The organism is Streptomyces sp. NPDC059718 (assembly GCF_042733315.1).
Lineage (GTDB): Bacteria > Actinomycetota > Actinomycetes > Streptomycetales > Streptomycetaceae > Actinacidiphila.
The window spans coordinates 23,544-78,460 of the sequence record NZ_JBHWGA010000015.1 but is presented as its reverse complement, the minus strand read 5'-3'; the positions used below and the strand labels follow the sequence as shown (position 1 = coordinate 78,460).

Annotated in this window: 51 protein-coding genes, 1 tRNA gene and 1 pseudogene; 30 read left to right on the top strand and 23 right to left on the bottom strand. The window is 73.8% G+C overall.

The features are described 5' to 3' along the window. Positions 1-374: 374 nt before the first annotated feature. Positions 375-974, bottom strand: coding sequence for a hypothetical protein (locus ACFV3E_RS18785; protein ID WP_500535621.1), 600 nt, complete (start codon positions 972-974; stop codon positions 375-377). A gap of 286 nt (positions 975-1,260) precedes the next feature. Here ACFV3E_RS18785 and ACFV3E_RS18780 point away from each other — a divergent pair, with 286 nt between their 5' ends. Then, on the top strand, positions 1,261-3,912 hold the full coding sequence (locus ACFV3E_RS18780; protein ID WP_500535693.1) for a penicillin acylase family protein: 2,652 nt from the start codon (positions 1,261-1,263) through the stop codon (positions 3,910-3,912). 44 nt (positions 3,913-3,956) lie between these two features. On the opposite strand, the gene ACFV3E_RS18775 is transcribed toward ACFV3E_RS18780, so the two are convergent. Beyond that, positions 3,957-5,261 (bottom strand): lipase family protein, encoded by a 1,305-nt coding sequence (locus ACFV3E_RS18775; RefSeq protein WP_500535692.1) that lies wholly within the window; start codon positions 5,259-5,261, stop codon positions 3,957-3,959. A gap of 181 nt (positions 5,262-5,442) precedes the next feature. Here ACFV3E_RS18775 and ACFV3E_RS18770 point away from each other — a divergent pair, with 181 nt between their 5' ends. From ACFV3E_RS18770 to ACFV3E_RS18755, 4 genes are read left to right on the top strand one after another with little or no spacing between them, the layout of a single operon-like run. Further along, complete coding sequence (locus tag ACFV3E_RS18770; protein WP_500535620.1) at positions 5,443-6,210, top strand: SDR family oxidoreductase; 768 nt, start codon at positions 5,443-5,445, stop codon at positions 6,208-6,210. Continuing rightward, the gene (locus tag ACFV3E_RS18765) at positions 6,207-7,862 is read left to right on the top strand and encodes a long-chain-fatty-acid--CoA ligase (protein ID WP_500535619.1); all 1,656 of its coding nucleotides are present in this window, start codon (positions 6,207-6,209) and stop codon (positions 7,860-7,862) included. The genes ACFV3E_RS18770 and ACFV3E_RS18765 overlap by 4 nt, the downstream gene beginning before the upstream one ends. 56 nt (positions 7,863-7,918) lie before the next feature. Next, on the top strand, positions 7,919-8,527 hold the full coding sequence (locus ACFV3E_RS18760; protein WP_499511005.1) for a TetR/AcrR family transcriptional regulator: 609 nt from the start codon (positions 7,919-7,921) through the stop codon (positions 8,525-8,527). Between the two features lie 21 nt (positions 8,528-8,548). Beyond that, positions 8,549-9,535, top strand: coding sequence for an NADPH:quinone oxidoreductase family protein (locus ACFV3E_RS18755; protein WP_500535618.1), 987 nt, complete (start codon positions 8,549-8,551; stop codon positions 9,533-9,535). 597 nt (positions 9,536-10,132) lie between these two features. On the opposite strand, the gene ACFV3E_RS18750 is transcribed toward ACFV3E_RS18755, so the two are convergent. Beyond that, positions 10,133-11,356: an acyl-CoA dehydrogenase family protein gene (locus tag ACFV3E_RS18750; RefSeq protein ID WP_500535617.1), complete on the bottom strand. Its 1,224-nt coding sequence runs from the start codon at positions 11,354-11,356 to the stop codon at positions 10,133-10,135. Between the two features lie 3 nt (positions 11,357-11,359). Continuing rightward, positions 11,360-12,385, bottom strand: a complete 1,026-nt coding sequence (locus tag ACFV3E_RS18745) for a phosphotransferase family protein (protein WP_500535616.1) — start codon at positions 12,383-12,385, stop codon at positions 11,360-11,362. A 129-nt stretch (positions 12,386-12,514) separates the two neighbouring features. On the opposite strand from ACFV3E_RS18745, the gene ACFV3E_RS18740 reads away from it, so the two are divergent. Beyond that, on the top strand, positions 12,515-13,423 hold the full coding sequence (locus ACFV3E_RS18740; RefSeq protein ID WP_500535615.1) for an ADP-ribosylglycohydrolase family protein: 909 nt from the start codon (positions 12,515-12,517) through the stop codon (positions 13,421-13,423). Positions 13,424-13,545: 122 nt separating this feature from the next. Further along, the gene (locus ACFV3E_RS18735) at positions 13,546-14,835 is read left to right on the top strand and encodes a glucarate dehydratase family protein (RefSeq protein ID WP_500535614.1); all 1,290 of its coding nucleotides are present in this window, start codon (positions 13,546-13,548) and stop codon (positions 14,833-14,835) included. 12 nt (positions 14,836-14,847) lie between these two features. Here the strand turns inward: ACFV3E_RS18735 and ACFV3E_RS18730 are convergent, their stop codons facing one another. The 3 genes from ACFV3E_RS18730 to ACFV3E_RS18720 all read right to left on the bottom strand — a co-directional run bounded on the left by ACFV3E_RS18730 (position 14,848) and on the right by ACFV3E_RS18720 (position 17,831). Further along, positions 14,848-15,768, bottom strand: coding sequence for an MBL fold metallo-hydrolase (locus ACFV3E_RS18730; protein WP_500535613.1), 921 nt, complete (start codon positions 15,766-15,768; stop codon positions 14,848-14,850). A 75-nt stretch (positions 15,769-15,843) separates the two neighbouring features. Beyond that, positions 15,844-17,247 carry a GntP family permease gene (locus ACFV3E_RS18725; RefSeq protein WP_500535612.1) on the bottom strand — a complete coding sequence of 468 codons (1,404 nt, stop codon included), beginning with the start codon at positions 17,245-17,247 and terminating at the stop codon, positions 15,844-15,846. A gap of 62 nt (positions 17,248-17,309) precedes the next feature. Next, positions 17,310-17,831, bottom strand: coding sequence for a gluconokinase (locus ACFV3E_RS18720; RefSeq protein ID WP_500535611.1), 522 nt, complete (start codon positions 17,829-17,831; stop codon positions 17,310-17,312). Positions 17,832-17,944: 113 nt separating this feature from the next. Here ACFV3E_RS18720 and ACFV3E_RS18715 point away from each other — a divergent pair, with 113 nt between their 5' ends. Continuing rightward, positions 17,945-18,652, top strand: a complete 708-nt coding sequence (locus tag ACFV3E_RS18715) for a FadR/GntR family transcriptional regulator (RefSeq protein WP_500535610.1) — start codon at positions 17,945-17,947, stop codon at positions 18,650-18,652. Between the two features lie 49 nt (positions 18,653-18,701). On the opposite strand, the gene ACFV3E_RS18710 is transcribed toward ACFV3E_RS18715, so the two are convergent. Continuing rightward, positions 18,702-19,238, bottom strand: a complete 537-nt coding sequence (locus tag ACFV3E_RS18710; protein ID WP_499510995.1) for a nucleoside/nucleotide kinase family protein — start codon at positions 19,236-19,238, stop codon at positions 18,702-18,704. Positions 19,239-19,391: 153 nt separating this feature from the next. Between ACFV3E_RS18710 and ACFV3E_RS18705 the strand changes: the two genes are divergently transcribed. Next, the gene (locus tag ACFV3E_RS18705) at positions 19,392-20,339 is read left to right on the top strand and encodes a hypothetical protein (RefSeq protein WP_500535609.1); all 948 of its coding nucleotides are present in this window, start codon (positions 19,392-19,394) and stop codon (positions 20,337-20,339) included. Between the two features lie 7 nt (positions 20,340-20,346). Here the strand turns inward: ACFV3E_RS18705 and ACFV3E_RS18700 are convergent, their stop codons facing one another. The 3 genes from ACFV3E_RS18700 to ACFV3E_RS18690 all read right to left on the bottom strand — a co-directional run bounded on the left by ACFV3E_RS18700 (position 20,347) and on the right by ACFV3E_RS18690 (position 21,642). After that, positions 20,347-20,805, bottom strand: coding sequence for a MarR family winged helix-turn-helix transcriptional regulator (locus ACFV3E_RS18700; RefSeq protein WP_500370390.1), 459 nt, complete (start codon positions 20,803-20,805; stop codon positions 20,347-20,349). Positions 20,806-20,902: 97 nt separating this feature from the next. Beyond that, complete coding sequence (locus tag ACFV3E_RS18695) at positions 20,903-21,238, bottom strand: DUF202 domain-containing protein (RefSeq protein ID WP_500535608.1); 336 nt, start codon at positions 21,236-21,238, stop codon at positions 20,903-20,905. Then, positions 21,238-21,642, bottom strand: a complete 405-nt coding sequence (locus ACFV3E_RS18690; RefSeq protein ID WP_500370392.1) for a YidH family protein — start codon at positions 21,640-21,642, stop codon at positions 21,238-21,240. The genes ACFV3E_RS18695 and ACFV3E_RS18690 overlap by 1 nt, the downstream gene beginning before the upstream one ends. 99 nt (positions 21,643-21,741) lie before the next feature. On the opposite strand from ACFV3E_RS18690, the gene ACFV3E_RS18685 reads away from it, so the two are divergent. Together ACFV3E_RS18685 and ACFV3E_RS18680 are read left to right on the top strand one after the other, a co-directional pair. Further along, a complete protein-coding gene (locus ACFV3E_RS18685) occupies positions 21,742-22,317 on the top strand; it encodes a TetR/AcrR family transcriptional regulator (protein WP_500535607.1) in 576 nt (191 codons plus the stop codon). Positions 22,318-22,370: 53 nt separating this feature from the next. Next, positions 22,371-23,143 (top strand): annotated as a pseudogene (locus ACFV3E_RS18680) (DUF817 domain-containing protein); the annotation flags it as partial. Here ACFV3E_RS18680 and ACFV3E_RS18675 read toward each other — a convergent pair. Then, a complete protein-coding gene (locus tag ACFV3E_RS18675) occupies positions 23,094-23,630 on the bottom strand; it encodes an NUDIX hydrolase (RefSeq protein WP_500535606.1) in 537 nt (178 codons plus the stop codon). The pseudogene ACFV3E_RS18680 and the gene ACFV3E_RS18675 sit on opposite strands and share 50 nt — an antisense overlap. 126 nt (positions 23,631-23,756) lie before the next feature. On the opposite strand from ACFV3E_RS18675, the gene ACFV3E_RS18670 reads away from it, so the two are divergent. The 4 genes from ACFV3E_RS18670 to ACFV3E_RS18655 all read left to right on the top strand — a co-directional run bounded on the left by ACFV3E_RS18670 (position 23,757) and on the right by ACFV3E_RS18655 (position 29,507). Further along, positions 23,757-25,121, top strand: a complete 1,365-nt coding sequence (locus ACFV3E_RS18670; RefSeq protein ID WP_500535605.1) for a cytochrome P450 — start codon at positions 23,757-23,759, stop codon at positions 25,119-25,121. Between the two features lie 204 nt (positions 25,122-25,325). Continuing rightward, positions 25,326-26,687 carry an NAD(P)/FAD-dependent oxidoreductase gene (locus ACFV3E_RS18665; protein WP_500535604.1) on the top strand — a complete coding sequence of 454 codons (1,362 nt, stop codon included), beginning with the start codon at positions 25,326-25,328 and terminating at the stop codon, positions 26,685-26,687. 77 nt (positions 26,688-26,764) lie between these two features. Beyond that, positions 26,765-28,522 carry an acyclic terpene utilization AtuA family protein gene (locus tag ACFV3E_RS18660; protein WP_500535603.1) on the top strand — a complete coding sequence of 586 codons (1,758 nt, stop codon included), beginning with the start codon at positions 26,765-26,767 and terminating at the stop codon, positions 28,520-28,522. Positions 28,523-28,529: 7 nt separating this feature from the next. Then, complete coding sequence (locus ACFV3E_RS18655; protein ID WP_500535602.1) at positions 28,530-29,507, top strand: pirin family protein; 978 nt, start codon at positions 28,530-28,532, stop codon at positions 29,505-29,507. 108 nt (positions 29,508-29,615) lie between these two features. Here the strand turns inward: ACFV3E_RS18655 and ACFV3E_RS18650 are convergent, their stop codons facing one another. The 3 genes from ACFV3E_RS18650 to fahA all read right to left on the bottom strand — a co-directional run bounded on the left by ACFV3E_RS18650 (position 29,616) and on the right by fahA (position 33,896). Further along, positions 29,616-31,094, bottom strand: a complete 1,479-nt coding sequence (locus tag ACFV3E_RS18650; RefSeq protein ID WP_500535601.1) for a pyridoxal phosphate-dependent decarboxylase family protein — start codon at positions 31,092-31,094, stop codon at positions 29,616-29,618. Beyond that, positions 31,084-32,508 (bottom strand): MFS transporter, encoded by a 1,425-nt coding sequence (locus tag ACFV3E_RS18645; protein WP_500535600.1) that lies wholly within the window; start codon positions 32,506-32,508, stop codon positions 31,084-31,086. Before ACFV3E_RS18645 ends, ACFV3E_RS18650 begins: the two co-directional genes overlap by 11 nt. Before the next feature lie 128 nt (positions 32,509-32,636). Then, positions 32,637-33,896 (bottom strand): fumarylacetoacetase, encoded by a 1,260-nt coding sequence (gene fahA, locus ACFV3E_RS18640; RefSeq protein ID WP_500535599.1) that lies wholly within the window; start codon positions 33,894-33,896, stop codon positions 32,637-32,639. Positions 33,897-34,092: 196 nt separating this feature from the next. Here fahA and ACFV3E_RS18635 point away from each other — a divergent pair, with 196 nt between their 5' ends. After that, positions 34,093-35,418, top strand: coding sequence for a chloride channel protein (locus ACFV3E_RS18635; RefSeq protein WP_500535691.1), 1,326 nt, complete (start codon positions 34,093-34,095; stop codon positions 35,416-35,418). Between the two features lie 47 nt (positions 35,419-35,465). Here ACFV3E_RS18635 and ACFV3E_RS18630 read toward each other — a convergent pair whose 3' ends face one another. Further along, on the bottom strand, positions 35,466-36,872 hold the full coding sequence (locus ACFV3E_RS18630) for a DUF2252 domain-containing protein (protein WP_500535598.1): 1,407 nt from the start codon (positions 36,870-36,872) through the stop codon (positions 35,466-35,468). Positions 36,873-37,074: 202 nt separating this feature from the next. Between ACFV3E_RS18630 and ACFV3E_RS18625 the strand changes: the two genes are divergently transcribed. From ACFV3E_RS18625 to ACFV3E_RS18615, 3 genes are all read left to right on the top strand, one after another. Further along, on the top strand, positions 37,075-37,719 hold the full coding sequence (locus ACFV3E_RS18625; protein ID WP_500535597.1) for a GAP family protein: 645 nt from the start codon (positions 37,075-37,077) through the stop codon (positions 37,717-37,719). 61 nt (positions 37,720-37,780) lie between these two features. Then, positions 37,781-38,737: a DUF389 domain-containing protein gene (locus ACFV3E_RS18620; RefSeq protein ID WP_500535596.1), complete on the top strand. Its 957-nt coding sequence runs from the start codon at positions 37,781-37,783 to the stop codon at positions 38,735-38,737. A 56-nt stretch (positions 38,738-38,793) separates the two neighbouring features. Then, a complete protein-coding gene (locus ACFV3E_RS18615) occupies positions 38,794-39,237 on the top strand; it encodes a DUF6325 family protein (RefSeq protein WP_500535595.1) in 444 nt (147 codons plus the stop codon). A gap of 10 nt (positions 39,238-39,247) precedes the next feature. Here ACFV3E_RS18615 and ACFV3E_RS18610 read toward each other — a convergent pair whose 3' ends face one another. Next, positions 39,248-39,601: a hypothetical protein gene (locus tag ACFV3E_RS18610; RefSeq protein ID WP_500535594.1), complete on the bottom strand. Its 354-nt coding sequence runs from the start codon at positions 39,599-39,601 to the stop codon at positions 39,248-39,250. 196 nt (positions 39,602-39,797) lie between these two features. On the opposite strand from ACFV3E_RS18610, the gene ACFV3E_RS18605 reads away from it, so the two are divergent. Then, positions 39,798-40,109, top strand: a complete 312-nt coding sequence (locus ACFV3E_RS18605; RefSeq protein ID WP_500370406.1) for an SHOCT domain-containing protein — start codon at positions 39,798-39,800, stop codon at positions 40,107-40,109. 81 nt (positions 40,110-40,190) lie between these two features. Here the strand turns inward: ACFV3E_RS18605 and ACFV3E_RS18600 are convergent. Further along, a tRNA-Leu gene (locus ACFV3E_RS18600) sits at positions 40,191-40,278 on the bottom strand. A 173-nt stretch (positions 40,279-40,451) separates the two neighbouring features. On the opposite strand from ACFV3E_RS18600, the gene ACFV3E_RS18595 reads away from it, so the two are divergent. The 3 genes from ACFV3E_RS18595 to ACFV3E_RS18585 all read left to right on the top strand — a co-directional run bounded on the left by ACFV3E_RS18595 (position 40,452) and on the right by ACFV3E_RS18585 (position 43,251). After that, a complete protein-coding gene (locus ACFV3E_RS18595) occupies positions 40,452-41,780 on the top strand; it encodes a M20/M25/M40 family metallo-hydrolase (RefSeq protein ID WP_500535593.1) in 1,329 nt (442 codons plus the stop codon). A 142-nt stretch (positions 41,781-41,922) separates the two neighbouring features. Then, positions 41,923-42,156 carry a chaplin gene (locus tag ACFV3E_RS18590; protein WP_431963175.1) on the top strand — a complete coding sequence of 78 codons (234 nt, stop codon included), beginning with the start codon at positions 41,923-41,925 and terminating at the stop codon, positions 42,154-42,156. Positions 42,157-42,345: 189 nt separating this feature from the next. After that, entirely contained in the window at positions 42,346-43,251 is a 906-nt protein-coding gene (locus ACFV3E_RS18585) for a chaplin (protein ID WP_500535592.1), read from the top strand. A 69-nt stretch (positions 43,252-43,320) separates the two neighbouring features. Here the strand turns inward: ACFV3E_RS18585 and ACFV3E_RS18580 are convergent, their stop codons facing one another. Beyond that, positions 43,321-43,509, bottom strand: coding sequence for a DUF5703 family protein (locus ACFV3E_RS18580; RefSeq protein WP_319133625.1), 189 nt, complete (start codon positions 43,507-43,509; stop codon positions 43,321-43,323). 47 nt (positions 43,510-43,556) lie between these two features. Here ACFV3E_RS18580 and ACFV3E_RS18575 point away from each other — a divergent pair, with 47 nt between their 5' ends. Continuing rightward, positions 43,557-44,168 carry a hypothetical protein gene (locus ACFV3E_RS18575; RefSeq protein WP_499510973.1) on the top strand — a complete coding sequence of 204 codons (612 nt, stop codon included), beginning with the start codon at positions 43,557-43,559 and terminating at the stop codon, positions 44,166-44,168. Between the two features lie 60 nt (positions 44,169-44,228). On the opposite strand, the gene ACFV3E_RS18570 is transcribed toward ACFV3E_RS18575, so the two are convergent. Continuing rightward, positions 44,229-46,367 carry a helix-hairpin-helix domain-containing protein gene (locus tag ACFV3E_RS18570; protein ID WP_500535591.1) on the bottom strand — a complete coding sequence of 713 codons (2,139 nt, stop codon included), beginning with the start codon at positions 46,365-46,367 and terminating at the stop codon, positions 44,229-44,231. Beyond that, a complete protein-coding gene (locus ACFV3E_RS18565) occupies positions 46,291-47,271 on the bottom strand; it encodes an aldo/keto reductase (protein ID WP_500535590.1) in 981 nt (326 codons plus the stop codon). Before ACFV3E_RS18565 ends, ACFV3E_RS18570 begins: the two co-directional genes overlap by 77 nt. Before the next feature lie 126 nt (positions 47,272-47,397). Between ACFV3E_RS18565 and ACFV3E_RS18560 the strand changes: the two genes are divergently transcribed. Further along, entirely contained in the window at positions 47,398-48,450 is a 1,053-nt protein-coding gene (locus tag ACFV3E_RS18560) for an LLM class F420-dependent oxidoreductase (protein WP_500535589.1), read from the top strand. Between the two features lie 35 nt (positions 48,451-48,485). Here the strand turns inward: ACFV3E_RS18560 and ACFV3E_RS18555 are convergent, their stop codons facing one another. After that, complete coding sequence (locus tag ACFV3E_RS18555) at positions 48,486-49,091, bottom strand: hypothetical protein (protein ID WP_500535588.1); 606 nt, start codon at positions 49,089-49,091, stop codon at positions 48,486-48,488. 274 nt (positions 49,092-49,365) lie between these two features. On the opposite strand from ACFV3E_RS18555, the gene ACFV3E_RS18550 reads away from it, so the two are divergent. Continuing rightward, the gene (locus ACFV3E_RS18550; protein WP_500535690.1) at positions 49,366-50,154 is read left to right on the top strand and encodes a ferritin-like domain-containing protein; all 789 of its coding nucleotides are present in this window, start codon (positions 49,366-49,368) and stop codon (positions 50,152-50,154) included. A 61-nt stretch (positions 50,155-50,215) separates the two neighbouring features. On the opposite strand, the gene corA is transcribed toward ACFV3E_RS18550, so the two are convergent. Continuing rightward, positions 50,216-51,217 carry a magnesium/cobalt transporter CorA gene (gene corA, locus ACFV3E_RS18545; protein WP_500535587.1) on the bottom strand — a complete coding sequence of 334 codons (1,002 nt, stop codon included), beginning with the start codon at positions 51,215-51,217 and terminating at the stop codon, positions 50,216-50,218. A gap of 64 nt (positions 51,218-51,281) precedes the next feature. Between corA and ACFV3E_RS18540 the strand changes: the two genes are divergently transcribed. The 4 genes from ACFV3E_RS18540 to mshC all read left to right on the top strand — a co-directional run bounded on the left by ACFV3E_RS18540 (position 51,282) and on the right by mshC (position 54,730). Further along, positions 51,282-51,980 (top strand): histidine phosphatase family protein, encoded by a 699-nt coding sequence (locus tag ACFV3E_RS18540; protein WP_499510966.1) that lies wholly within the window; start codon positions 51,282-51,284, stop codon positions 51,978-51,980. Positions 51,981-52,038: 58 nt separating this feature from the next. Beyond that, entirely contained in the window at positions 52,039-52,635 is a 597-nt protein-coding gene (locus tag ACFV3E_RS18535; protein WP_500535586.1) for a DUF3090 domain-containing protein, read from the top strand. After that, complete coding sequence (locus tag ACFV3E_RS18530) at positions 52,593-53,429, top strand: SCO1664 family protein (RefSeq protein ID WP_500535585.1); 837 nt, start codon at positions 52,593-52,595, stop codon at positions 53,427-53,429. Before ACFV3E_RS18535 ends, ACFV3E_RS18530 begins: the two co-directional genes overlap by 43 nt. 71 nt (positions 53,430-53,500) lie before the next feature. After that, on the top strand, positions 53,501-54,730 hold the full coding sequence (mshC, locus tag ACFV3E_RS18525; RefSeq protein ID WP_500332090.1) for a cysteine--1-D-myo-inosityl 2-amino-2-deoxy-alpha-D-glucopyranoside ligase: 1,230 nt from the start codon (positions 53,501-53,503) through the stop codon (positions 54,728-54,730). Positions 54,731-54,917: the final 187 nt, after the last annotated feature.

Sequence of the window (54,917 nt, the reverse complement as noted above, 5' to 3'; positions counted from 1 at the left end):
GGGGCACTTGCGGCGACCCCGGACCGCTCTCCGACCCCGTCCGGCCGTCAGCCGCCTATACGACTGGAGGGGGTGTGGCGGGGTGCCCCCATGGGGGTCCCCCCGGCCGAAGGCTGGGGGAGACGAGCGGTGCGTGCGGTGCCGAATGATGTGGAGCAGCGCCGCGAGCGCCGAGGTGGGGGTCCCCCCGGCCGAAGGCTGGGGGCGTACCCCGGCGCGGCACCGACCCACAACGAACGCGCGAGGCGGTCACTGACCGCGCCGGGCAATCGGGCGGGCGGCGGGGGATGCCCGCCGCAGGCGCAAACAACCTGCGCACAACAACCGGGCCCAACAGAACGCACCCCGGGCCGCAACCGGGGCGCGCCGCAGGCTCACCCCGTGGGGGCGAGCGCACCGCGCGCCTCCGCGAGCGCGGCCTCGCAGAGGACCGGGACCGGGACCACGATCCCGCACCGCCCGCACACGGGCCCCGCCCCGGGGTAGTGGTTGAGCCCGCTCCGCCACCGCAGGTGCGACTCGCCGCAGACCGGGCACCCCGTACCGGGCCCCGCGTCGATCGCCGCGATGATGCGCCGCAGTACGTCGGCCAGCCGGTCGTCGGGGTGGACGCGGGGGTCCTCGCACCAGGCGACCCCGTTGCCGCCCCAGGTGCGCCGGTGCCAGTCGTCGAGCGCGCCGGGCTGCCGGATGCCGTAGAACTTCTCCTCCTTGCGGCGGGCCGCGAACTCCCCCTCGTAGGTGAGCCAGACCGCCCGCGCCTCCTCCAGTTCCGCGAGGGCCGTGACGAGCCGGACCGGGTCCGGCTCGCGGTCGTCGGGCGCGATCCCCGCACCGGCGCACAGGTGGTCCCAGGTCGCGCGGTGCCCGTACGGCGCGAAGCGCTCGAGGCACCTGCGCAGGTAGGTGCGGCGCTGGGTGGGGGAGCGCCGGGGATCGCGCACCTGTCTGGCGAGGCTCCGGAATCCGGCCATGGTGTGTGCCACCTCCGTCGTCGGTGTCGCATCGCTGTCGAATGGACGTAACGGACGGCGTTCCGGATCCATCCCCGCGGCGGCGAGTTCCAGCCGGGATGGCGTAGCTGAAACGTGACGCATGTTCACCTTACTGGGGGGTCATATTTCGAAGTAACCTGCGTCACACCGCGCTTCGTGAGGAGTGGTCATGCGAGCCAGATTTGGCAGGTTCAGGACAAAAATCAGAACGACCGCCGCGGCGGCGGTCCTCGCCCTGGGCGCGAGCCTCGTCGCGCCGCTGCCCATGGCGGCGCAGGCCGCCCCCGTCACCGACTACTGCCAGGGGCGGTGCTCGGACATCCTGCCGCCGGGTGAGAACGGCAACGCCACCCTCGCCCAGATCCTGCTCAACCAGATCTTCGGCACCCAGCCGGAGCACGCGGAGGACCAGCTCGGGCCGTACGCGAACCTGGCCGGCGGGTACCAGAACCTCACCGACGCCACGATCAACAACTTCTTCAACGACGCCTCCTTCGGTGTCCCGTCCGGGCAGGTCGCCTCGACGACCTCGCCCCGCAGCGACGTGACGATCACCCGGGACAAGAAAACCGGGGTGCCGCACATCTCCGGCACGACCCGGTACGGGACCGAGTTCGGGGCCGGGTACGCCGCGGCGCAGGACCGGCTCTGGCTGATGGACCTGTTCCGGCACGTGGGACGCGGCCAGTTGACCTCCTTCGCCGGCGGCGCCCCCGCGAACCAGGGGCTGGAGCAGGAGTTCTGGCGCGCCGCGCCGTACACCGAGGAGGACCTGCAGGCCCAGATCGACTGGATCGCCACGCAGAACGGGGAGCGCGGCCGGCAGGCGCTGGCCGACGTCAACGCCTACGTCGACGGGATCAACGCCTACATCGCGGCCTCCGACAGCGGCCGCTACTTCCCCGGTGAGTACGTGCTGACCGGCCACAAGGACGCCATCACCAACGCCGGCACCATCGAGCGGTTCAAGTCCACCGACCTGATCGCCCTGGCGTCCGTGATCGGCGCGCTGTTCGGCACCGGAGGCGGTGGCGAGGTGACCAACGCCCTGTCCCTGCTGGCCGCCCAGCAGAAGTACGGGGTCACCGAGGGCACCAGGGTCTGGGAGTCCTTCCGCGAGCGCAACGACCCCGAGGCGGCCCTGACCGTGCACGACGGCCGGAGCTTCCCGTACGCCGTCCGGCCGGAGGACCCGCAGGGGAGGGCGCTGCCCGACACCGGGAGCGTGACGGTGGAGCCGCTGGTCTACGACCGCACCGGCAGCGCGGGCACCGCGAAGGCGTCCGCGGCCTCGAAGAGCGCCACGACCACGGCCCTGTCCGCGAACACCCGGGGCATGTCCAACGCGCTGCTGGTCAGCGGCGCGCACACCGCCAGCGGTCACCCGATCGCCGTCTTCGGCCCGCAGACCGGCTACTTCGCGCCGCAGCTGCTGATGCTCCAGGAGATCCAGGGCCCCGGCATCAGCGCCCGCGGCGCCTCCTTCGCGGGGCTGAGCATGTACGTGGAGCTGGGCCGTGGCCAGGACTACGCGTGGAGCGCGACCACCTCGGCCCAGGACATCACCGACACCTACACGGTGGAGCTCTGCCAGGACGACGTCCACTACCTCTACCGCGGGACCTGCACGGCCATGGAGAAGCTGGAGCGCAGCAACTCCTGGAAGCCCACGACCGCCGACGGCACCGCGGCAGGTTCCTACCGGATGCAGATCTACCGCACCGAGTACGGCCCGGTGACGCACCGCGCCACGATCGGCGGCAAGAAGGTCGCCTACGTGTCGCTGCGCAGCTCCTACATGCACGAGGCCGACTCGGTCGTCGGCTTCCAGATGCTCAACGACCCGGCCGCCGTCACCGACGCGGCCTCCTTCCAGCAGGCCGTCCAGCACATCAACTACACCTTCAACTGGTTCTACGCCGACTCCCGGCAGGCGGCCTACTTCAACAGCGGTGCCAACCCGGTGCGGGCCGCGGACGTCGACCCGACCTTCCCGGTCCGGGCCGAGCCCGCCTACGAATGGCGCGGTTTCGACCCCGCCCACAACACCGCCGACTACACGCCCGCCTCGGAGCACCCGCAGTCCGTCGGCCAGGACTACTACGTGTCCTGGAACAACCGGCAGGCCAAGGACTACGACGCGGCCGGGTTCGGCAACGGCTCGGTGCACCGCGGCAACCTCCTGGACGACCGGGTGAAGAAACTGGTCGCAGCGGGCGGAGTCACCCGGGCCCAGCTGACCAGGGCGATGGCCGACGCGGCCCTGACCGACCTGCGCGGCGAGGACGTGCTGCCCGACCTGCTCAAGGTGCTGCGCAGCGGCACGGTCTCCGACCCCGCGGTGTCCGCGGCCGTCACCAAGCTCTCCGACTGGGTGGCCGCCGGCGCCAAGCGCCGGGAGACCTCGCCGGGTTCGCACGCCTACGCCAACGCCGACGCGGTGCGGATCATGGACGCGTGGTGGCCGCTGCTGGTCCAGGCCGAGTTCGAACCGGGCCTGGGCAGCGAGCTGTACGCGGCGCTGACCGCCAACCTCACCGTCGACGAGGCGCCCTCGGCCGGGCACGGCCCGACCGGGTCGCACGCCGGCAGCTCCTACCAGTACGGCTGGTGGTCCTATGTCGACAAGGACATACGGACGGTGCTCGGCGAACCCGTGCAGGGCGGCCTGGCGCGCACGTACTGCGGCGGCGGCGACCTCGCGGCCTGCCGGGACGTGCTGACCGGCACCCTCAAGCAGGCCGCCGCCAGGACCGCCGCCCAGGTGTACCCGGGTGACGAGAACTGCTCGGCCGGCGACCAGTGGTGCGCCGACACGGTCATCCACCGCACCCTCGGCGGCATCAAGCACGGCAAGATCAGCTGGCAGAACCGCCCGACCTACCAGCAGGTCGTGGAGTTCCCCGCCCACCGCTGACCCGTCGTGCACGGCCCGCGCGGGCCGGCGCCCGGCCCACGGCCTCAGGCCAGGAGCCGGCCCGCGCGCAACACGATCCGCGCCAGCTCGGGGTGGCAGATGTCGCTGTGCGCCCCTGAGGGCGGACCCCCCTGGCGCACCACGGCCGAGGCGTCCACGCTCACGCACCCGGCCCGGGGGAACGCCCCGCGCAGCGCCTCGGCCAGCGGCACGTCCATGGTGCCGTCGACCGCCTTGATGCCGTCGTGGCCCGTCGCGCCCCAGCGGTCGCCGAGGTCGGGCCCGAACCCCCGGTCGTCACCCGCCAGCCGGGAGGCGATCGGGTACATCGTGCCGAGCGCCGTGTCGTGCCGGGAGTAGCAGGACACCACCGGGCCCGACACCTTGAGCCGGGCGGTGCTTAACGCGCCGCCGTGCGCCCCGTCGTGGGGGAGCCGGGACGCGAACGCGTAGTGCGAGAAGGCGCCCTGGAGCAGGGTCACCGACTTCACGGCGCGCACCCCGTCGGGCAGTCCGCGCAGCGCGTAGGAGACCAGCCGGCCGCCGAAGCTGTGGCCGACCAGGTGGACGGAGAGCGAGGGGTGCGCCCGCGCGAGCCGGCCCAGGAGGGGGCCGAGTCCCCGCTCGCCCACCGTCCCGGCCCGCCGCTTCATCGCGTAGTACGTCGCCTGGCGCAGCATCTCCTTGGCGCCGTTCCACAGCCGCGTCCAGCCGCCGCCCGCCAGCGGCAGCCCGGTGCCGCCCTCCAGGGCCGCCGCGTACTCCTCGCAGGCGGCCACGGGGTCGCCGCACAGGACGGCCGGTTCGGCCCCCGGCGCCGCGTCGGAGGTGTCGTCCGCGCACAGCCCCGCCACGGCCTGCGGCGGCACCCCGGTCAGCCGCCGCACCAGGGCGGCGAACTCCGCGAACGGCTCCTCGCCGTCGGGGCGCTCCTCCAGCAGTTCGGCGATCCGGCGGATCTCGTCCTCGTGGCCGGGGAAGACCGCCACGAGCGCGTCACGGGTGGCCGCGTCGAGCGCCGGCTCGGGCCGCCGCGGCTCCGGGCCGGGCAGGAGGGCGTCGTAGTCGGGGATCGGCTCGTCGGAGAAGCGCATGGAGGGCCACAGCACGCCCACGTAGCCGACGGCCGTGCCGGGCCGGGCGCGGCCGGCGAGCAGTCCGGGGACGGGGGCGAGGAAACGGTCGTAGAGGCTGGTCGCGCCGGAGCGGTCGCTGTTCCAGCCGTGCGAGAAGACCAGGAGGTCGGTGACGCCCTTCGCGCCGACGCCCGCGGTGAGCCGGTCGCGCTGCGCCCGGTCGGGATCGCCGTCCGCGTCGAAGGTCATCTCCCAGTACGGCTCGACACTCATTTCCGGCATGACCGCCCCCCTGGCTCGCCCGGACCGATGCGGTCGCATCATCCCAATCCGGCGAGGATGCGGCCATACACCGCGCGGGGGGAATTCCGGCACCTGTGCGGCGCGCCCTTCCCAAGGTGTGACCGACCGCTTAGTATGCCGACCGGAGCCGTTCCGAGTCGAAGGAGACGCGATGGAAGCGCTGCGCGATGCCCGGGTGGTGGTCACCGGTGCCGGAGGCGGGATCGGGGCGGCGCTGGCCCGGAGATTCGCGGCGCAGGGCGCGCGCGTCGTCGTCAACGACCTGAACGAGGGCGCCGCCAAGACCGTCGCGGACGAGATCGGCGGCATCTGCGTCCCCGGCGACGCCTCGGCGGTCGTCGAGCCGGCCCGCGCGGCGCTCGGCGGCGGCATCGACGTGTTCTGCGCCAACGCCGGCATCGGCGCCATGGCCGGGGCCGAGGCCGACGACGCCGTCTGGGAACGGGTCTGGGACGTCAACGTCATGGCGCACGTGCGCGCCGCCCGCGCGCTGCTCCCGGAATGGCTGGAGCGCGGCGAGGGCCGCTTCATCGCCACCGTCTCCGCCGCCGGGCTGCTGACGATGGTCGGCGACGCCCCCTACTCGGTCACCAAGCACGGCGCCCTCGCCTTCGCCGAGTGGCTCGCCGTCACCTACCGCCACCGGGGCGTGCGCGTCCACGCCGTCTGCCCGCAGGGCGTGCGCACCGACATGCTGCGCGCGGCGGGGCACGCCGGCGACCTCGTGCTCGCCCCCACCGCCATCGAGCCGGAGGACGTCGCCGAGGCCGTGTTCCAGGGCATCGCCGACGAGCGCTTCCTGATCCTGCCGCACCCCGAGGCGGGCGCCTACTACACCGCCCGCGCCGGGGACACCGACCGCTGGATCGACGGCATGAACCGGATGCAGCGGAAGCTGGAGGAGGGGCGCGACGCGTGAGCCCGTACGACGGCAAGCCCTGGCTGCGGCACTTCGCCGAGGAACTGCACACCCTCCCCGACCCGCCGGTCACCCTGCTGCACGCGTTCCGCGAGGTCGTCGCCCGCGTCCCCGGCCGCACCGCGCTCGCGTACTTCGACGGCCGGCTGACCTACCGCGCGCTCGACGAGCTGTCCGACGGGCTCGCCCGCCACCTGGCCGCCCGCGGCTTCGCGCGCGGCGACCGGCTGGCGGTCGTCCTGCAGAACGTGCCGCAGTTCGCGGTCGCCCTGCTCGGCGCCTGGAAGGCCGGCGGTACGGTCGTGCCCGTCAACCCCATGTACAAGGAGCGCGAACTCGCCCACGTACTGGAGGACGCCGGGGTGACCGCCCTGGTCTGCTCCGACCGTGCCTGGGACACGCACATCCGCCGGACCGCGGCCGGTTCACCGGTGCGGATCCCGCTGACGACCAGTGAACTCGACCTGCAGACCCGGAACGACGCGCGCGTCCTGCCGGAGCGGCGCACACCGGCGGACGACGCGGAGGACCTGCTCGCCGCCGCCCACGCGGGCACCGCAGTCCCGGCGCTGCCCGACCCCGGCCTGACCGCCGGCGACATCGCGCTGATCAGCTACACCTCGGGCACCAGCGGCGTCCCCAAGGGCGCGATGAACACCCACGGCAACATCAGCTACAACGCCGACCGGCAGCGCGCGCACAGCGTCCTGCCCGACGGCGCCACGCTCTTCGCGCTCGCCCCGCTGTTCCACATCACCGGCATGGTCTGCCAGCTGGCCGCCGGCCTCGCCGCGGGCTCCACCGTGGCGCTGGCCCACCGCTTCGAGCCGGGCGTCGTCCTCGACGCGTTGCGCGAGCACCGTCCGGCGTACATGGTCGGCCCCTCCACCGCCTACATGGCGCTCATGGCCCGGCCCGACGCCACCGCCGAGGACTTCTCCTCCTTCCACCTGCTCTATTCCGGCGGTGCCCCTGTGCCGCCCGCGCTGGTCACCGCCTTCCGCGACCGCTTCGGCCACTACCTGCGCAACGGATACGGCCTCACCGAGTGCACCGCGCCCTGCGCCAGCGTCCCGGCCGGTCTGGAGGCCCCGGTCGACCCGGTCTCCGGGACGCTCTCGGTCGGCGTCCCCGGCCCCGGCACGCTGGTGCGCATCGTGGACGACAAGGGCGCCGACGTGCCCTTCGGCGAGCACGGCGAGATCGCCGTCCGCGGGCCCATGGTCGTGCCCGGCTACTGGAACCGGCCCGAGGCCTCGCGGGAGGCCCTGCCCGGCGGCGAGCTGCGCACCGGCGACATCGGCTTCATGGACGAGGAGGGCTGGCTCTACGTCGTCGACCGCAAGAAGGACATGATCAACGCGTCCGGCTTCAAGGTGTGGCCGCGCGAGGTCGAGGACGTCCTGTACACGCACCCCGCCGTGCGCGAGGCGGCCGTGGTCGGGGTCCCCGACGCCTACCGGGGCGAGTCGGTGAAGGCCTTCGTCAGCCTCCGGCCGGGGGCCGCGGCGGACCCGGCCGAGCTGATCGGGTACTGCAGGGAGCACCTCGCGGCGTACAAGTACCCCCGCGAGATCGAGGTCCTGCCCGAGCTGCCCAAGACGTCGAGCGGCAAGATCCTCCGCAGGGAGCTGCGCGCACGGCGGGATTGAGTCACATACCGGTCGGTATGCTGTCCGGGCGCACCGGTACGGAGAGAGGGCAGGCCATGGCACGGAGCACCACCCCACCCAAGGCGACCACGACCGCGGTCCCCCAGCGGCTGCTCGCCGAGGCCACCCGCCTCTTCGCCGAGCGCGGATACGACCGGACGTCGGTGCAGGAGATCGTCGAGGCGGCCGGCGTCACCAAGGGCGCGCTCTACCACTACTTCGGCAGCAAGGACGACCTCCTGCACGAGATCTACGGGCGCGTACTGCGGCTGCAGATGCAGCGCCTGGAGGCGATCGCCGGCAAGGAGACGGCGCCGGTGGCGGAACGCCTGGTCGAGGCCGCCGCCGACGTCGTCGTCACCAGCATCGGCAACCTCGACGACACCAAGATCTTCTTCCGGTCGATGCACCAGCTCAGCCCGGAGAAGCAGAAGGCGGTGCGGGCCGACCGTCGCCGCTACCACGAGAAGTTCCGCGCACTGGTCGAGGAGGGGCAGCGCGAGGGCGTGTTCCGGCAGGAGGTCCGGCCGGATCTCGTCGTCGACTTCTTCTTCGGCGCCGTGCACCACCTCGGCACCTGGTACCGGGAGGACGGGCCGCTCTCCGCCGACCAGGTCGCCGCCGACTTCGCAGACATGCTGCTGCACTCCGTGCGGCAGCCCTGAACCGAACCGGGAGCAGACCGCATGAAGGCATGGCGAGTGCACGAGAACGGGGAGCCGCGCGCGGCGATGCGCCTGGACGAGGTCCCCGACCCGCAGCCGGGCCCCGGTGAACTGCTCCTGAAGGTCCGCGCGGCCAACGTCAACTTCCCCGACGCGCTGCTCTGCCGCGGGCACTACCAGGTGCGACCGCCGCTGCCGTTCACCCCGGGTGTCGAGTTCTGCGGTGAGGTCGTCGCGGTCGGCCACGGGGTCACCGGGCATGTCGCGGGCGACCGGGTCATCGGCCCGGCGGCGCTGCCCGGCGGTGCCTTCGCCGAACTCGCCCTCGCCCCCGCCGCGAGCGTGCTGCCCGCGCCCCCCGCGCTGGACGACGCCGAGGCCGCCGCCCTCCACATCGGCTACCAGACCGGCTGGTTCGGGCTGCACCGGCGGGCGGGGCTCCGGGCCGGCGAGACCCTGCTCGTGCACGCCGCGGCGGGCGGTGTCGGCAGCGCCGCCGTCCAGCTCGGCAAGGCGGCGGGCGCCACGGTGATCGGCGTGGTCGGCGGGCCCGAGAAGGCCAAGGCCGCCCGCGAACTGGGCGCCGACGTCGTGGTGGACCGGACCAGCGAGGACTTCGTGGCCGTCGTCAAGGAGGCCACCGGCGGACGCGGCGCCGACGTCGTGTACGACCCGGTGGGCGGCGAGGCCTACACCCGGTCCACCAAGTGCATCGCCTTCGAGGGCCGCATCCTGGTCGTGGGCTTCACCAGCGGCACGATCCCCAGCCCCGGCCTGAACCACGCCCTGGTCAAGAACTACTCCATCGTCGGCCTGCACTGGGGCCTGTACAACACCCACGACCCCGCCGCCGTGCGCGGCTGCCACGAGGAGCTCACCCGTCTCGCCGCCGAGGGCGCGATCAAGCCCCTCGTCAGCGAGCGCGTCGCCCTGGAGGGCGCCGCCGACGCCGTCCAGCGGGTCGCCGACGGCACGACGACCGGCCGCGTGGTGGTCCTGCCCGGCTGATCGCGCACCGCGCGGAGCTGGAGCGCGCCGGGCAAGCCCCGGCCCGGATGGCCGCGGTGGAGGGCCGGCGACTCCACCGCGCTGCCACCGGCGTCCGGATCCGGGTCCGCAGGCCCCTCGCCCGCGGACCCGCCCCCGCGGACCCGCCCCCGCGGAGCGCCGTGGCCGGGTGCCGCCGCGGCAGCCGTGCTGCCGCTCGCCGAAGCGGTCACCGAGGGGCGCGCCCAGGGGTTCGGCACGCGACATCCCGTGCATACGGCCGATCCCGCTCTCCCCGTCATGCGTGCGGCGCCGGCGACTGGCGGGCCAGCCATCGGGAGCGGGTCCGCGCCTCCCCGGTCACACGACGCGCGTCGGCGCGTGGACGGACCGAGAGGGGGGATCAGCCCCGAGGGTGCGCCGCCCGCGCGCCGGGAGGCGGCCGCGACGCCGGTTGCGCGGAATCCGCACCGCGCGGGCAACCGATGCCGGGCACCGCGAAGGGACCACCTTGGCGACGCCCGCTGACCGGAGGCGCCCCGCCCGCGTACCGGCCGCGTACGGGGGCGGCTCCCCCGGGGGCAGGAGCCCGGGGGAGCCGCCGTCGTCCGTGCCGCGTCAGGCGTTCTCGGCGTACCGCCTCAGTTCACGGCGCGCCAGGGAGCGCTTGTGGACCTCGTCGGGGCCGTCGGCCAGCCGCAGGGTGCGGGCGGCCGCGTACAGCTCCGCCAGCGGGAAGTCCTGGCTGACGCCGCCCGCGCCGTGCAGCTGGATGGCGCGGTCGAGGATCAGCCCGACCTTCTGCGGGGTGGCGATCTTGATGGCCTGGATCTCGGTGTGGGCACCCCGGTTGCCGACGGTGTCCATCAGCCAGGCGGTCTTGAGCACCAGCAGCCGCAACTGCTCGATCTCCACCCGGGCCTCGGCGATCCACTCCTGGACGACCCCCTGCGCCGCCAGCGGCCTGCCGAAGGCGACACGCCCCGTGGCACGCCGGCACATCAGCTCCACCGCCCGCTCGGCCATGCCGATCAGCCGCATGCAGTGGTGGATGCGGCCCGGGCCCAGCCGCGCCTGGGCGATGGCGAAGCCGCCGCCCTCCTCGCCGATCAGGTTCTCCGCGGGGACGCGCACGTCGTGGAAGACGACCTCCGCGTGGCCGCCGTGGTCGCCGTCGTCGTAGCCGAACACCCGCATGCCGCGGCGCACTTCGAGGCCGGGGGTGTCGCGCGGCACCAGGACCATGCTCTGCTGGCGGTGCCGGTCCGCGGCCGGGTCGGTCTTGCCCATGACGATGAAGATCTGGCACCGCGGGTTCATCGCGCCGGAGATGTACCACTTGCGGCCGTTGATGACGTACTCGTCACCGACCCGCTCGATCCGCGTCTCGATGTTGGTCGCGTCGGAGGAGGCGACGCCGGGCTCGGTCATCGCGAAGGCCGAGCGGATCTCGCCCGCGAGCAGCGGCTCCAGCCAGGCCTTGCGCTGCTCCTCGCTGCCGAACTCGCTGAGCACCTCCATGTTGCCGGTGTCCGGCGCGGCGCAGTTGAGGGCCGGCGGGGCGAGGTGCGGGCTGCGGCCGGTGATCTCGGCCAGCGGCGCGTACTGGAGGTTGGTGAGGCCGGCGCCGCGCTCGCCGGGGAGGAAGAGGTTCCACAGCCCTCGCTCGCGCGCCGCGGCCTTCAGCTCCTCCACGACCGGCGGCGCCGACCACACGGCCTCGCCCTCGGCCTCCTCGCGCTGCCGGTGGAAGACCGGTTCCGCCGGGTACACGTGCTCGTCCATGAACGCGAGCAGCCGCTCGCGCAGTTCCCCGGTCCTGGCGTCGTACGCGAAATCCATGGCTCAGCCTTCCTGAAGCGTCCGCAGGCCGTTGTCGATGAAGGCCGGGACCAGGGCGCCGATCCGGTCGAAGCCGGCGCCGAGGGTCTGGCCGAGGGTGTAGCGGTAGTGGATGCCCTCGAGGATCACCGCGAGCTTGAAGTAGGCGAAGGCGGTGTACCAGGCGACCGAGGACACGTCCCGGCCGGAGCCGGCCGCGTAGCGCTCGACCAGCTCGGCGGGGGAGGGGTGGCCGGGCGCGCCCCCGGTGACGGAGACGGGGGTGCCCGGGGTGGGGCGCAGTTCGCTGTACATGAGCAGCAGCCCGAGGTCGGTGAGCGGGTCGCCGAGGGTGGACATCTCCCAGTCGAGGATGGCCCGGACGGTGTCGTCGGCGCCGATCAGGACGTTGTCGAGGCGGTAGTCGCCGTGCACGACCGCCGCCGGCGCGGAGGCGGGCAGGCGCGTGCCGAGCAGCGCCGCGAGTTCGTCGATGCCCGCCAGCTCGCGGCTGCGCGAGGCGTCGAGCTGCTTGCCCCAGCGGCGCAGCTGCCGCTCCAGGAAGCCCTCGGGCCTGCCGAAGTCGTCCAGTCCCACCGCGCGCGGCTCCACGGCGTGCAGCGCCACCAGGGTGTCCACCAGCCGCAGCACGATGTCCCGGGTGCGCTCCGGCCCGAGCGCCGCGAGTTGTCCCTCGGTGCGGTAGGGCGTGCCCTCGACGAAGTCCATGACGTAGAAGGGCGCGCCGATGACCTCGGGGTCCTCGCAGAGCAGCACCGCCCCCGGGACGGGGACGGGGGTGTCGTGCAGGGCACTGATGACCCGGTGCTCGCGGGTCATGTCGTGCGCCGTCGCCAGGACGTGGCCGAGCGGCGGGCGCCGGACGACCCAGCGGGAGACGCCGTCGGTCACCGCGTAGGTCAGGTTCGACCGGCCGCCCTCGATGAGCTCGCCGTCGAGCGCGCCCGCCACCAGCCCGGGCCGCTCGGCGTCGAGGTGCCGCCGCAGCCGCTCCAGGTCGAGTCCCGGTGGGTTCTCCGTCCCGCTCATCCTTGCTCCTCGCCACTGCCATAGCTGTCCCGGCTATCATGCCGACCAGTCGGTATGTCGTCCAGTCCGCCGCCCCGTCCGCCGCGAAAAGCAGGTGCCCACCGTTCCCGGCGCTGCGAGACTGACGCCATGATCCCGCCCGCCGCCCTCGACTCGCTGTACGGACTGGCCCATGGCGACGCCTTCGGCGACCGGTGGTTCTTCGTCTCCCGTGAGGAGCGGGAGGGCGGCATCGCGCACCGGATCACCCCCGAGGACGTTCCCTGGTACTGGACCGACGACACCGCCCAGGCCCTGGCGCTGTTCGGGCACCTCGCGGCGCACGGCGGAACCGTCGGGCAGGACGCCCTCGCGGCCGGTCTCGCCGGGGCCTACGCCGCCGACCCCTACCGCAAGTACGGCCCCTCCATGCACGACGTCCTGCGCCGCATCGGTGCCGGGGAGCCCTGGGCGGACGTCGTGGGCGGGCAGTTCGGCGGGCAGGGTTCGTACGGCAACGGAGCCGCGATGCGGGTCGCGCCGCTGGGCGCCTGGCTCGCCGCCGACCTGGAGGGTGCCGCAGGCGCCGCCGCCGCGCAGGCGGCCGTGTCCCACCACCACCCCGAGGCCGCCGCCGGAGCCGTCGCCGTCGCGCTCGCCGCCGCCCTCGCGGCCCGCAGCCGGGGCGGCCCGGCCCCGGAGGACCTGCTGGCGGCGGTGGCCGACCGGCTCCCCGACAGCGACGTGCGCTCCGGCCTGCGCATCGCGGGCCGCTTCCCCGAGGGCACCTCGGTGCGGCACGCGGCCGAGGTCCTGGGCTCCGGTTACGGGGTCTCGGCGCAGGACACCGTCCCCTTCGCGCTGTGGTGCGCCGCGCGGCACCTGGACGACCTGGAGGGCGGCCTGTGGCACACCGTCGCCGGGTTCGGGGACATGGACACCACCTGTGCCATCGCCGGCGGGGTCATCGCCGCCCGCACCGGTGTCGCCTCGCTGCCGCCCGCCTGGCGTGCGGCGTTGGAGCCGCTGCCGGACTGGGTCCCGGCGCCGTCCGGCTGATCGGCGTAGCGCCGCCGACCTGCGCGTTCTTGACGGGCATCCGGACGCCGCCTAGGGTCGCGTTCTGGTGGACGTATGGAATTCACATACGTGAACGTGATGAACGCGAGGGGCGGCGTGCAGTGACACAGCGCAGGGACCTGACGATCACCGGGGTACGTCTCACCCCCGTCCTCATCTCCGACCCGCCGCTGCTCAACACCCAAGGCGTGCACCAGGCCTACACCCCACGCCTGATCGTCGAGGTGACCACCGCGAGCGGCGTGAGCGGGGTCGGGGAGACCTACGGCGACACCCGCTACCTCGAACCCGCCCGGCAGCTGGCGGATGCCCTGCCGGGCTGCCGCGTCGACGACCTCAACAACCTGCCGTCGCTCGCGGCGCTGGTGTGCGCGCCCCCCGAGGGGACCTCCGACGCGGTGGACGCGGGCGGACTGCGCGGTGTCCAGACCGCCGACAAATTGCTGCTCTCGGTGGTCTCGGCCTTCGAGGTGGCCTGCCTGGACGCCCTCGGCAAGGTGCTCGGGCTGCCCGTGCACGCCCTGCTCGGCGGGAAGGTCCGCGACACCGTCGACTACAGCGCCTACCTCTTCTACCGCTGGGCAGAACACCCCGGCGGCCAGGGCGAGAAGGACGACTGGGACGCCGCGCTGGACCCGGCCGGAGTGGTGGCGCAGGCCCGCAGGCTGGTGCGCGAGCACGGCTTCACCTCGTTCAAGCTGAAGGGCGGGGTGTTCGCGCCGGAGGAGGAGATCGCCGCCGTACGGGCCCTGGCGCAGGCGTTCCCCGAGCAGCCGCTGCGGCTGGACCCCAACGGCGCCTGGTCGGTGGAGACCTCGCTGCACGTGGCGCGGGAGCTCGGCGACGTCCTGGAGTACCTGGAGGACCCGGCCGCGGGCACCGCACTGATGGCCGAGGTCTCCGCCGGCACCGACGTGCCGCTCGCCACCAACATGTGCGTGACGACCTTCCCCGAGATCGCCGAGGCCTTCGCCAAGGACGCGGTCCAGATCGTGCTCTCCGACCACCACTACTGGGGCGGGCTGCGCAACACCCGCGAACTGGCCGCGATCTGCCGCACCTTCGGGGTCGGCCTTTCGATGCACTCCAACACCCACCTGGGCATCAGCCTGGCCGCCATGACCCATGTCGCCGCCACCGTGCCCGGGCTGCACCACGCCTGCGACTCCCACTACCCCTGGCAGACCGAGGACGTCATCACCCGCCGCCACGAGTTCCGCGGCGGCCGGCTGAACGTTTCCGACGCCCCGGGCCTCGGGGTGGAAGTGGACCGTACGGCCCTGGCCGCCCTGCACCGGCGCTGGCTGGACGACGACGGCACCTTCCACGAGCGCGACGACGCCGCCGCCATGCGCAAGGCCGAGCCCGGCTGGGTCACCCGCCGCTGGTGACCCGGGCGGGCCTCAGGCCAGGCACTCCGGGATCCGGCCGCCGTTCAGCACGGCCATGTCGGTGATCACGGGCATCAGGTCCAGCGGGGAGCCGAGCGGCAGGCCGTCCAGCTCCGCGTACGCGCGGTGCAGGTTGGCGACCAGCCGCTCCGGCTCGCGCAGCGTCGCGAACTCGCCGAGGTCGGCCGCCCGCGCGACCTCCATCGGCGTCCGTCCCGCCTTGTGGCCCTCCGCCGCCAGCTCGGCCACGAAGCGCAGGTAGCCCTCGACGGTGGCGTAGACCGAGGGGTCGCAGATGCCGCCGTGCCCCGGCACGACGACCTCGGCGTCGAGGGAGCGCAGCACCTCCAGGGCACGCAGCGAGCCCTCCAGCGAGCCCATGGGGACGAACGGCGCGCCGCCGTTGAAGACCAGGTCGCCGGTGAAGACGACCTTGCGCCCCGGGAGCCAGACGATCGTGTCGCCGAGGGTGTGGGCCACCCCGGGGTGCAGGAGCTGGACCTCCTCCTCGCCGACGTGGAGGGTCAGCCGGTCCTCGTAGGTGACCGTCGCCGGAAGCACCGGCACCTCGCCGTACTCCACGTCCGGCCAGATCGCGTGCAGCTGGTGCCCGGCCGCGACCTGCTCGGTGACGCACGCGGAGTGCCCGACGATCCGGGCCGCCGCCGCGAAGACGGCGTTGCCGTAGGTGTGGTCACCGTGGTGGTGGGTGTTGACCACGTGCGCGGGCATCGGCGCGCCGGAGGCGACGAGGGCCTCGCGCAGCATCAGGGCCCGGCGCTCGGTGGCGGCCGTGTCGACCAGCAGCGTCGTGTGCCCGTCGGTCACCCAGCCCGCGTTGTTGAGGCACCAGCCCCCGTCCGGCTGGACGTAGGCGTGGACCCCGGGAGCGACCTCCACGGTGAACGGGTGCTCGGTGTGCAGCTGTGACATTTTGACGCCCTTCCCTGGTCAGACGCATGGAACGTACCAGGAAAGGGCGTCCGGACGGCGACGCGGGGGCGTCGCCTACAAGACGAGCGAGAGCAGCAGGACGAAGACGATGCCGACGACGGAGATCACGGTCTCCATGGCGGACCAGGACTTCAGGGTCTGCGGGACGTTCATCCCGAAGTACTCCTTCACCAGCCAGAAGCCCGCGTCGTTGACGTGCGAGAAGAACAGCGAGCCGGCGCCGACGGCGAGCACCAGCAGTGCGGCGTGCGTCGAGGTCATGCCCTCGGCCAGCGGCGCGACCAGACCCGCGGCGGAGATGGTGGCCACGGTGGCGGAGCCGGTGGCGACCCGGATCAGGACGGCGATCAGCCAGGCCAGCAGCAGCGGCGAGATGTTCCAGCCCTCCGACCAGTTCAGGATCATGTTGCCGATGCCGGCGTCGATGAGGGTCTGCTTGAAGCCGCCGCCCGCGCCGACGATCAGCAGGATGCCGGCGATCGGGCCGAGCGACTTCTCCACCGTCGTGGAGATCCGCTCCTTGGTGAAGCCGGCCGCCCGGCCCAGGGTGAACATGCCCAGGACCACGGCGGACAGCAGGGCGATCAGCGGCGAGCCGATGACGTCGAAGATCCGGAAGACCAGGCTGCCCTGGTCGTCGACGAGGACGTCCACCAGCGCCTTGCCGAGCATCAGCACCACCGGCAGCAGCATCGTGGCCACGGTGGCGGCGAAGCCCGGACGCTTCTCCAGGTCGTCCGAGGCCCGGGTGGGGGTGAGGTGCTCGGGCGGGGTGACCTTCACCCAGCGGTCGGCGAACCGCCCGAAGAGCGGGCCGGCTATCGCGACGGTGGGCAGCGCGACGAGCACGCCGAGCGCGAGGGTGGTGCCGAGGTCGGCGTGGATGGAGTCGATCGCGGCGAGCGGGCCGGGGTGCGGCGGCACCAGTCCGTGCATCACGGACAGACCCGCCAGTGCCGGGACGCCGATCCGGATCAGGGAGTGGTTGCCGCGCCGGGCCACCAGCAGCACGACCGGGATCAGCAGCACGATGCCGACCTCGAAGAAGAGCGGCAGCCCGATCAGGCCGGCGATCAGCGCCATCGCCCACGGCAGCCGTCGTTCGCCCGTCCTGGCGAGGATCGTGTCGACGATCTGGTCGGCGCCGCCGGAGTCGGCGAGCAGCTTGCCGAGGATCGCGCCGAGCGCGATGAGGACGCCCACGCCCGCGACGGTCGTGCCGAGGCCGGTGGTGAAGCTGGTGATGGTCTTGGCGAGGGGGGCGCCCGCGACGGCACCGAGGACACCGGTGCCGATGGTGAGGGCGAGGAAGGCGTGCATCTTCCAGCGGGTGATCAGCAGGACGATCACCGCGATGCCGGCGAGCGCGGCGAGGGCGAGCCGGGTGTCGCCCGCGCTGGTGATCGGCTCCGTCGCCGCCGGGGCCGCGGCCAGCAACTCGGCACTGAGTGCAGACACGTTCTACTCCGTGGGGGGAGAGGGGGTGGGGGGAAGGGGAGGACGGGTGGTCGGGAGGGGGTTCAGCGGGGGAGCGCGGCCAGGGCGCGCTCGGTGATCTGCCGGGGACCGCCGTCGACCGGGACGACGGCACCGGCCTCGTCGGGCTCCAGCGGTTCGAGCGTCGAGAACTGGGAGTGCAGCAGGCCCGCGGGCATGAAGTGCTGCATCCGCGCCGCCAGGCGCGCGGAGATCAGTTCCTCGGAACCGTCGAGGTGGAGGAAGAACAGCCCGGGGGCGTCCTTGCGCAGCCGGTCGCGGTAGCGGCGCCGCAGCGCCGAGCAGCTGACCACGCCGCCGCGGTCGCCGCGCTCGACGATCCACGCCGCGATGGCGTCCAGCCAGGGCGCCCGGTCCTCGTCGTCCAGCGGGTGCCCGGCCGACATCTTGGCGATGTTGGCGGGCGGGTGGAAGTCGTCCGCCTCGGCGTACGGGACGCCCAGCCGCTCGGCGAGCAGCCCCCCGACGGTGGACTTGCCCGAACCGGACACGCCCATCACCACCACCAGGGGGCGGTGCGGGCCTTCCGGGCCTGCCTCGGTCATCACAGGTACCTCCTCGTCCGCATGACCGCCCCAGGAAACGCCATAGGTACTACTTATTCAAGTGTCTGAGATGAAATCGTCATACGAAGGAATCCCCGCATAGGCTGTCGCCCATGGATCGGCAGGGAGAGCACGGCGGCCTGCACGCCCGTGTACTGGCGGAACTCGGCCCCGCCATCGCCTCGGGCGCGTACCCGCCCGGCACCGTGCTGCGCATCGACGAGCTGGAGCGGCAGTACGGCGTCTCCCGCACCGTCGTCCGCGAGGCCGTACGCGTCCTGGAGGCCATGCACCTCGTCGAGTCGCGGCGCCGGGTCGGCATCACGGTGCGCCGCACCGAGGAGTGGAACGTCTTCGACCCGGCCGTCATCCGCTGGCGCCTCGCCGGTGCGGACCGGACCCGGCAACTGCGCTCGCTCACCATGCTGCGCACCGCCGTGGAGCCCGTCGCCGCAGGGCTCGCGGCGGCCGCCGCGAGCCCTGAGCAGTGCCGCGAACTGACCGTCCTCGCCGCCGAGATGGCCGCGGCCGGACGGGCCGCCGACCTCGGCGAGTACCTGGTGCACGACGTGGCCTTCCACCGCGTGATGCTCACCGCGTCCGGCAACGAGATGTTCGCCCGCCTCGGCGACGTCGTCGCGGAGGTGCTCACCGGGCGCACCGAGCACCACGTCATGTTCAGCGCCCCCGACCCGGAGGCGGTCACCCTCCACGTCCGTGTGGCCGAGGCCGTCCGCGCCCGCGACGCGCGGTCCGCGGAGCGCCTGATGCGCGAGATCTGCGTCGGCGCGCTGCGCGAACTCGACGTCCTGGCCCCCTGACCGCGCCCTGCGGCGCGCCTGTGCGGTGCCGGGGGCGGGGGGCACGGGGTCAGCCGGTGGGGCCGGCGTGGCGGAGGATCGCGTCCACGGTCTCCTCCGGGGTCTGGCGGGAGGTGTCCAGCCAGAGGCCGATCCGCGGGGTGCCCGCGCGCAGGGCGCGGTCGAGGTCGGCGGGGGTCCATGCGCCGTAGGCCCGTTTGGCCCGGCCGGCCTCGCGGGCGGCGATCGCCTCCGGGGAGGGGACGAGGACCACGACGTGCAGCGGCCGGGTGCGCAACAGGGCTATCGTGCGCGGCAGTTCGTCGCCGAGGATGACGTCCTGCAGGACGGGGGTGAACCCGGACGCCGCGTACGCGTCCGCGCTCGCCGCCGCCAGGGAGTGCCGCAGCCGCAGTTGCCGCAGCGCCTCCTCGGTCAGGCCCGCGACGTCCCCCGAGCCGTCGCCGGGCAGTGCCTCGGCCCGCCCGCCGACGATCATCCGCCGGAACGCGTCGCCCCGGACGTGCGCCGAGCGGGGCAGCCGCTCGGCCAGTGCCTGCGCCACGGTCGACTTCCCCGCTGCGGGGATCCCGGTGATCAGGAACATCGCTCGCACCTCACCGCTCTGCTCTTTCCGTCACACCGCCGGGCGCCGCGCGGCGCCCAGGGCGACTCTATGTTCGAGACACGTCAAGCGGAACGTTTCGGCGGACCGAAAACCAGGTGACCGGCCAAGATGGCGGATGGTGCACTGGGGATCATGACCGCCACGCCGGCCGCCCCGCCGCCCCAGCCGTACCGCTGGGCGCTGACGCGCGCCCGCGGCGGTGCGCCGCCGGACCGGCTCGGCACCCTGACCGAGGGCGCCGCGCGCCCCCGCCTGTGGTACCTCCCCGAACTGGCCGCGTGCACGGGGAAGGTGCTCGCCCGCACGGGCGGCGCCGACCTGTGCTTCGTCGGCCGCTCCCTGGACAGCATGTACGACCTGCTGACCGGCGCCTTCGAAGGCTCGTCCGGGGAAGGGCGGTTGCTGCGCCTGCCACTGTCGTTGCGCCTGCGCCCGGTTCCGGCGCCCGCCCACACGGCCCGCCTGCGCGAGCACCTCGCCCGCGCCGGGCTCGCGCCCCACGCCCTGGCCCGCCGCACCCGCCCGGTGGCCCTGGTCGACCTGGTCTCCGAGGGCGGCACCTACGACACGCTGTTCGCCGCCCTCGCCGACTGGGTGCGCGAGAGCCGCGAGCCGTGGCCGGTGATCCGCCGCAAGCTGCGTTTCGTCGGGGTGACGGCCCGCCGGCGGACCAGCCCCCACACCTGGCGCTGGCAGCAGCACACGGCGGGCGGCTGGGCCCGGGCCCTGCCGGCCGGGCACGTCGTCGGGGTGTCCCTGGACCCCTGGGTGTGGTCGTACCTCGGGAACGAGCAGCCCAAGCTGCAGCCGTCCTTCCCGCCGCCGCGCTGGTTCGACGCCTACGCCGCGGACCCCTGGCACGGACCGGACCTCCCGGCGGCGCTGGCCGAGTCGCTGGCCCTGGTCCAGGCGGGGCGCGGACGCCCGGTGCGCGAGGAACTGGTGCGGGTGATCGCGGGGGAACCCGGTTTCGCGGACCGCGAGGTCCGCGCCCTCGTCGCCCCACTGCGCGGCCTGACGCCGCCCCGCTCCCGTCCTCGTGCCGGCTCCCGCGCCCGGCCCGCCCGGCGCCGGGCGTAGGCCGCGCCTAGCGGTCCTTGCCGCGTGCCTCCATGACCGGGCGGAGCCGCTCCAGCAGCGCGTAGAGGGCCGCCTGCTCCGTCGCGTCCAGGGTGTCCAGCGCCCCGTGGGTGGCCTGCATCTCGTCGCGGACGCGGCGGATGGTCTCGCGCCCGAGATCGGTGGCCACGACGTTCTTGACCCGGCGGTCGCTGGCGCTCACCTCGCGGCGGACGAAGCCGTGCGCCTCGAGACGGTCGACGATGCCGGTGACGTTGGAGGCGTCGCACACCAGCCGTTCGGCCAGGCCGCGCATGGGCATCGGGCCGCCCAGCTGGGCGAGCACCTTGGCCTGCATGGAGGTCAGCCCGTGCCGGGCGGCCGCGGCGGCGAAGTCCTGCCACTGGGCGGTGCCGATGGCGGCGAGCAGCTCCAGCAGCTCGATCTTGGTGGGCTGCGCGGTCGTCGCGGCGGTCGGGGCGCTCATGTCTGCGAGTGTACTCAAAAGCTTGAAATGGTAAATCATTAGCTTGACGTCTTCAAGCGTCGGCCCCGCAGGCCGCCCCCGCCCGGGCGGCGCGCCCTCAGCGGTGCACGAGGAAGACCAGCAGCGCGCCCGCGACGGCCAGGACCAGGACGCTCAGCACGGCCCAGGCCGCCGTCCCCGGCGTCATCGCGGCGGGCCGCGCGGAGTCCAGGGCGGCGATCCGCCGCTGGGCGGTGACGGTGAACGCCAGCCACGCCAGCGCGCACAGCGAGAGCCCCAGCAGCCCGGCCGGCGGCACCCCGTGCAGCACCGCCTCGCGTCCGGCCAGCAGCGCCGCCACTGCGAAGGCCAGCGTGGTGCGCCGCCAGGCCAGCCGGGTCCGCTCGGGCTGCAGGCCCGGGTCCCGCGGGGTGTCGCCGCCCGGGGCGGCCATCAGCCCGCCCACCCCAGCGTCACCGTGAGCAGCATCGCCACGGCCACCAGGGCCACCAGCACCGCCAGCAGGGCGGGGAAGCGCGAGACGGGCAGGTCCTCCCCGCGCCGCATCGCCCGCTCGCAGCGCACCCAGTGGTTCACCGCGCGGACCGCGCACATCGCGCCGCCGACCACCAGTACCACCGCGAGCGTCACCCGGACCGGGCGGCGCAGGTCCCGCAGGAACTGGTCGACCGCGAAGCCGCCGCCCACCAGCGCGAGCGCGGTGCGCAGCCAGGCGAGGAAGGTCCGCTCGTTGGCGAGCGAGAAGCGGTAGTCCGGCGTCGTCCCCTCGGTCCGCACCCGTGCCGGGGCGAACCAGAGGGCGACCGCCCCGGCCGCGGCCCGTACACGCTTGATCACGGCCCCACAGTACCGAGCGCCATCGCGGCGGGCGCGTCCTGGGACGGGCCCCCGGCCGCCGTAGTGTATCAACTGATCCAGAAATGGTAGGCTCGCGCCATGGCGCGCACCAGGGAGTTCGACATCGACCAGGCCCTCGACCGTGCCATGGACCTGTTCTGGCGCCGCGGCTACGCGGCGACCTCGCTCCAGGACCTGCTGGCCGAGCTCTCCATCGGCAGCGGCAGCCTCTACGCCGCCTTCGGCTCCAAGGACAGGCTCTACGCCCGCGCCCTGGAGCGCTACTGCTCCCGGTACGCCGGCGGGCTCGTCGAACTGCTCGAGAACGCGGACGAGATCCGCCCCGCCGTCCGCACCGCGCTGGAGCAGATGGTCGAGGCCGACCTGGAGGACCCCGAACGGGGCTGTCTGCTGGTCAACGCCGCCACCGAGCGCGGCGACGACCCCGGCACCGTCGACCGCGTCACCGTCACCATGCGCCTGCTGGAGTCCGCCCTCGCGGCGGCGCTGGAGAAGGCGAAAGCCCGGGGGGAGCTGTCCGCCGACAAGGACCCGGTGGAACTGGCCCGCTTCCTCACCACCTTCGTCCAGGGCCTGCGCGTCGTGGGCCGGGCCCGCCTCGGCCGGGCCTTCGTCGAGGACGCCGTCGCGACCGCCCTGCGCTCCCTGGACTGAACGCGCCGGACCCGCCCGGAACCGGGGCGCCGCCCGGCGGTGTCCCCCTCACCATGGGACCGATCGTCACCGGCGTCCGCAAGCTCGTGCTCTTCGGCTGGACGGAGGCACGCTGCTGCGCCTTCGCCGTCGCGCTCATGGCGGGCGTGGCCGGCTCGCGGCTGCTGCCGCCGCTGCCCGTCGCCCGCTACGACCTGCTGCTCTGCTACGGGGTGGCGCTCAGCGCGCTGTTCTGGGCCTGCGGCTGGGAGCGCGGCCGTGACGTCGCCGTCATCGCGGTGTGCCACGCCGTCGGGCTGCTCTTCGAACTCGTCAAGGTGCACCTGGGCTCCTGGAGCTACCCCGAACCCGCGCTCACCAAGTTCGGCGGCGTCCCGCTGTACGGGGGCTTCCTCTACGCCGCCGTCGGCAGCTACGTGTGCGCGGCCTGGCGGCTGTTCGAGCTGGGCCTGACCGGCTACCGCCGCCGCGCCATGACCATCCTGGCCGCGGCGGTGTACCTCAACTTCTTCACCCACCACTGGCTGCCCGACGCGCGGTGGCTGCTGGCCGTCCTGCTGCTCTGGACGACGGCGGGCACCTGGGTGCACTTCACGGTCGACGGGGTGCGCCTGCGGATGCCGCTCGCGGTCTCCTTCGTCCTCATCGGCTTCTTCCTCTGGGTCGCCGAGAACGCCGCCACCTACGTGGGCGCCTGGGGCGCTACCCCGACCAGGAGCACGGCTGGGTGCCGGTCTCCCTCGCCAAGTTCGGCGCCTGGGCGCTGCTGATCAGCGTCACCTTCGTCGTCGCCAGTCGCGCAGCCGGTGCCAGGCCTCCAGGCCGTCGGGCACCCATTCCCACTCCGGCAGGAGGCGTTCCAGTTCCTCCTCCGTCACGAAGTCGTGCCAGGCGACCTCCTCGGCCTGCGGCACGACCGGCAGGTCGCAGCGGACCTCGTACACCCGGGACCACCAGGTGTGACCCGCCGCCGCCCCCGTCCCCTCGTACAGGAAGCTGAACAGCGCCGTCGGACGCGGCAGACCGCAGACCCCCAGCTCCTCCTCCGCCTCGCGCAGCGCCGCGTCGTCGTACGCCTCGCCCGCGCCCACCACACCGCCCACGAACATGTCGTGGAGGGAGGGGAAGACCAGCTTCTCCGCGGTGCGTTGGTGCACGAACACGCGCCCCTGGCCGTCCCTGGCGAGGACGAAGACGCAGCGGTGCCGCAGGCCGCGCGCGGTGGCCTCACCGCGCGTCTCCCGGCCGACCACCCGGTCCTGCTCGTCCACGATGTCCAGCAACTCGTCCGCCGAGCGCGGAGCGTCCTCCATGGTGCCTCCGTCCGTCGCGGTGCCCGTGGGCCGGGTACGCGCCCTCATGATCGGCCCCGGGGCGGGTTCCGGCCAAGCTGCACCGCCCGGGCCCCGGCGCCGTCGTACGCGCGCAGAATCGGGGTCATGACGACCGCTCACACGAAGGTGCCGGGTCCGGCGGGGGTGCCGCTGCTCGGGTCGATGTTCGACCTGCTGCGCGAGCCCCTCGACACCTACGAGCGCGCGCGGCGCGACCACGGGGACCTCGTCCGCTTCAGCGCCGGCCCACCGGGGCTGCGCGCCGAGGTGCACGCGGTGTTCTCACCCGAGGGCGCCCAGCAGGTGCTGGCGACCGAAGCGGCCGGCTTCCGCAAGGACAGCCCGTTCTACGAGGAGGTCCGGCAGTCCTTCGGCAACGGGCTCCTCACCAGCCAGGACACCGACTACCAGCGGCAGCGCAGGCTCCTGCAGCCGCTGTTCACCCCGCGCCGCGTCGACGGCTACGCGACCGCCGTCACCGCCGAGGCCGCCGCCCTCGTCGCCGACTGGCACGACGCGCCCGACGGCACCGTCGACGTCCTGGAGGAGATGCACGGCCTCACCCTGCGCACGATCGCCCGCGTCCTGTTCGGCGGCGCGATCGAGCCGGCCGTCGACACCGTCCGCCGCCGCATGCCGGTCGTCAACGACTACGTCCGGCGGCGCGGCTTCGCCCCGGTGCGGACCCCCCGCCACTGGCCGACCCCCGGCAACCGGAGGGCGGCGGCGGCCACCGCCGAGCTGTACGCGGTCTGCGACGCGATCATCGAGCGCCGCCGTGCGGAGGGCGGCGACGGCCAGGACCTGCTCTCCCTGCTCGCCTCGGCCCGGGACGAGGACGGACGTCCCCTCGACCCCGCCGAGATCCGCGACCAGGTGCTGATCTTCCTTCTCGCCGGCCACGAGACGACCGCCACCTCGCTCGCCTTCGCCCTCCACCTGCTCGCCCGTCACCCCGAGGATCAGGCCCGGGCCCGGGAGGAGGTCGACCGCGTCCTCGGTGGACGCGTCCCGGAGGCCGCGGACCTCGACGCCCTGCCCTACCTCACGGCGGTCCTCAAGGAGGCCATGCGCCTGTACCCGGCCGCGCCCGTCATCGGCCGCCGCTCGGTCGCCGCCGCCCGCATCGGCGGCCACCTCGTCCCGGCCGGCGCGGACGTCATCGTCGTCCCCTGGGTGATCCACCGCCATCCCGGCCACTGGCCGGAGCCCGGGCGCTTCGACCCCGGCCGCTTCACCCCGCAGGCGGAGGCCGCCCGCCACCGCTACGCCTGGCTCCCCTTCGGCGGCGGCCCCCGCGCCTGCATCGGCAGGCACTTCTCCCTGCTGGAGTCCGTGCTCGCCCTCGCCGTGCTGCTGCGCGGCCACGAACTCACCGCCGTCGACCAGGACGTCCCGCTCGGCGCCGGCATCACCCTCCAGGCCCGCGGACCGGCCCGCTGCCGCCTGACGCCCCGCGCGGGGGTGTGACCGGCGGGCCGGACCGCGCCCGGCCCCCGGGGCCGGTCCGCCGGAACCCTTCATCCGCGCACGACGGGGCCGGTAGCGTGCCGCACGCGGGCGCCGCCGCTCCGTTCGCGCCGCGACGAGGCGTGTGCGAGCGTGGCCGGAGGCGTATCCGCACACGCCGCGGGTAGGGAAACGGGCCCTGAACGGTCCTACGGGAGGCGAGTGATGAAGCGACCCAGGATCCTGGTCGTCGGCGGCGGCTTCGCGGGCATGGAGTGCGTGCACCGGCTGGAGCGGCGGCTGACCCAGGACGAGGCCGAGATCACCCTGGTCACGCCCTGGAGCCACCAGCTCTACCTGCCCCTGCTCCCGCATGTCGCCGCCGGTGTGCTGACCCCCCAGGCGGTCGCCGTCCCGCTGCGCCGCATGGTGCACCGCAGCGAGGTCATACCCGGGCGGGCGATCGGGGTCGACCCGGCCGCCAAGGCCGTCGTCATCAAGAAGATCACCGACGAGGAGCTCGTCAGGGAGTACGACTACCTCGTGCTGGCCCCCGGAAGCGTGACCCGCACCTTCGACATCCCCGGCCTCACCGAGTACGGCCGCGGCATGAAGACCCTGGCCGAGGCGGCGTACATCCGCGACCACGTCATCGCCCAGCTGGACCTGGCGTCCGCCACCACGGACCAGGCCGAGCGCGAGTCGCGGCTGCAGTTCGTCGTCGTCGGCGGCGGCTACGCGGGCACCGAGACGGCCGCGGTCCTGCAGCGGCTGACCACGGCGGCGGCCAAGCGCTACCCGCGCCTCGATCCGGCCCTCATCAAGTGGCACCTGATCGACATCGCGCCCCGCCTGATGCCCGAACTCGGTGAGAAGCTCGGCCTGAAGGCGCTGCAGATCGTCAGCGAGCGCGGGGTCGAGGTCTCGCTCGGCGTGTCCGTCGCCGAGGTCACCCCCGACACCGTGACCTTCACCGACGGGCGCAAGCTGCCCTGCCGCACCCTCATCTGGACCGCCGGCGTCGTCTCCAGCCCCCTGGTGGCCACGCTGGGCACCGAGACCGTCAAGGGCCGGCTCGTCACCGACCCCGAGATGTGCATCCCCGGCGCCGACGGGGTCTTCGCCCTCGGTGACTCGGCCGCCGTCCCCGACCTCGACGTGGGCGGTGGCGCGGTCTGCCCGCCCACCGCCCAGCACGCCATGCGGCAGGGCAAGGCCGTCGCCGAGAACGTCGTCGCGGCACTGCGCGGCCGCCCCCTTCAGCCGTACCGGCACAAGGACCTCGGACTCGTCGTCGACCTCGGCGGGGTCGAGGCGGTCTCCAAGCCGCTCGGCATCCCGCTCAGCGGCCTCCCCGCCCAGGTCGTCGCCCGCGGCTACCACCTCGGTGCGCTGCGCACCTTCCCCGCGCGCTTCCGTGCCGCAGCGGGCTGGTTCCTCAACGCCGTTGCCGGGGACGACTTCGTCCGCACCGGCTTCCAGGCCCGCAGGCCGGCCGCGCTGAAGGACTTCGAGGTCACCGACATCTACCTCTCGCCGGAGGAGATCCGCCGCCACGTCGAGTCGCTGCGCGCGACGGCCGTCTGACCGCCCCACACGTGCACCGCCCCCACCCACATCTGAACACCCACATCTGAACACCGACACCGCTGACGGCGAGGGACATGACCCAGCGACGTGAGACCCTGCGCATCGCCAACTGCTCCGGCTTCTACGGCGACCGCCTATCGGCCGCCCGCGAGATGGTCGAGGGCGGCCCGATCGACGTACTGACCGGCGACTACCTCGCCGAGCTGACGATGCTGCTGCTCTGGAAGGCCCGGCAGCGCGACCCCGAGGCCGGCTACGCCCTGTCCTTCCTCGCCCAGATGGGCGACGTCCTCGCCACCTGCCTGGACCGCGGCATCAAGATCGTCGTCAACGCGGGCGGGCTCAACCCCGCAGGTCTTGCCGCGAAGCTCCGCGAACTGGCCGCCCTGGCGGGGCTGAACCCCTCCGTCGCCCACCTGGAGGGCGACGACCTGCTCGACCGGCTGCCCGGACTCCAGCGCGAGGGCCACCCGTTCGCCCACCTGGCCACCGGACTACCGCTCGCCGACGCGGACGTGCGCCCGCTCACCGCCAACGCCTACCTCGGCGCCTGGGGCATCACCGAGGCGCTGCGCGCCGGGGCCGACGTCGTCATCTGCGGCCGCGTCACCGACGCCTCCCTGGTGGTCGGTCCCGCCGCCTGGGCCTTCGACTGGGCCACCGACGACTGGGACCGGCTCGCGGGCGCGGTCACCGCCGGGCACATCATCGAGTGCGGGGCCCAGGCCACCGGCGGCAACTACTCCTTCTTCACCGAGGTCGAACGGCCCGTGCGCCCCGGCTTCCCCATCGCCGAGCTGCGGCCCGACGGCTCCAGCGTCATCACCAAGCACGCGGGCACCGGGGGAGCGGTCACCGTCGACACGGTCACCGCCCAGCTGCTGTACGAGATCGACCGCCCCGCCTACCTCAACCCCGACGTCGTCACCCGCTTCGACACCGTGACCCTGGAACAGGAGGGTCCCGACCGGGTCCTGGTCTCCGGCGCCCGCGGCGAACCCGCCCCCGACACCCTCAAGGTCTGCCTCAACCACCACGGCGGCTACCGCAACACGGCCACCTTCGTGCTCACCGGCCCCGACATCGAGGCCAAGGTCCGGTTCGCCGAGGCGTCCCTGCTCGACGCGACCGGCGGCCCGTCCGGCTTCGGGACGTACGACGTCCGCACCGAGCCCACCGCCACCGGCGCCCGGCTCACCCTCACCGTCAAGGATCCCGACAAGGACAAGGTCGGCCGCGCCCTGTTCGGCGCCGTCGTCGGCACCGGCCTGTCCACCGCGCCCGGGCTGCACATGGAGCACTTCTCGCCCAGGCCCACCGAGTACGGCGTCCACTGGCCGGCCCTCGTCCCCGCCGCCCTCGTCCACCCCGAGGTCGTGCTGCAGGACGGCACCCGCGTCCCCGTGCCGCGCCCGCCCGTCACGTCGGTACGCGTCCCCGCGCAGCCCCCGGCCCCGCCCGGCCGGCCGGCCGAGGGCCCCACCGTGCGCGCCCCGCTGGGCCTGCTCGTCGGCGCCCGCTCCGGCGACAAGGGCGGCGACGCCAACGTCGGCCTGTGGGCCCGCGACGACGCCGCCTACGGCTGGCTGCGCGGCTGGCTGGACGTCGAACGGCTGCGCGCCCTGCTCCCGGAGACCGCCAAACTCGCCGTCAGCCGTTACGAGCTGCCCAACCTGCGCGCCCTGAACTTCGTCGTCCACGGCCTGCTCGGCGACGGCGTCGCCGCCTCCACCCGCCCCGACCCGCAGGCCAAGGGGCTCGGCGAGTACCTGCGCGGGCTGGAGGCCGACATCCCCGCGGTGCTCGTCCCCGCGCCGCGCCGCGGGGCATGATCGCGCCATGAGCAACCTCGACCTCCATCCCGCGCCCGCCACGTGCGGCGGGCGTGCGGACGTGTCCGCGAAACCCGTCCACGACCTGCTCACCGGACGCCTCGTGCCGCTCGGCGAGAGCAGCGTCGTACGCCGTCTGCTGCCCAACCTGGGCCGCCGCATGGTCGGCGCCTGGTGCTTCGTCGACCACTACGGTCCCGACGACATCGCCGACCAGCCCGGCATGCAGGTGCCCCCGCACCCGCACATCGGGCTGCAGACCGTCAGCTGGCTCCACGAGGGCGAGGTTCTGCACCGGGACACCCTCGGCAGCCTGCAGACCGTGCGGCCGAGGGAACTCGGCCTGATGACCTCGGGCCGGGGCATCGCCCACTCGGAGGAGTCCCCGCGCGAGCACGCCCGCCTCCTGCACGGCGCCCAGTTGTGGGTCGCCCTCCCGGACGCGGCCCGGCACCGCGAGCCCGCCTTCGAGCACCACGCCGACCTGCCGGTGCTGCGGGGCGGGGGCGTCGGGAGCGGCCTCACCGCCACGGTGATCCTCGGCGAGGTGGACGGCGCGGCCTCGCCCGGCACCGTGCACACGCCCCTCGTCGGCGCCGACCTCGCCCTCGCCGCGGGCACCGACGTGACGCTGCCGCTGGAGCGGGACTTCGAGTACGCGGTCCTGTCGATGTCCGGCCGGGCCGACGTCGACGGCGTGCCCGTCGAGGCCGGTTCGATGCTCTACCTGGGCTGCGGCCGCACCGGACTGCCGCTGCGCGCGGAGGTCGACGCGGGCCTGATGCTGCTCGGCGGCGAGCCGTTCGAGGAGAGGCTCGTCATGTGGTGGAACTTCGTCGCCCGCGACGGCGAGGAGATCGCCCGTGCCCGCGAGGAGTGGAACACCGGCAGCGCCTTCGGCACCGTGCACGGCTACGACGGCGACCGCCTCCTCGCCCCGGAACTCCCCGAGACCCCCCTCAAGCCCCGCGGCCGCGAACGCTGACCGCTGCGCGGCGAGCCGGTCAAGCGGCCCCGGCCGCCGCGCACGGGCCGCGCGAACTCGCCCACGGTGCCGGCCCCCTGGTCGGCGTTCGGTTTCCCGAGACCGCCGTCAGACGCGGAAGACCGCCCCGACGAACTCCGTCAGCAGCCGTTCCTTGAGCGGTACGGGCAGTGCGTCGAGCAGCGCCAGTACCGGGGCCATCCGGCGGGGCAGCCCGGTGCCGCCGCCCATGCCGGCGAAGGCCAGGACCGCCTCCACCTCCTGCGGTCCCAGGGTGGACGGGTCGAGTTCCGCAGCGAACCGCGCGACCGCCGGGTCCACCGTCACCGGGTCCAGGGCGCGTGCCGCCTTCAACGCCGCGTCCAGGTCGGTGAGGAGCGCGTCCACCAGACCGGCCGCCGCGGGGGTCAGGGTCAGGTGCAGATTGGGCGGCAGCCCGTCGTAGGACAGCTGCGGCTGCAGGTACCAGCCGCGTTCGCGCATCTCGTCGGCGAGGTGGAGGAGCAGGCTCAGGTCCGGCGTGCCGTCGGCGCCGAGCAGTGTGAACGCGACGAGCCCGGCCTGGGGATCGCCCAGCACCCGCACGCCCTCGACGGCGCGCAGCGCCGGCAGCAGCCGGTCGGCGGCCGCGGCGGTGCGCTCGGCCAGCGCGCGGTAGCCGTCCTCGCCGATGTGCCGTTGCACGGCCCACGCCTGGGCCAGCAGCCCGGCCGACTTGGTGCCCTGCACGGTGGGGTTGACCACGGGGTAGCCCGGCCAGCCGGCGTGGGCGAAGTACTGGTGGCGGCGCAGCTCGGCGTCCCGGTAGAGCACCACGGAGGCGCCCTTGTCGGCGTAGCCGTACTTGTGCAGGTCCACCGAGAGCGAGGTCACCCCGGGCACCGACAGGTCGAAGGCCGGCACGTCCCGCCCGGCGCGCCGCAGGTAGGGCAGCAGCCAGCCGCCGATGCACGCGTCGACGTGGCAGAGCACGCCACGGCCGGCCGCCGCGGCGGCGATCTCCGCGACCGGGTCGACCACCCCGTGGGCGTACGAGGGGGCCGAGGCCACCACCAGCGCCGTGCGGTCGGTGATCGCGGCCGCCACGGCCGCCGCGTCGGCCCGCAGCGTGTCCGGCTCCACCGGCACCACCACGGTCTCCAGGCCCAGGTAGGCGGCGGCCTTGTGGAAGGCGGCGTGCGAGGTGGAGGGCAGCACCAGCTGCGGCGCGGTCACCGCGCGCACCGCGCGGGCGTGGTCCCGGGCGGTCTTCACCGCCAGCAGGATCGACTCGGTGCCGCCGCTGGTGAAGGAGCCCTGGGCACCGGGCGTGCCCAGCAGTGCCACGGCGGCGGCGATCAGGTCGTTCTCCAGCCGGGCGACGCTGGGGAAGACCGTCATGTCCAGCCCGTTGACGGTGGCGAACACCGCGTACGCCGAGGCGGCCAGCTCGTCCACGCCGGACAGCCCGGAGTCGTAGACGTACGCGAAGGTGCGGCCGCCGCGGGTGGGGGCGTCGTCCGCGCGCAGCTCACGCAGCTGCGCCAGCACCTCGCCGGCGGGGCGGCCCTGGGGGAGGGCGGGGGAGGGAACGGGCTCAGTGGGCATGGTCGTCGGTGTCCTCGGGCGGGTCGGTGCGGGCGGGGGTCTGCGGGGCCGGGCCGGAGTCCACGGGGTCCTCCCGGTAGCGGTGGAGCAGCCACAGGCTCGCGGCGGCGAGCACCGCGGGGAGCACGCTCATGCCGGCGGTGATGCCGGTCAGGGCCGAGTCCGGCTGGTCGACGTGGTGCGCGGCGTCCGAGGAACGGAACCCGCTCACCGCCAGCACCAGCGCGAACGCCCCGGCGCCCAGCGCGAACGCCAGCGTCTCCGCGGCCGTCCACAGCCCGGTGAAGGTGGCCGCCCTGCGCCGCCCGGTACGGACCGCGTCCGCGGCCAGGGTGTCGGCGAGCATCGTCAGCGGCAGCAACTGCAGCCCCGCGTAGGCGACCCCGACGGCCGCGACCGCCGGGTAGCCGAGCCCCGGCCCCGCGTACGGGGTGAGGGCCAGCAGGGCGGCACCGGCCACGAAGAGCAGGGACGCGCACCACTGCGCGTACGTCACGCCGCGCGTCCGGGCCAGCCGGTTCCACAGCGGCATCACCAGCACCAGCGGGCCGATCATGCAGACGAACAGCGGGGTGACGGCCCTCGCCGAGCCGAGGGTGTACGTGGCGAAGTACTGGACCCCGGACAGCATGATCCCCACGGCGAGCGCCTGCAGCGTCCACATCCCCACCAGGAACAGGAACGGCCGGTTGTCGCGGGCCGCCGCCAACTGCGCCCGCAGCGAAGCCTCCGACTCGCTGCGGGCGACCGACGGCGCGTGCCGGGTGAAGCGCCAGGCGCCGAGCATCCCCACCAGCAGCAGGACCGCCACGACCGCCCCCATCAGCCGGTAGCTCGCGGGCGTGTCGCCGTACCCGTGGGCGACCGCGGGGGCCAGCGCGCCCGACAACAGGATCGCCACCCCGAGGAACGCCACGCGCCAGCCCAGCACCCGGGCGCGCTCGCCGGGGTCCTCCGTCATCTCGGCGGGCATGGTCACGTACGGCACCTGGAAGACGGCGTAGGCGGTGGCGGCCAGCAGGAAGACCACCGCCACGTAGCCCGCGGCGGCGGCCCCGCGCAGCGGCGGCGCCGCGAAGACCAGCGCGAACAGCGGCGGCAGCGTGAGCGCCCCGGCCAGCAGGAACGGCCGCCGGGAGCCGTCCTGCAGCCGGCTGCGGTCGGCGGCCGCGCCCACCAGGGGGTTGACCAGCACGTCCCACGCCTTGGGGAGGAAGACGGCCGCGCCCGCCACGGCCGCCGGGACGGCCAGCACATTGGTGAGGTAGTAGAGCAGGATCAGGCCCGGCACCGTGCCGAAGGTGCCGGTGCCCAGCGATCCCAGGCCGTAGCCGATCCGCACCTGCCGGGGCAGTGGCGGGGCGGACGCTCGGCCGGCGTCCTCGGCGGGTGCGGAGGGCAGCGTCTCGGACATGGCTCCCCTGCGGGTCCGGGTCGACTCGGGGCGGCGTACGCGACGGCGCGGCGTGCCGTGGCCGGACGCCGCGCCGTCAGGCGTAGGAGATCACGCCGACCCGGGACTCGGACAGACCCCTGAACAGGTCAGTTCACGAAAAGGGCCGGTCCCGCCACCACCCGGCCGGCGACCTCGCCGAAGCCGATCCGGGTGCCGTCCGGCCCCGGGGCGGTCGCCGAGATGACGAGTTCGTCGCCGTCCTCCAGGAACGTCCGCTTCGTGCCGTCCGACAGCACCAGCGGCTCCTCGCCGTTCCACGTCAGCTCGATCAGCGCGCCCCGCTGGTCGCGCCGCGGGCCGCTGATGGTCCCCGAGGCGAAGAGGTCGCCCGCCCGCAACGAGGCGCCGTTCACGGTCATGTGGGTGAGCATCTGGGCGTACGTCCAGTACATGGTGGAGAACGGCGGACGGGAGACGACCTCGCCCCGCAGCCGGACCTCCACGGCGATGTCGAGCCCGCGCGGCTGTGTCCCGGCGTCCCGGTCGTCCAGGTAGGGCAGGATCCCCACGTCGTGCGGCGGGGGGTCGACGCGCGCCGCCGACAGCGCGTCGAGGGGGACGACCCACGGGGAGACGGAGGTCGCGAACGACTTCCCGAGGAACGGGCCGAGCGGCACGGTCTCCCAGGCCTGGATGTCGCGGGCGGACCAGTCGTTGAGCAGGCAGACCCCGAAGACGTGCTCCTCGGCCGCAGCCAGCGGCACCGGCTCGCCCTGCGCGGTCGGGCCGCCGACGACGAAGCCGAGCTCGGCCTCGAAGTCCAGCCGTTCGCACGGCCCGAAGGACGGGGCGGCCAGGGCGGCGCCCCTGCGCTGCCCGTTCGGCCGGACCACCGGCGTCCCCGACACGACGATCGTGCCGCTGCGGCCGTGGTAACCGATCGGCAGGTGCTTCCAGTTGGGGGGCAGCGGCTCCCCGTCCGGGCGGAAGATCCGGCCGACGTTCGTGGCGTGGTGCTCCGAGGCGTAGAAGTCGACGTAGTCCGCGACGTCGAACGCGAGGTGGAGCGTGACGGAGCCGCGCGGCAGCAGGTGCGGCTCGACGGCAACCCGGTGGGCCTCGTCCGTCAGCCATGCGGTGACCAGCGACCGCACCGCCGTCCAGGCCGAACGCCCGGCCGCCAGCAGCGGGTTGAGCGTCGGCGCCGTCAGCAGCCCGGCCTCCGGCCCGGCCGTTCCCGCTCCGGCGGCGCGCGCGGCGGCGCCCGCGTCGAGTACGTGGTCTCCGATCGCGACGCCGATCCGGCGTTCCTGCGGACGGTCCGCGGTGGTGAACACCCCGTACGGCAGATTGTGGACGCCGAAGGGGGAGTCGTCCGGCACGGCGACCCAGGTGGGGGCGGCCATGGCACCTCCAGATACGTCGGGGCCGCGCTTCCTCGCGCGGTCGGCTCACCCTAACGTCCAGCGTGGCCTTCGCCGCCGTGCGGCCCCGCGTCGGTAGTCTCGCCGGACATCACCCGTTCCGCCCCATTCGCGAACGAGGAGGACGACGATCAGCCCTCCCGGGAACCAGCCCCAGGAAGCCGACCAGCTGCGCGAACTGCTGCGCCGGCCGGCGTACCGCAGGACGCTCGTGTTCTCCGCGGTGATCGGCATCCCGGTGTCCTTCCTGGCCTTCTGGTTCCTCGTCGCCCTCCACGAACTCGAGCGGCTGCTGTGGGAGGTGCTGCCCGGGCACCTCGGCCTGCAGACGCCCCCGTGGTGGTGGCCGCTGCCGCTGCTCACCCTCGCCGGTGCGATCGTGGGCCTGGTCGTCACCCGCATGCCGGGCCGCGGAGGCCACGTCCCGGCCGGCGGCCTGCACACCGGCGGGATGGCCACCTCCGCCCTGCCCGGCGTGGTCCTCGCCGCCCTGGCGGGCCTGCCGCTGGGCGCGGTGCTCGGGCCCGAGGCCCCGCTCATCGCTTTCGGCGGCGCACTGGCGCTGCTCTTCCGCGACCTGGTCCGCTCGCCAGCGACCCCGCAGACCAACGCGCTGCTCGGCGCGTCCGGTTCCGCGGCGGCGATCGCCACGATCTTCGGCAACCCGGTGGTGGCCGCGGTGCTCCTGATGGAGGTGGCCGGGGTCGGCGGGCCCCAGCTGTTCGCCGTGATGCTGCCGGCCCTGCTCGCCAGCGGCGTGGGCGACATCGTGTTCACCGGCTTCGGCCGCTGGACGGGACTGAAGACCACCCACCTCGACATCGGCCTGCCCCGGCCGCCGACGCTCGACGCGGGCGACGTGGCATGGGGCGTACTGCTCGCCCTGGCGGTCGGAGTGGCCGTGCACCTGATCCTCACCGGCAGCAAGGCCGCCGCGGTGTTCGTCTCCCGCCGGCCGCTGCCGCACACCGTGCTCTGCGCACTCGCCACCGGCGTGTGCGCCGCCGTGTACGCGCTGGCCACGGGCCGCACACCGGAGGAGGTCGCCTCCTCCGGGCAGGCGGCGCTGGCGCAGATGGCCGCCGACCCGCACGCCTGGCCGGCCGGCGCCCTGATCGCGGTGCTGCTGTGCAAGGGCGTCGGCTACGCGCTGTGCCTGGGCAGCCTGCGCGGCGGCCCGATCTTCCCCTCGCTCTTCCTCGGCGGCGCCGCCGGGCTGCTGGCCGCCCCGCTGCCGGGTTTCGGGGTCGTACCGGCGATGGCGGCGGGCATGGCGGCCGCGGGAGCCGCCGCGATGCGCCTGCCGGTGAGCAGCGTGGTGCTCGTGGTGCTCCTGCTCGGCAACACCGAATCGGTGCCGGTGGTGGTGCTGGCGGTGGTCGTCGCCTTCGTGGCGGCCGAACTGCTGCCGCAGGGCCCGGACATCCCGCCCCTGCCGCCGCTCGGCGGCGGGCGGCCGCCCGCGTCCGGCACAGCGCCGCGGCCCGCGTCGTCGCGCCCCTGAGGAGCGCCGGGTACGCGAACCCCGGCAGGCGTCACCATGGTGCCGGTTCAGGGGGAGGGGGCCTCCGCCTGGACGCGTCCGGTGCGGACGGCGTCCACGAGTGCCCGGTGGTCCCGTTCGTTCTGGTCCGCGTACGTCTCGGCGAAAGCGGCGACGGCCCGGTCGAAGACGTCGGAACCCCCCAGGTACGCGGCGATCGCGATTCGGTCCCCGGACCGCGCGTGCGCCCGGGCCAGCGTGGCGCCGCACACCTCCCCGAACAGCGTCATCGTCCTGGGCACCAGGCTCTCGGCCACCACGATGCCCTTCCAGTCGCGCAACTGCCGTACGTAGAAGTCCCGCTGCCGCCCGTCGATGCCGTGGAGGCGTTCCCAGCCGAGGAAGATGTCGCTGGTCGCCTGCATCAGGCGCTGCCCGGCGACCACCCGCTCGCCCTGCGTACGGTGCGGGCCGGGCCCCGCGTACGGGGCCAGGACCGACTCCTCGGCCTCCTTCGCCTGCAGGAACAGCGGATCCTCGTCGTCCTTCCCCAGCAGGAGCAGGATCCAGCAGCGGGTCCCGACACTGCCCACCCCGACGACCTTGCGCGCGCAGTCGGCGAGCCGGTACTGCTCCAGCAGGAAGCGGCGGTCGGGCTGCAGGGAGTGGCCGTAGCGCTCGACCAGCCGGGAGATCTCCTTCTCCAGGGCGGCGCGGGCGTCGCCGTCGAGCAGGTCGCGCAGCGGCATCAGCAGCGGGGGATCGGGGGCGATCAGGCGCCTGCCGTCGATCACCCGGGTCAGCTTGTCGAAGACCTGCAGCGTGTCGTGCGCCCGGGCCCGGGCCCGGGCACGCTCCCAGCGCGCCACGTCCTCGCCGCCCATCATCGGGGCGAACTGCTGCTGCAACCGGTCCGCCTCGAAACGGGTGTACCAGACCTGCAGGTTGCCCATCCCGGCGAAGCCGCGCATCCGCCGCCGGTACGCCCCCACCGCCGCCCGCACCACCCCCGCGCGCTCGGCCGCCGAGAAGCCGTTCGCACGGCCCGCGATGACCAGACTGGCGGCCAGGCGCTTGACGTCCCACTCCCAGGGGCCCGGCAGGGTCTCGTCGAAGTCGTTGATGTCGAACATCAGCCGCCGCTCCGGCGAGGCCAGCAGCCGGAAGTTGAGCAGGTGCGCGTCCCCGCACAACTGGGCCCGCAGGCCCGAGCGGGGCGTGTGCGCGAGGTCCCCGGCCATGACCGCGGCCGCCCCGCGGTAGAAGCGGAACGGCGACTCGGTCATGCGGCCGTAGCGGATCGGCACGAGCTCCGGCACACGCCGGGCCGACTGCCCCTCCACGACGTCCACCGGATCGGCCCGGTCCGCCGCGGGCGCGTACTCCGCGTGGGCGGAGCGCGGCGTCCTCTTGCGGGCCGCCTTGCCGCGCGCGGCCCGCTCCCCGGGCGAACTCCACCGGGCGTCCACGGTCATCGCGGTCACCGTCCTCCGGGCCGCACGGAACTCGCCGGGAATGCGTGGGTGCGCCGGCCCCCTCAAACGTAAGCCCGGCCCATGGCCCCGGCGAGCCGGACCCGGGGCCGCGGAGTTGTGCCCGCGGGCGGCCCCGGTGACCATGACCCCATGGACGCGGCCGGCCATCTTCCGGGGCCCCCGACCCCCGGCGGGGGCGGCGATGGTCCTTGACCTCGTCCTGATCGGGCTGGCCGTCACCCTGTTCCCGTTCCCGCTGATGGCGTTCGTGCTGGTGCTGAGCACCCGCGGCGGGGCGTGGAAGGGACTGGCCTTCATCATCGCCTGGCTGACCTGCCTGGTCGCGGTCGTCGCGGCGGTGCTGCTGCTGACCCAGGGCAAGCCCCCGGAGCCGAAGTCCTCGCCCTCGACGGCCGCCCTCGCCGGCAAACTCGCCGTCGGCGCCGGGCTGGTGGGCTACGCCGAGCACCGCAGGCGCCGTGCGGCGCGCCCCCACCGGCCGTCCCGGATGACGAGCCGCCTGGAGCGGGTCTCCGCCTGGTCGTCAGCGGGCCTCGCGGTGCTGCTCCAGCCGTGGGGACTGGTGGCGGCGGGCGCCGCGACCGTCGTCGAGGCCGACCTGTCCCACCTCGAGTCGTACCTGGCGCTCATGGCGTACTGCCTGATCGCCAGCTCCACCCTGCTGACGATGGAGGTCTACACCCTCGTCGCCCCCGACTCCGCCCGCGTCCGGCTGCGCGTCCTGCGCACCTGGCTCGACGGCCACCAGGACCAGGCGATCATCGGGCTGTGCCTGGTCATCGGGCTGGTCCTGGTCGCCAAGAGCCTCTACCAGCTCACCGCCTGAGCCCGTCTCCGCTGCGCCGCGCCGAGTTGCCGCCCCCGCCGGTCGCGGGCGTAATGCAGGGGTGGACATGATCCATGTCCGTGCGGTGAGCCCGCCGGACCTCACGGACCGGGCGCTGACCGCGCTCGGTGCCGATCCCTGCGTGCTCAACCTCGTCCTGCTGCGCGGCGGCGCCCGCCACCCGGACGGCGACGCCATCGAGTGCGACGTGCTGACCGGCGCCGCCAACACCGTCCTGCGCGGGCTGCGCGACCTCGGGATCGACCGCCGCGGATCGATCGTCCTCGACCCCGTCGACGTCGTCCTCTCCGACACCGCCGAGCGGGCCGGAGCGGCCTCCCCCGGCGCACGGCTGCGCACCCCGGTGTGGGACCAGGTCGAGGCCCGCATCCGCGCCGAGGGCCGCTACCCGCCCAGCTTCCACCTGCTGCTGGTCATCGCCGGGATCATCGGCGCGGTCGGCATCATCAGCAACTCGCAGATCCTCATCGTGGCCGCCATGGTCGTCGGACCCGAGTACGGGGCCATCACCAGCGTCGCCCTCGGCATCGACCGCCACGACCGCGCCCGGGTCCGCGAGGGACTCCGGGCCCTGCTCGTGGGCTTCGCGCTGGCCATCGCCGCCACGCTGCTCTTCGCCCTGCTCGTAAGGGCCTTCGACCTGCAGCCGGAGGCCTTCCGGCTGGGGGTGCGGCCGGTCGCCCACCTGATCAACACCCCCAACTTCTTCTCCCTCGTGGTGGCCGTGCTCGCCGGGATCGTCGGCATCGTCTCCCTCACCGAGGCCCGCACCAGCGCCCTGCTCGGCGTCTTCATCTCGGTGACGACCATCCCGGCCGGGGCCGACCTCGGCGTCTCGCTCGCCTTCGCCTCCTGGGACGAGGCGCGGGGCTCCCTGTTCCAGCTGCTGCTCAACGTCGTCGTGCTGATCCTCGTCGGCACCGGGACCCTCAGGTGCCAGCGCGCCATCTGGCGCCGCGTCAGCGCCGGGGCGGCGGCCCGGGCCGAGGTGCGATGACCCCCTGCCGGTGGTCCAATGGCACGGGGGATGGCGCGGGGGAAGGGAGCAGTGCCGTGAGCGACGCGATCGACGAGATGGGCCCCATCGACTACGTGGTGATCGAATTCCCCGGCAACCGCATGACCGGGGAGGCCTTCCCGCTCCTGCTCGACCTCGTGGACCGCGGGCTCGTCCGCATCCTCGACCTGACCTTCGTCCGCAAGGACGCGGACGGGAGCGTCGCCGGCCTGGAGATCGCCGACCTCACCGCCGGGGGACTCGGCGAGCTCGAGGTCTTCCAGGGCGCCTCCTCCGGCCTGCTCGGCGCGGACGACCTCGCGGACGCCGCCGCTGTCCTCGAACCGGGCAGCTCCGCCGCCGTCCTGGTCTACGAGAACCTGTGGGCCGCGCCCCTCGCCGTCGCGATCCGCCGGGGCGGGGGCAGGCTCGTGGCCGGCGGCCGGATCCCCGTCCAGGACGGGCTCGCCTCCCTGGACGCCGCGGAGTCCGGCCCCTGATGACCCCTGGTCAGGCGTTCCCGCCGACCACGGTGAAACTCATCCACGGCTCCGCGTCGGGGATGCCCGGGTTGCTGGTCTTCGTCGCCAGGTAGGTGCTCTCCGTGCCCTCGAGGTTCTTGCAGCCGGGACCGGTGTGCAGGACGACGTCGTTGAGCGTGTTGTTCACGATCGACCTGGCACCCGTGGGCGGCAACTGGTGGCAGCCGTCCACCGACGGATTGTCCAGCTGCACCACCTTGTTGTCCGGGGTGGTGTACACCACCGTGCCCACCGCTTGGGAGTCCAGGCCGGAGCAGCCCGCGGCGCCGAGCAGAAGGAACAGGGCGCCGGCGCGGATGCCGTGCCGCCGGAGATCTGCCATGGTGAGCGTCCTCGTCTGTGCGGAGAGCGGTGCGAAGGCCACGCTGCCCCGAGAGCGCCCACGCTGTCATGCCGGGCACGCCCAGTCGGCCGAATCATCCTCCCCCTGGTGGTGACGGCGGACCAGGTGCCGGCGTGCGGCCCGCCCGGCGCGGTGGTCGAATGGAGGTCCAGGAACCACCGGAAGGGACGGCACCATGCCCGGTCTACTGCGTGGAGCGGTACGTACGGCCGTCGTCGCGGGCACGGCCACCGCGGTGTCGCAGCGGGTGGCGCGACGGCAGCAGGGCCGGTGGGCGGAGCAGGGCTACGGGCAGGCAGCGGTCCAGGAGCCCACGGCCCCCGCCCCACCGCCCGCGGCCGCCCCGCCTCCGCAACCGCCGCCCGCCCCGGGGGGCGACATGGCGGGGAAGCTGGAGCAGCTCAAGCAGCTGGGCGAACTGAAGGAGCAGGGGATCCTCACCGAGGAGGAGTTCCAGACGCAGAAACGCGCCATCCTCGGCGGCTGACGGCGCGGGCGCCGGAAACGCCACAGACGCCTGTGGGCGGTACCACCGGTCTCCCGGTGGTACCGCCCACAGGCGTCTACGTGGTGTCCGAGGGGGGACTTGAACCCCCACGCCCGATAAAGGGCACTAGCACCTCAAGCTAGCGCGTCTGCCATTCCGCCACCCGGACAAGGTGTTCGCCGCCCGGCACTCGGCCCGGCGACGTGGAAAACAATAGCAAACATCCGGAGGCCCCCGATCACACGCTTCCCGTGACGGGAGCGCGACGGCCTGCCCGGGGCCCTCGCGGGCCGCGGAGGGCGCGGGGGAGGATGGCCGTGACCGACGAACGAAGGAGACAGCGTGAGTGAGTCGAACTCGGCCGCCCGTACGACCACCGGAGAGGACGAGGTCGTCGACCTCTGCCGCGACCTCATCCGGATCGACACCAGCAACTACGGCGACCACTCCGGGCCGGGTGAGCGGGCCGCCGCCGAGTACGTGGCGGAGAAGCTCGCCGAGGTCGGCCTGGAGCCGCAGATCTTCGAGTCGCACAAGGGGCGGGCCTCCACCGTCGCCCGCATCGCGGGCGAGGACCCCTCCCGTCCGGCCCTGCTGATCCACGGCCACACCGACGTCGTGCCCGCGAACGCGGACGACTGGACCCACCACCCCTTCTCCGGCGAGATCGCCGACGGGTGCGTGTGGGGGCGCGGCGCGGTCGACATGAAGGACATGGACGCGATGACCCTGGCCGTCGTGCGCGACATGCTGCGCAGCGGCCGCCGTCCGCCCCGCGACGTCGTGCTGGCCTTCCTCGCCGACGAGGAGGCGGGCGGCGTCTACGGGGCGCGGCACCTGGTCGACCGGCACCCCGGGCTCTTCGAGGGCGTGACCGAGGCCATCGGCGAGGTGGGCGGCTTCTCCTTCACCGTCAACGAGGACGTGCGCCTGTACCTGATCGAGACCGCCCAGAAGGGCATGCACTGGATGCGGCTGACCGTGGACGGCACCGCCGGCCACGGGTCCATGACCAACACCGACAACGCCATCACGGAGCTCTGCGAGGCGGTCGGCCGGCTCGGCCGGCACGAGTTCCCGGTGCGGGTGACCAAGTCCGTGCGCGGTTTCCTGGACGAGCTGGGCGACGCCCTCGGTACCGAGCTCGACCCCGAGGACATGGAGACGACGCTCGCCAGGCTCGGCGGCATCGCCAAGATCATCGGGGCCACGCTGCGCAACACCGCGGCCCCCACGATGCTGGGCGCCGGCTACAAGGTGAACGTCATCCCCGGCCAGGCGACCGCGCACGTCGACGGCCGCTTCCTGCCCGGGCACGAGGAGGAGTTCCTGGCCGACGTCGACCGGATCCTCGGCCCCCGGGTGAAGCGCGAGGACGTGCACTCCGACAAGGCGCTGGAGACCAGCTTCGACGGCGCCCTGGTCGACGCCATGCAGGCGGCGCTGAAGGCCGAGGACCCGATCGCCCGCGCGGTGCCGTACTGCCTGTCCGGCGGGACCGACGCCAAGTCCTTCGACGACCTGGGGATCCGCTGCTTCGGATTCGCCCCGCTGCAGCTGCCGCCGGAGCTCGATTTCGCCGGAATGTTCCACGGCGTGGACGAGCGGGTACCGGTCGACGGACTGAAGTTCGGCGTCCGTGTTCTCGACCGGTTCCTCGCGAACTGCTGAAACGACGCTCGCATTATCGACATTTCTTGCCGCTTAGCCGAAAAGAGTGAATGAATCCCGGCGGCAGTAGCGCGCCTTCTTCCGAGTCGTTGGTTCGTGTGCGGTCCGAGGTCGGGGCCGTTTTGCCAACAAGGAGGAAATAATGATCAAGAAGGTCGTCGCTGCTGCCGCTGTCACCGGAGGGCTCGTGGCTGCGGGTGCCGGCGTGGCCGTCGCCGACTCCGGCGCTCAGGCCGCCGCTGTCGGTTCCCCGGGGGTCCTCTCCGGCAATGTGATCCAGGTGCCCGTCAACATCCCGGTCAACCTGTGCGGCAACACGGTCAACATCGTGGGGCTGCTGAACCCGGCCCTGGGTAACGCCTGCTTCAACAACTGACGTCGCGGCGGGCCGCATCGCTGCAGGCCTGATCCCGGCGGTCCCGGATGCGCCATCTCCGCGTTCCGGGGCCGTCGCACCGGCTAGGGGTGGGACACCGGTTATCCGGCCCCGGGGGGTCATTCATTCCCCCGGCGGGCGATTGTCCGCCGGTTTCCGTATCGGAAAAGCAAGAGGCAAGGACATTCAATGCGACAAGTCGCGAAAAAGGGGCTGCTCACCGCAGTCGCGACAGGCGGCGTGCTCGCCGTCACCGGCGGTATGGCCTACGCGGACTCCCACGCGTCCGGGGTCGCCGCCGGTTCTCCGGGCGTTCTGTCCGGCAACACGATCCAGGCGCCGGTGAACATTCCGATCAACGCCTGTGGCAACACCGTCAACGTCGTCGGGCTCCTCAACTCGGCGGCGGGCAACACCTGCGTCAACGGCTCCATCGACCAGGGCAAGAGCCACGGCTACGGCCAGGGCAAGGGCTACGGGAAGAAGGAGAGCGGGGGCTACGGCAAGAAGGACAGCGGCAGCTACCGCGACAAGGACGGCGGCAAGGGCTACGGCGGCGGCAAGGGCTACGGCCAGGGCGGCAGCAAGGGCTACGGCAAGGGCCACAGCGGTGACGACGGCTACGGCTACGGTCACGGTGGCGGCGCCTCGGCGCGCGCCGCAGCGGTCGGCTCTCCGGGCGTCCTGTCCGGCAACGTGATCCAGGCGCCGATCAACATCCCGGTCAACGTCTGCGGCAACACGATCGACGTCATCGGGTTCCTGAACCCGGCGACGGGCAACGCCTGCGTCAACAACGGTGGCTACCACCACGGCGGCAAGGGCAAGGGCCACCACCACAAGCCCGAGCACCACGGCAACCGCCACAAGCCGGGCAACGAGAACAACGGTGGTGGCAAGGGCGGCGGTGGCAAGGGCGGCGGTGGCAAGGGCGGCGGTGGCGGTGGCAACCAGCCGCAGTCCATGGGCCACGGCGGCGGTCCGTCCCTGGCCCGCACCGGTGCCGGCGACATCGCCACGGGCCTGCTGACCAGCGCCGGTCTCCTGCTGGGCGGCGCGGTGCTCTTCCGCCGCGCCCGCGCGGTCAGGAACTGAGCCTTCCGGTCTCACCCCTTCGAGCGGGGCCCCGCGGTTCGCGGGGCCCCGTTCGGCGTGTCGGCGACCTCACCAGGTGGCGCGTATCTGCCGGATGATCCGGCGGCGCAGCCGCACCCTGCGGCTGCCGTCCGGGTAGAGGCGGAGCCGGTCGAGCTCCCAGTGACCGTACTCGGCGTGGTCGGTCAGCAGGCGATGAGCCTCCTTGCGGGAGACTCCCCGTGGCACGTACACATCTCTGAATTCGTATTCAGGCATCGCATCTATTGTGCGGGGAGCGCCTCGGTACGGATAGCGTCTTCTGCATGTCTGATGCCGCGCAGCCCACCGTTGCCGAGGTACGAGCCGCCGTCGAGGCGGTGAAAGCCGCGCTGGACCGCCACCTGGACGCGATCGAGAACCGCACCGGGGAGGACGATCCCGCGGTCTACCAGGCCTTCGAGGGCCTCGCCTCGGCCGCCGAGGCCTACGACGAGCTGCTCTACGACACCTACGACGAGGTCACCCCCTTCGAGGTGCCGCTCGGGGACACCCTCCCCGACTACTCCGGCCCCGGTGAACCGGGCGCGATCAGCGTCCTGATCCGCCGGGACTACACCGTGGCCGACCCGCAGCGGCTGCGCAGGCAGGCGGAAGGGGTCTCCGAGACCGCCGCGGCCGAGGGCGGGGACATCGGCACGGCGGTGGGTGCCCTCTTCGGGGAGTACGAGCCCGACGAGATCGCCGAGCGCCACAAGGAGTTCGGCCTGGAGGAGGGCGACTCCACGCTCTGGGTCACCGCGGCGGAGCCCGCCGAGCCGGGCGAGTGGCTCGCCGCGCCCTTCGACCAGGCGGACCCGCGGCATCTGCTCTTCCGCCTCGACGTCAGCGCGGTCTACGACGACGCCGACGCGGACGAGCTCGACCGGCTGGCCTGACCGGGCGCGGGGCGCGGCTCGCCCGGGCCCGGGGGAGCCGCCCCGGGCCCGCGCGGCGGATCACTCCGCCGCGGCGGCGGCCGCCTGCTCGCGCAGGATGTCCCGCAGGCGTGTCGTCCGGTCCCGGGCGGGAACCTCCGCCACCGCGTGGGGGAGTGCCTGGTCGACGCCCTGCACCACGGACAGATGGCGCTCCCCCCGGCTGAAGGCGGTGTAGATCCAGGCCCGGGTCAGGGCCGGGGTGGCGTCCCCCGGCAGGACGACGACGGCGGCCGGCCAGCGGCGGCCCGCCGCCTGGTGCGCCGTGACCGCCCAGCCGTGCCGCACCTGGGCGGTCACCGCGTCGGGCGCGACCACCACGGGCGTTCCCCCGCAGTCGAGCCGCAGCCCCTCCGTGTCGGCGGAGACGACGGTGCCCGGCACGGCCGTCCCGGGAACCGGGGCGTGCACGATCCGGTCGCCCGGGTCGAAGCCGCCGAAGCGGCCGGGCCCGGGGTTGAGACGCTCCTTGAGCGCGGCGTTGAGCGCCCGGGTGCCGGCGGCGCCGCCGTGGCCCGGGGTGATCACCTGGGTCTGCTCCGGGGGCACGCCGATGGCCCGGGGCACGGAGTCCGCGACGAGCTGGACCGTGCGGTGCACGGCCTCGCCGGCGTCCCGCACGGGGACGATCACGACCTCCTTCCCGGGAGCGTCGACGGTGGCCAGCTCGCCGAAGCCGATCCCGGAGACCAGCTCGCCGATGGGGCCGGGGTCGGGCGTGCGCGAGGCGACCTGCGGGCACACCTTCGCCGCCAGCAGGTCGGAGAAGACCCGGCCGGGGCCCGCGGACCACAGCACCGCCGGGTCCCCGGAGAGCACCAGGCGCGCCCCGTCGGGCACGGATTCCACCAGGGTCGCGGCCGTCTCCACGTCGAGCTGGGGCGCGTCCAGCACCGCCAGCAGGTCCAGCGCCAGCGCGCCGTCCTCGTCCCGGCCGGGGCCCTCGTGGCCGGCCAGCAGCCCGGCGAGGGTGGCGGTCGCCTCCGCGTCCACGGACCCGGCCAGCCGCCGCCTGCCGTCCTCGGTGGCCGCGACGGCCCAGGCCCGCAGCCCCAGCGACCGGGCGGCCGCCACCAGCGCCGCCGGTTCCGCCCGGGCCGCCTCCGCGCCGGTGTGGGCGACCAGCCCGCTCCCGGCGACCGCCCGGACCAGCGCCGCGGCGGACGGGGACGGGGCCGCGCCCGCCGCGCCCTCCCAGTCCTGCGACTCGTCCGCGTCGAAGGTGTTGAGGAGCCTGCTCAGGCCGTCCGCGAGGCTCTCCTCGGCGAGCGCGTAGCGGTCCAGGCCGAGGAGCAGCCGCACCGGTGCCTCCTCGTCCTCCTCGTCGGCCGCCGGACGGGCACCGGCGCTCTCGTCCGGGACGTGGAAGACCAGCACCAGGCCGTCCGCGACGGCGGCCTTCAGGGTCTCCTCGGCGTCGGTGACCCCGTTCTGCCCGAGCGCCGCACCGAGCGTGGCCCACTCGAGCGCGGTGTGACCCCGCTCGGCCGCCCGTTCCAGCAGCCAGACGACCAGCGCGCGCACCCGCCGCTCGTCGTCGGGGCCGCCCTCGCCGCCGAGCAGCGCCTTGGCGAAGCCGTCGGCCTGGTCCACCCGGACCCCGGCGAGTGCCAGTACCTGCCACGGGTCCTCACGCAACGACTCCCCGGCCCGCTCGCCCAGCGCCGCCACGGCGGCCTCGGCGAGGCTCTCCGGTGCCCCGCCCGCCGCGAGCACCGTCCGTGCGGCCGCCACGGCGTCCCCGCTGAGCTGCGCGGGCAGCACGGGCCGCGCCACCGGGGCCGGCGCCGGGGCGGGGGAGGGCGCGGCCGCGGGCGGCGCCGCGGGACGGGCGGGCCCGCCACTCTTCACGGGCGCCGCGGGGCGCTCGCCGCGTTCGATCGCCCGCACCGCGGCGGCCAGGTCCGTGAGTTCGGCGGGGAGCTGTGCACCGACGCCCTCGGTCGAGGGCCGGGGCCGCCGGGGAGCCGCGGTCTCCTCGCCGGCGGCGCCCTCGGGCTCGGCGCGGTCCTCGCGGTCGTGGTCGTCGCGGTCCTCGGTCACGATGGCCTCCGTTGTACGGCGGACTACGGTCGGGGCCCGATCACAGCGTGCTCCAGTCGTGGTCCGGATAGCGGTGCACCGGCGCAGAGACGTCGTCCAGCGCCTGGCAGATCTCATCCGGAAGACTAAGGGTCTCCACTGACAACGCCGCAGCGAGCTGCTGGGCGTTGCGCGCCCCGACGATCGGCGCGGTGACGCCGGGACGGTCCCGCACCCAGGCGAGCGCCACCTGCAGCGGGCTGGCGGCCAGCCCGTCGGCCGCTATGGCCAGCGCGTCCACGATGAGCCGGGCCGTCTCGTCCAGGTAGGGGGCGACGAAGGGCGCCATGTCCTCGGAACCGCCGCGGGAGTCCTGCGGGGTCCCGTGCCGGTACTTGCCGGTCAGCACCCCGCGTCCGAGCGGCGAGGACGGCAGCAGCCCCACCCCCAGGTCCAGCGCGGCGGGCAGCACCTCGCGCTCGATGCCGCGCTGCAGCAGCGAGTACTCCATCTGCGTGCTGGCCAGCGGTGTGCGCGTCGGCACGGCCTGCTGCCAGGTGGCCGCCTTGGCCAGCTGCCAGCCGCAGAAGTTGGACACGCCGACGTAGCGGGCACGGCCGGAGCTCACGGCGAGGTCGAGGGCCTGCAGCGTCTCGTCCAGCGGGGTGGCCGTGTCGTACGCGTGCACCTGCCACAGGTCGACGTAGTCCGTGCCGAGCCGCTGCAGGGAGGCGTCCAGGGCGGCGAGCAGGTGGCCGCGCGAGGCGTCGAAGCGGCGGTACGGGTCGGGCACGCTGCCGGCCTTGGTGGCGATCACCAGGTCCGAGCGGGGCACCAGGTCCTCGACCAGCCGGCCGAGGAGGTACTCGGCGCCGCCGTCCCCGTAGACGTCGGCGGTGTCCACGAGCGTGCCCCCGGCCTCCCAGAAGGCCTTGAGCTGGTCGGCGGCGTCGAGTTCGCCGGTGTCGCGCCCCCAGGTCAGCGTGCCGAGCCCGAGCCGGGACACGCGCAGTCCCGTACGGCCGAGGTGCCTTTGCTCCATGAGGGGTGAGATTACTGGTCGTCCGGGACCTTTGGGCAGGAGTGACGTACCCGACAGGCGCCGGCGCGCGCCCGGGGCGATAAGGTCCGGGGAACAACGACGTTACTCATCGGTAAGGGGATCGCCATGCGGCTCGGGATCAACCTCGGCTACTGGGGCGCCGGGATGGACGCCGACAACCTCGCCGTGGCGCAGGAGGCCGACCGCCTCGGCTACTCCGTGTGCTGGGCGGCCGAGGCCTACGGTTCCGACGCACCCACCGTGCTGTCCTGGGTCGCCGCGCAGACCGAGCGCATCGACGTCGGCTCGGCGATCTTCCAGATCCCGGCCCGTACGCCCGCGATGACGGCGATGACCGCCGCCACCCTCGACTCCCTGTCCGGCGGCCGCTTCCGGCTGGGCCTGGGCGTCTCCGGCCCGCAGGTCTCCGAGGGCTGGTACGGCGTGAAGTTCGACAAGCCGCTGGCGCGCACGCGCGAGTACGTCGAGATCGTCCGCAAGGCGATGTCGCGGGAGCGGCTGAGCCACGAGGGCGAGCACTGGACGCTGCCGCTGCCCGGCGGCCCCGGCAAGGCGCTGAAGCTGACCGTGCACCCGGTGCGCGAGCACATCCCGCTGTACATCGCCGCGATCGGCCCCAGGAACCTGGAGCAGACCGGTGAGATCGCCGACGGTGCGCTGCTGATCTTCCCCTCCGCCGCCCACCTGGAGGACACCGCGCTCCGCCACATCCGGGCGGGCCGCGAGAAGACGGGGAAGACCATGGACGGCTTCGACGTCTGCCCGACCGTGCCGCTCGCCGTCGGCGAGGACGTGGACGCGCTGGCCGACCTCTTCCGCCCCTACACCGCCCTGTACGTGGGCGGGATGGGCAGCCGCAAGCAGAACTTCTACAACCAGCTCGCGCAGCGCATGGGGTACGAGAAGGAGGCCGCCGAGATCCAGGACAAGTACCTGTCCGGCGACAAGGAGGGCGCCGCCGCCGCGATCCCGCGCGAACTCATCGACTCCACCACCCTGCTGGGCTCCGTGGAGCGGATCGCCGACCGGATGCAGGCCTACGCGGCCGCCGGCGTCACCACGCTGACACTGGCCCCGGCCGGGTTCACCCTGGACGAGCGGGTCGCGGCGCTGCGCGCGGGCGTGGAGGCGCTGGAGCGCGCCGGACTCGCCGGGTAGGGGAGGGCACCGGTCCCTCGGCGCCTGGTCCCGGCTCAGCCCGGGACCAGGCGCCCCATCAGCCGCCCGAAGGCGATCAGGCGCGCTATCTGGCCGGGCCCGCCGTCGTCGAGGGACTTGCTGAACCGGAAGGCCTCCGGCCGGAAGCGGGCCGAGGTGACGCCGCCGTCGGCGTCACCGAGCACCGCGCTCAGTTCCTGCGGCACGGCGGTGGCCAGCACCACGAAGACGCCGCGGTCGATCCTCCGGCCCTGCTCGTCGCGGCCGACCAGGGTGCGCATGCCGACGTGGCCGATCGAATCCAGGGGCAGCACCTGCACGGAGGAGTCCAGCACCCGTCCACCCGGCGCGTCCTCGTCGGCGACCTCCTCGCTGTGCCACAGGATGAGCCGCCGGCCGTCGCAGACCGCGGCCTCCTGCCACACCGAGGTGCCGGCCTCCGTCAGGTCGACGACGCGTTCGAGGGTGAAACCGCGGACCCGTCGCCGGCCCAGGATGCCGTCGATCGCCTCGAGGGCCACGTCCGCGTGGAGGAAGTAGGCGCGGGCCGCGTCGTCCAGGCGCGCGTAAGGGGCCCAGTCCGAGCCCGCCGGGCCTCCGGGGCGTGCCGTCGTCCGGCTGCGCGTCGCCTTGCTGAACATGACTTGGTCGTGACCCCTCCGAGGGGCTATGAAATCACGGGCACTTCGGCCGGCGGCGGGGCCCCTCGGTTTCCGCGGCCGTGGTGGGGGCTCGGGGGTCTTCCCCGCCACGGCCGTCACCAAACACAACGCTCGGAAGGGCCAGGGGTTACGTGCCCGGTGCCGGACGGCTCTCATCCGTTCGGCCGAGTTGACGCCCGGGCCTGTTGCCTCATGCTTTGCGGGCGACTTGACTTTTCATTTGCGTATGCCCGATTCGCGCAGGAGGTACGTCATGCTCTCCGCCCGGAGTCTGTTCCAGGAGATCCTCGACAACGACGACTCCTTCCGGCTGTTCTGCTCGATCGCCGCCAGCGGTGAGTCGCAGGGCGGCTGGGAGAACGGCAGGATCGCCGCACTGGTCCCCGAGTCCCAGCGTGAACTGGCCCCCAAGATCGCCCGGCACGGCGCCGACGAGGACAAGCACGGCCGGATCTTCCACGCCCTGATGCGCAAGCGCGGCCTCGAACCCGTCCCGGTCCCCCCGGACACCGACTACACCGTGCTCCTCGAACGCGGCGGCATCGGCCTCGCCCACGACAAGCTGCGCCGCGAGGAGCCCCTGACCGTGCGGGACATCGTCACCTACCTCGCCCACAGCCGGGTCACCGAGCAGCGCGCCTCCGAGCAGATGGCCCTGCTCACCAGGTACTTCGCGGACCACCCCGACATCGGCAGGGCGGTCCGCATGATCTCCGCCGACGAGGACAACCACCTCGCCTACTGCCACGAGGAGCTGCTCCGCTTCGCCCACGCGGGCCACGGCGCGGCCATCCGGCAGGTCCTGCGCGAGTGCGCCCACGCGGAGATCCGCATCTACCGCGACGTCAGCCTCGCCGTCATGGACCACATGGGCCGGATCCTCGGCTGGTCCGGGGCGAAGGCCGCGGTGCTGCGGGCCGGGATCCACGGGGCGTACGCGTACGAACGCCTGGGCGGCTGGCGGCGGATGGTCAGGCTCACCATGCCCCAGCGCCTCGACGCCCTCGGCGGCCCCGAACCCGCGGCCGAACCGGCGGTCTGAGCCGGCGGTCTGAGCCGCGTCCCGGCCCCTCGCCCGCACCCGCGTGGGGCCGGGAGACCGCTCAGAGCCAGCCGTGCCGTTTGAACGTCCGGTACAGCAGGATCTCGGACACGGCGATGACCGCCAGGACCGCGGGATACCCCCACACCTGGTGGAGTTCGGGCATGTACCGGAAGTTCATGCCGTAGATGCCCGCGATCATGGTGGGTACCGCCGCCATGGCGGCCCACGCCGAGATCTTGCGCATGTCGTCGTTCTGCCGCACCCCGACCTGGGTCAGATGGGAGCTCAGCACGTCGCTGAGCAGCCGGTCGAGGCTGTCCACCAGCTCGTTGGCCCGGGTCAGGTGGTCGGCCACGTCGCGGAAGAAGGGCTGGGTGCTGGGCGCCACGTGCGGCACCGTGCCCGCCGAGAGCCGGATCATCGGCTGCATCAGAGGCGCGGTCGCCCGCCGGAACTCCAGCAGCTGGCGCTTGAAACCGTAGATCCGGCTCGCCGTGCTCTCGGCGCCCTGGCGCGCGACGGACCTGCGGACCTCCGGGGCGAAGACCTCCGTCTCCAGGTCCTCCAGGTCGGCCTGGAGATCGGCCGCGACCACCATGTAGTCGTCGACCACGGTGTCGCTGATGGCGTACATCACCGCGGTCGGCCCGTGCTTGAGGACCTCGTGCTCCGCCTCCAGGCGGTGCCGGATCTCACCCGGGGCGATCGCCTCGCCGTGGCGCACGGTGACGACGAAGCCCTCCCCGACGAAGATCATCAGCTCGCCCGCGGAGACCGTGTCCCGCTCGTCGTCGTACGAGACCGGCTTGAGCACCAGGAAGAGCGAGCCCTCGTACACCTCCAGCTTGGGCCGTTGGTGGGCGCAGAGCGCGTCCTCCACGGCCAGCGGGTGCAGCCCGAACTCGCGGCTGACGAGGTCGAACTCCTTCTCCGTCGGCTCGTACAGGCCGATCCACACGAACGCCCCGTCCGTCGCCCGCGCCGCGTCCAGCGCGTCGGAGAGGTCGTCGGGGGCCGAGGTGCGCTCCCCGTCGCGGTAAATGGCGCAGTCGACGATCACACCTGTCTTCTTCCGCGTTACGTCGGCGCCACACCGGACAACCCGGGGTCGTATGGTGGCGGTCATGCCCACCGTGATCCTGGTCCGGCACGGCCGGTCCACCGCCAACGCGGAGAAAGTGCTGGCCGGACGGCTCCCCGGAGTCGCCCTCGACGAGACCGGACGTGACCAGGCCGCCGCGCTGGCCGCCCGGTTGGCCGGACTGCCGCCGGCCGCCGTGGTCACCAGCCCGCTGCAGCGGTGCCGGGAGACCCTGCAGCCGCTCCTGGACGCGCTGCCCGACGTGCCGCTCCACGTCGAGGAGCGCATCTCGGAGTGCGCCTACGGCGACTGGAGCGGCCGCAAGATCGCCGAGCTGGCCGACGAGCCGCTGTGGGGCGTGGTGCAGCGCTACCCATCGGCCGCGGTCTTCCCCGGCGAGGGGGGCGAGTCGGTGCGCGCCATGCAGGCCCGCGCGGTCGACGCGGTGCGCGAGTGGAACGCCCGCATCGAGGAGACCCACGGACCCGACGCCCTCTACGTGATGTGCTCCCACGGCGACATCATCAAGTCCGTCGTCGCCGACGCCCTCGGCATGCACCTGGACCTCTTCCAGCGCATCGCCGTCGACCCCTGCTCGGTCACCGCGATCCGCTACACCCCGGAGCGGCCCTTCCTGCTCCGGCTCGGCGACACCGGCAGCCTGGAAAGCCTGCGCCCGAGGGAGCGGCCCACCACGGCCCCGGGCGACGCGGAGGTCGGAGGCGGTGCGGGCGCACCGTGATCAGCTTCCGCAGTAGGGTGGACCGGACCCCGAAGACACCGAGAAAACGGAGCAGGACGTGCCTCGTCAGGTGTTCCTCTACGACAAGCCCGAACGCTTCGTCGCCGGCACCGTAGGCCAACCGGGCCAACGCACCTTCTTCCTGCAGGCGAGCGCCGCCGGCCGGACGACCAGCGTTGCGCTGGAGAAGACCCAGGTCGAGGCACTTGCCGAGCGCATCGACGAGCTGCTGGACGAGGTCGTGCGCCGCACCGGCGGTTCCGCCCCCGTACCCGCCGTGGCCCCCACGGAGCTGCTCGACAACAGGCCGCTCGAGGCCCCCGTCGAGGAGGAGTTCCGGGTCGGCACCATGGCCCTGGCCTGGGACGGCGCCGAGGAACGGATGATCCTGGAGGCCCAGGCGCTGGTCGAGATCGAGGCCGAGGACGAGGACGACCTCGAGGCCGCCGAGGAGATGCTCCTGCAGGACGAGGAGAACGGCCCGCCGCTGCTGCGGGTGCGCCTGACCGGCGCCCAGGCCCGCTCCTTCGCCAAGCGCGCTCTCGACGTCGTCGCGGCCGGCCGCCCGCCCTGCCCGCTGTGCAGCCTGCCCCTGGACCCGGAAGGACACGTATGCCCGCGTCAGAACGGGTACCGGCGGTCGGCGACGGCCTGAGCGGGGACATAGCCGCCGAGCTGCTCGCGCACGGGGAACTGACCGTGCGCGGGCGGCTGCGCGACGCCTCCAACGCGGTGCTCTACTGCGCGGTCGAGCACGAGGGCGTGCGTGCCCACTGCGTGTACAAGCCGGTGGCGGGCGAGCGGCCGCTGTGGGACTTCCCCGACGGGACGCTCGCCCAGCGCGAGGTCGCCGCCTACCTGGTCTCCGAGGCCACCGGCTGGGGCCTGGTGCCGCCGACCGTCCTGCGGGACGGTCCGTACGGCGAGGGCATGGTGCAGCTGTGGATCGAGACCCCCGAGGAGGCCGGCGAAGGGCTCCTCGCCCTCGTCGAGGGGGACGAACCCGGCGACGGCTGGAAGGCCGTCGGCTTCGCCGAGGTGGGCGAGGGCCGCACCGCGCTGCTGGTGCACGCCGACGACACCCGGCTGCGCCGGCTGGCCGTCCTGGACGCCGTGATCAACAACGCCGACCGCAAGGGCGGCCACCTGCTGCCGGCCGCCGACGGGCAGCTGTACGCCATCGACCACGGCGTGACCTTCAACACGGAGAACAAGCTGCGCACCCTCCTGTGGGGCTGGGCCGGCGAGCCGCTCACCGACGAGATCGCCGAGGTCCTCGGCAAGCTCTCCGCGGAGCTCGCCGACGGGGGCCTCGGGGCACGGCTGGCCGAGCTCATCACGCCTGCCGAGCTCGACGCCCTGCGGGCCCGCGTCGCCGCGCTGCTGGCCTCCGGACGTCATCCCGAGCCCTCGGGGGAGTGGCCCGCGATCCCCTGGCCGCCCATCTGAACATCGGGGCCGGACGTCCCGGGCGGACCCACCGTTCGTTTGTGGATCACGCGGGCGGTTAATCTCATGACATGCATGCCTGGCCCGCTTCCGACGTCCCTGCCCTCCCGGGCACCGGGCGCGACCTCCGCCTCCACGACACCGCGACCGGTGGCCCGGTAACCCTGAGCCCCGGTCCGGTCGCCCGCATCTACGTGTGCGGGATCACCCCCTACGACGCCACCCACATGGGTCACGCGGCCACCTACAACGCGTTCGACCTCGTGCAGCGCGTGTGGCTGGACACGAAGCGCCAGGTCCACTACGTCCAGAACGTCACCGACGTCGACGACCCGCTGCTGGAGCGGGCCGACAAGACCGGCGAGGACTGGACGGCCCTCGCCGAGCGCGAGACCACCCTGTTCCGCGAGGACATGACCGCGCTGCGGATGCTGCCGCCCGCGCACTACATCGGCGCCGTCGAGGCCATCCCGGGGATCGTCCCGCTGGTCGAGCGGCTACGCGAGGCCGGCGCGGCCTACGAGCTGGACGGCGACATCTACTTCCACGTCGACTCCGACCCGCACTTCGGCAGCGTCTCCCGCCTCGACGCGGCCGCCATGCGCGTCCTGTCGGCCGAACGCGGCGGCGACCCGGACCGCCCGGGCAAGAAGAACCCCGTCGACCCCGTGCTGTGGCTCGCCGCCCGCGAGGGGGAGCCCAGCTGGGACGGCGGCAGCCTGGGCCGGGGCCGCCCCGGCTGGCACATCGAGTGCGTCGCCATCGCCCTGGACCACCTCGGCATGGGCTTCGACGTGCAGGGCGGCGGCTCCGACCTCGCCTTCCCGCACCACGAGATGGGCGCCTCGCACGCCCAGGTGCTCACCGGCGAGTTCCCCATGGCGAAGGCCTACGTGCACGCCGGCATGGTGGCGCTGCACGGCGAGAAGATGTCCAAGTCCAAGGGCAACCTCGTCTTCGTCTCCCAGCTGCGCCGCGACGGGGTGGACGCGGCGGCCATACGGCTCAGCCTGCTGGCCCACCACTACCGCGAGGACTGGGAGTGGACCGACGCCGTGCTCGCCGACGCGGTGGAGCGGCTGGCCCGCTGGCGCGCCGCCGTCTCGCGGCCCGACGGCCCGCCGGCCGAGGCGCTGCTGGAGGAGATCCGCGAGGCGCTCGCCGACGACCTGGACGCCCCCGCCGCGCTCGCCGCCGTGGACCGCTGGGCCGCCCGGCAGGAAGCGGAGGGCGGCACGGACACCGGTGCCCCCGGCCTGGTCTCCCGCGCGGTGGACGCCCTGCTCGGCGTCGCGCTCTGACGCCGCGGGAGCCGCCCGGCCCACCGGTTCACCGGCTCCCCTGACGAACGCGGAACGGCCCGGCCGCCCGCCCCGGGGCGGGGGGGGGGGCGGGGCCGGGGATCCGATGGCGGGGCGGGCGGGGCACCGCCCCGGGGCGCCGTGGGCGGACGGGTACCCGGCGGGGGTGGGGTTGTGGGTCATGTGC

Bases quoted from the DNA above. Each gene is read 5' to 3' on its own strand.
- ACFV3E_RS18710 (WP_499510995.1), bottom strand. From the start codon at position 19,238: ATGTTCCTGATCACCGGGATCCCCGCAGCGGGGAAGTCGACCGTGGCG.
- ACFV3E_RS18750 (WP_500535617.1), bottom strand. From the start codon at position 11,356: ATGGATTTCGCGTACGACGCCAGGACCGGGGAACTGCGCGAGCGGCTG.
- fahA (WP_500535599.1), bottom strand. From the start codon at position 33,896: ATGGCCGCCCCCACCTGGGTCGCCGTGCCGGACGACTCCCCCTTCGGC.
- ACFV3E_RS18650 (WP_500535601.1), bottom strand. From the start codon at position 31,094: ATGCCCACTGAGCCCGTTCCCTCCCCCGCCCTCCCCCAGGGCCGCCCC.
- ACFV3E_RS18675 (WP_500535606.1), bottom strand. From the start codon at position 23,630: ATGGAGGACGCTCCGCGCTCGGCGGACGAGTTGCTGGACATCGTGGAC.
- ACFV3E_RS18630 (WP_500535598.1), bottom strand. From the start codon at position 36,872: ATGACCGTGGACGCCCGGTGGAGTTCGCCCGGGGAGCGGGCCGCGCGC.
- ACFV3E_RS18760 (WP_499511005.1), top strand. From the start codon at position 7,919: ATGGCACGGAGCACCACCCCACCCAAGGCGACCACGACCGCGGTCCCC.
- ACFV3E_RS18585 (WP_500535592.1), top strand. From the start codon at position 42,346: ATGCGACAAGTCGCGAAAAAGGGGCTGCTCACCGCAGTCGCGACAGGC.
- ACFV3E_RS18730 (WP_500535613.1), bottom strand. From the start codon at position 15,768: ATGTCACAGCTGCACACCGAGCACCCGTTCACCGTGGAGGTCGCTCCC.
- ACFV3E_RS18530 (WP_500535585.1), top strand. From the start codon at position 52,593: ATGCCCGCGTCAGAACGGGTACCGGCGGTCGGCGACGGCCTGAGCGGG.
- ACFV3E_RS18780 (WP_500535693.1), top strand. From the start codon at position 1,261: ATGGCGGCGCAGGCCGCCCCCGTCACCGACTACTGCCAGGGGCGGTGC.
- ACFV3E_RS18770 (WP_500535620.1), top strand. From the start codon at position 5,443: ATGGAAGCGCTGCGCGATGCCCGGGTGGTGGTCACCGGTGCCGGAGGC.
- ACFV3E_RS18685 (WP_500535607.1), top strand. From the start codon at position 21,742: ATGGCGCGCACCAGGGAGTTCGACATCGACCAGGCCCTCGACCGTGCC.
- ACFV3E_RS18555 (WP_500535588.1), bottom strand. From the start codon at position 49,091: ATGTTCAGCAAGGCGACGCGCAGCCGGACGACGGCACGCCCCGGAGGC.
- ACFV3E_RS18560 (WP_500535589.1), top strand. From the start codon at position 47,398: ATGCGGCTCGGGATCAACCTCGGCTACTGGGGCGCCGGGATGGACGCC.
- ACFV3E_RS18610 (WP_500535594.1), bottom strand. From the start codon at position 39,601: ATGGCAGATCTCCGGCGGCACGGCATCCGCGCCGGCGCCCTGTTCCTT.
- ACFV3E_RS18580 (WP_319133625.1), bottom strand. From the start codon at position 43,509: ATGCCTGAATACGAATTCAGAGATGTGTACGTGCCACGGGGAGTCTCC.
- ACFV3E_RS18605 (WP_500370406.1), top strand. From the start codon at position 39,798: ATGCCCGGTCTACTGCGTGGAGCGGTACGTACGGCCGTCGTCGCGGGC.
- ACFV3E_RS18700 (WP_500370390.1), bottom strand. From the start codon at position 20,805: ATGAGCGCCCCGACCGCCGCGACGACCGCGCAGCCCACCAAGATCGAG.
- ACFV3E_RS18670 (WP_500535605.1), top strand. From the start codon at position 23,757: ATGACGACCGCTCACACGAAGGTGCCGGGTCCGGCGGGGGTGCCGCTG.
- ACFV3E_RS18785 (WP_500535621.1), bottom strand. From the start codon at position 974: ATGGCCGGATTCCGGAGCCTCGCCAGACAGGTGCGCGATCCCCGGCGC.
- ACFV3E_RS18740 (WP_500535615.1), top strand. From the start codon at position 12,515: ATGATCCCGCCCGCCGCCCTCGACTCGCTGTACGGACTGGCCCATGGC.
- ACFV3E_RS18705 (WP_500535609.1), top strand. From the start codon at position 19,392: ATGACCGCCACGCCGGCCGCCCCGCCGCCCCAGCCGTACCGCTGGGCG.
- ACFV3E_RS18570 (WP_500535591.1), bottom strand. From the start codon at position 46,367: ATGAGATCTGCCAGGCGCTGGACGACGTCTCTGCGCCGGTGCACCGCT.
- ACFV3E_RS18625 (WP_500535597.1), top strand. From the start codon at position 37,075: ATGGTCCTTGACCTCGTCCTGATCGGGCTGGCCGTCACCCTGTTCCCG.
- ACFV3E_RS18540 (WP_499510966.1), top strand. From the start codon at position 51,282: ATGCCCACCGTGATCCTGGTCCGGCACGGCCGGTCCACCGCCAACGCG.
- ACFV3E_RS18590 (WP_431963175.1), top strand. From the start codon at position 41,923: ATGATCAAGAAGGTCGTCGCTGCTGCCGCTGTCACCGGAGGGCTCGTG.
- ACFV3E_RS18745 (WP_500535616.1), bottom strand. From the start codon at position 12,385: ATGAGCGGGACGGAGAACCCACCGGGACTCGACCTGGAGCGGCTGCGG.
- ACFV3E_RS18550 (WP_500535690.1), top strand. From the start codon at position 49,366: ATGCTCTCCGCCCGGAGTCTGTTCCAGGAGATCCTCGACAACGACGAC.
- ACFV3E_RS18715 (WP_500535610.1), top strand. From the start codon at position 17,945: ATGGATCGGCAGGGAGAGCACGGCGGCCTGCACGCCCGTGTACTGGCG.
- ACFV3E_RS18645 (WP_500535600.1), bottom strand. From the start codon at position 32,508: ATGTCCGAGACGCTGCCCTCCGCACCCGCCGAGGACGCCGGCCGAGCG.
- ACFV3E_RS18695 (WP_500535608.1), bottom strand. From the start codon at position 21,238: ATGGCCGCCCCGGGCGGCGACACCCCGCGGGACCCGGGCCTGCAGCCC.
- ACFV3E_RS18660 (WP_500535603.1), top strand. From the start codon at position 26,765: ATGACCCAGCGACGTGAGACCCTGCGCATCGCCAACTGCTCCGGCTTC.
- ACFV3E_RS18565 (WP_500535590.1), bottom strand. From the start codon at position 47,271: ATGGAGCAAAGGCACCTCGGCCGTACGGGACTGCGCGTGTCCCGGCTC.
- ACFV3E_RS18575 (WP_499510973.1), top strand. From the start codon at position 43,557: ATGTCTGATGCCGCGCAGCCCACCGTTGCCGAGGTACGAGCCGCCGTC.
- ACFV3E_RS18665 (WP_500535604.1), top strand. From the start codon at position 25,326: ATGAAGCGACCCAGGATCCTGGTCGTCGGCGGCGGCTTCGCGGGCATG.
- ACFV3E_RS18775 (WP_500535692.1), bottom strand. From the start codon at position 5,261: ATGAGTGTCGAGCCGTACTGGGAGATGACCTTCGACGCGGACGGCGAT.
- ACFV3E_RS18720 (WP_500535611.1), bottom strand. From the start codon at position 17,831: ATGACCGAGGCAGGCCCGGAAGGCCCGCACCGCCCCCTGGTGGTGGTG.
- ACFV3E_RS18655 (WP_500535602.1), top strand. From the start codon at position 28,530: ATGAGCAACCTCGACCTCCATCCCGCGCCCGCCACGTGCGGCGGGCGT.
- ACFV3E_RS18755 (WP_500535618.1), top strand. From the start codon at position 8,549: ATGAAGGCATGGCGAGTGCACGAGAACGGGGAGCCGCGCGCGGCGATG.
- mshC (WP_500332090.1), top strand. From the start codon at position 53,501: ATGCATGCCTGGCCCGCTTCCGACGTCCCTGCCCTCCCGGGCACCGGG.